This window comes from Salinicoccus sediminis, from assembly GCF_000986795.1.
GTDB classification, from domain to species: Bacteria; Bacillota; Bacilli; order Staphylococcales; family Salinicoccaceae; genus Salinicoccus; species Salinicoccus sediminis.
Window position 1 is genome coordinate 171258 of sequence record NZ_LAYZ01000002.1, and the last position, 57671, is coordinate 228928.

The window sequence follows — 57671 nt, forward strand, 5'->3', positions numbered from 1 at the left end:
CCGTACTTTACGACTTTAAATATGATGGAAATCATTATTGCCGTCATTGTTTTCATGATCATGGTTGGTGTTCTATGTCTAATCAGCTATCGATTGGCTTCCTTGAATTTTGTTTCAGATAAAATCGAAAAATATGAACGTTGGATCGTTCCAATCGTCTTTATAGGATTAGGAATTTATATCCTATTTGAAAATGGCACATTCAACGCTCTGTTCTCATTCCTATTTTAATAGAAAATTTTATAAGCCGATATCTCTCTTTTAATGTGAGATATCGGCTTAATTTTAGTGCAAAATATCACTTAAATAAGTGCAAAATAAAGTCAAAAGTCACACCAACCATATTTTATCTACTCTCAATATTCCAATTAACGGTCGTTTTTTAAACTTAATTTTACATGTAGTTTTTGTCATATTAAATACTCAATTTATGCACGAATTCTCGAAAATTATAATCTAGTCTAATACATAAAGGAATGACAAGTTCTTTATTAAAAGTAGAAAGAAGGGATTGTAAAGTATGAGAAAAAAGAACCTATTGATAAGCTTGTTTTCTCTGATGATGGTCATTGTTTTATCAGCTTGTACAAGCAATGACGGAGAAGCATCTGTAGAAGATACTAGCAATGAAAAGAATTTAAATGAAGAGATGAACATGAATGAGGACAATGAAAGTTCTATGGAAGAAAATATGAATGGCTCCTCCAGTTCAGGAGAAATGAATAATGGTTCCATGGGTATGGGTAATGACCATATGGATCATGATGATGTGGTAAGTCTAATTGATTCGACAGGAGAGAACGAACTGAGTATCCCACCTGTACTCAAAAGCGACAGCAACAAAGGAACTGAGTATACAATACGCGCGCAAAAAGGAGAAACAGAAATATTTGATGGCGTTCAAACAAAAACATATGGCTATAATGACTCGTTTCTAGGTCCCATGCTTCAATTTGAAAAAGGAGATACTGTGAAAATAAACTTAATCAATGAACTCAATGAAAATACCACTTTTCACTGGCATGGATTGGAAGTGCCAGGGAATGACGATGGTGGTCCACACAATGTATTGGAGCCAGGCGAAGAGAGTACTATTGAATTTGAAGTGACACAGGAAGCTGCCACATTGTGGTTCCATCCCCACCCGGAAGGAAAAACCTCTGAACAAGTGTACAACGGACTTGCTGGGTTAATTTATATCGAGGACCAAAATTCAAAAAATCTCGAATTACCAAGTGAATATGGAGAAAATGACATCCCTCTCGTTTTCCAGGACAAAGTATTTAATGATGAAAAACAACTGAATTACAAAGCCGTAGCAAATGAAGATGGCACAGTCGGGGATACATCATTAATTAACGGCACATTGAATCCAAAATTAACTGTAGATAAAGAAAAAGTAAGGCTTCGACTTTTAAATGGATCAAATGCAAGAAATTACACCTTTAAACTAAATACAGGGGATTCTTTTGTACAAGTCGCAACGGACGGCGGGTTTTTAAATGAACCGGTCTCAATGGAAGAAATCACACTCACGCCTTCAGAGCGGGCCGAAATAATCATTGATTTTTCTAAAGTCGATGGTAATGAAAATATAGCGTTAATGAATGAAGATGGTGCCACGCTCTTACCTTTTGAAATCACAGATCAAACAGGTAAGAACATGGATATACCTGATGAAATGAATGACTTTTCAGTTACGGAAGAAGAAAAGAACCTGCCAGTGACAAAAGAAATTGAACTTTTCGGCATGATGGATCAGGTAACGATAAACGGAAAAAAATTTGATCCTGAAAGAATTGATTTTACGCAGGAACAAGGTGTTACAGAAGTATGGGAAATCTATAATAAACCTGACATGATGGGCGGCATGATTCATCCGTTCCACATCCATGGTGCTCAGTTTAAGATCCTTTCCAGGAATGGAGAAGCACCACCTGAGAACGAAAGAGGCTGGAAAGATAGTTTTTCCGTTGCCCCGGATGAGACTGTAAAAATTGCCATTCAGTTTAAAAATAAAGGCATATATATGTTCCACTGTCACATACTTGAACATGAGGACAATGGGATGATGGGACAGGTTAAAGTAGAGTAAGCTCCAAAGCTTCAATCTAATAACAAAAAAGGAACTATTTCTTGATTTTTTCTAGACGAATTACAATATTGAGTAAGTTGGAGAAGGACAATCATCATTAAAATTATGTGCAGTTTCTATGGAGTTTTACCATATCGGTTTATATGCGAAATGGATGGGAATTCAATTAATGTAAGTGCATTCAATTCTATAGGAGGGATTTATAATGGCTCATGAACAACATCAACAACTGATTCAGACGTTACATGAATGTATGGAAGCCTGTAACCACTGTTACGATGCCTGTCTGAGGGAAGAAGACGTAAAAATGATGGCGGAGTGTATCCGATTGGATCGTGAATGTGCAGATATCTGTGCATTTTTAGAACAGGCTCTGACAAGAAATTCACCATTTTCTTCTGATCTGGCGGCAGTATGTGCCAAGGTCTGCGAAGCATGCGGCAACGAGTGTCAAAAACATGACCACGATCACTGCCAGAAATGTGCAGATGCGTGCTTCAAATGTGCAGAGGCTTGTAAAGAAATCGCCTAAGCACAACACTTAGAAAGAAGTGGTATGTCGGAACTTATTCTGGACATACCACTTCTTTTATTTCCGGTTAAGATTGTACCCAGCATTTTAACGAAAATATACATTAAGGTGTATTTGCATTATTAATTAAGAGCGCCCTTGATTTTGACAATACTTATAAGAGACGCCTTAGTTTAGACAAGGTTATAAAAAACAGTTGAGTTCGCTTAGAACCATCGTTGCAAGGAGGAGTAAACCGAATTCCCTTCAAAACAGTCATTAATGTATCTGTTAATTCATATAATAAAAAGAGCTTATCCATGCAGATTATCCATTTGAGATAGATAATCCAGTAAAGATAAGCTTTTTAATATCATCTGTTTTTATTCAACAGGTGACAATTCACTTTCTGTCACCCATTTATGATTTTCTACTTTTTCTCCAGTTGTTGTTGTGAAGTCAAGCATATATACAGTAGTGTCTTCAGCAGATTCTATCACAGCGGTTGCACCATCCATGCCTTTCATGTGATCCGCATCCAAGGTCACTTCAGTGCCGGGCTCCAGTGGTGCTTCTCCTGGACCTTCCAATTCTTCATGGATGACCCATTTATGATTCTCCACTGGGTCTCCACCAGTTGTAGGGTAATAAGTGACACTATAAGCAACAGTATCAAATGCGCCTGCAATTGTTGCTTCAGCGCCATACATACCTGGCATATGATCGGCTTTGATAATGGCTTGGCTACCCACTTCATAAGTTGGATCTTCTGCTTCCTGCAGACCGTCAGGGACTACACCAGTGCTGGACATCTGTTCAGCAAAAATGGATTGAATCGTTTCTTTCACTTCTAAAATACTGGTGCGTATATCATTAATTTCTGCTTCAGTCTCTTCAATGGATGCATCCTGGTTTTCCATTTTTTTGGTCACAGCATCCAAATGGTTGTCAGCGGCGTTTAAGCGATTCAGCAGAGATTCCAGCTTGTCCAGATACTCTTTATAGAGCTGTACTTCATCAACTGTTATAGGAGGGCCTTCGATAGATCCTTCGATTGCCTCCAGCTCAGATTGGATAGCGTCCGTTTTCTTCTCAACCTTATCCAGTCTCTTTTCAACCTTTGCTTCCCCCTGTGCTTGTCCATTGGCTTGGGGAGCTGCGTTGATGGAATCTGCCGAAACTTGTCCTGCTGAGAAACTGATTCCAGTAACGGTTGCGAGTGTGACGACTATTTTTGTAAATCTGTTATTCATTTTACATTCCTCCCTGGTATTTTTTCTAAGAGATATTTACCTTAAATGATACAAGCAATCCAATGCCTTCTAATCATTTTAAATTTCTATTGATTCACCTTCCTGAAAAAGCATCACCCCCTTTTGTAACTGTGATACTCTTCCCTTTTAGAAGAACACGCATGGCTCGAGATTAAAAATGCTTTAATGCGCATGCCCTTCTTCCCCATCATTACGGTGTTTAAGAAATACATACTCCCCTATGAAGATGATGATAATGAAAATGATGGAGACGACAACAATCAGCCAGTCATTCATCAGTTTGACCCACATAAAAGCTGCCAGTACAATTCCATCAAGTATGAATGCGGTCATGACAATGACTGGATTTGCATCCACCTTATCCCTCAGATGTTTAAATACACCCCAATGCACAATCATATCCATCACAAGATACAATATGGCCCCGACTGAGGCGATACGACTGAGGTCGAAAATGACGGCCAGTACCATCGCAAGTACAATTGTGTATACCAGCGTATGCTTTTGAATCCGTCCTGGCATGCCAAAGTGCTTATGTGGAATCAGCTTCATATCTGTCAGCATGGCAAGCATGCGTGACACCGCAAAGACACTGGCAATAATACCGGATACTGTTGCGATGATCGCAATGCCGACGGTAAACCATACAGCGTAGTTTCCAAATGCTGGCCTTGCGGCTTCTGCAAGCGAGTAGTCTCTGGCTGCAATGATTTCGTTTAACGGCAGATTGCTGGATACCGCCCATGCAACCAGCAGATACACAAAAAGACTGATGGAAATGGATGCGACAATCGCCCGGCCGATATTCTTATGGGGTTTAACGATTTCAGAGCCACTGTTAGTGATCGTCGTAAACCCTTTGAACGATAGGATGGTGAGTGCCACAGCTGCAATCATGCTGGTAATAGTTGCGTCTTCCGTACTTCCACTGCCCTCTGCGGGTGTAATGGAAAAACCGGCGACCCATAACCCGCCCATCGCAAAGACGACAAGTCCAATTATTTTAAGCAGGGACACAATCGAAGTAAACGTCTGAATGAAACTGTTGCCAGAAATATTAACCAGGAATGCAAAGAGCAAAAGACCAACAGCGAGCACAGGCACCAGGTAGCTGGTTGCATCCATATTGAAAATCTGTAATGTATAGGTGCCGAAAGTACGGGCCACCAGACTCTGGTTGATGACCATGGATACGGCCATCAGCATCGCTGCAGAAGCAGTGACGGTACCCTGACCATACGCTTTTGCCAAAAACATCCCGATGCCCCCTGCAGAGGGGTATTCATTGCTCATCTTGACGTAGGAATAGGCACTGAATCCAGTTACGATACCCCCGACGACAAACATGATCGGGAACCACATGCCGGCAAGCGCGGCAACCTGACCCAGCAATGCAAATATTCCGGCACTGATCATCACGCCTGTCCCAAGACCGATCGCACCCGTCAGAGATAAGCTGTCTTTTTTATATTCGTTCATTAGCATCACCTCAGAAATAATGGCCTCTAAGTATATGCCCATGATTTATGCAGTTAGTGTGCAGTTTTTAAAATATTACAAACTAATTTAGTAATGCACCCAAAAACCATACTTTTAAGCAATCGATAATATACAAACCTCACTTTTTAATCCACTTGTAACCCACGCCCCATACTGTGTGAAAATAATCATCGATGGGAAACCCCACTTCCCTGATTTTTTCCCGCATGTTTCTAACATGCGAATCCACAGTCCGGCCTTCAGTTTCCGAATGCATTCCCCACACCAGATCGATCAGTTGATCCCTGGAATATACCCGCCCCGGGTTCTGTATGAGCAATCCAATCAATGAGAATTCCTTGGGGGTCAACTTGATATACTGATTCTTATAGGACAGTTCGAATCGATCCTTGTCCCATAGCAGTCCATCCACCTCAACATGGTTGCCAGGTTTCGCTCTCCTTAATAATGCATCCATCCGTGCAATGAGTTCTTTTTCATTGAAGGGTTTTGTTATATAGTCATCCGCCCCCAATCTGAGGCCTTTGACGATATCCGTCTTCTGCTCCCGTGCAGTCACCATGATGATGGGCACATCCGAATGCTGACGGATTTCTCTGCATACGTCCCACCCATCCATGTCAGGCATCATGATATCGAGCAGTACAATATCGAATCTTTCTTCTTCGATGTATTGGAGCCCTTCTTTCGGCCCCAGCGCTTTTCTGCAGTCGTATTGGTAGGGTTCCAGATACAACGCCAGCAATTCCAGCATCCTCTCTTCATCATCAATCAACAATGCCTTTTTCATACGCATCCTCCTTCGGCAAAGATATGTTGAAAACCGTTCCTTCACCTAGTTCACTTTCGACTTCCATCCTGCCGTTGTGGAGTTCCACAATCTCTTTGGCGATTGTCAGCCCAAGACCGGATCCTCCCTTGGAACGGGACCTGGATTTTTCTGCACGATAGAGCCGCTCAAATATATACGGCATATCTTCTTCGGCAATGCCATCCCCCGTATCCGAAATAACCGTTAAGACCTCATGTTTAGTTTGAACCACTTCCAATCTGACATGATTTCCGCGCCGAGTGTATTTTATGGCGTTATCGAGTATGTTCAACAGCACCTGTTGGATTCTTTCCGGGTCAATGGAAATGACCACATTACTTGGACAGGAATATGAAAATTCTATCTCTCTTTCTTCAATTGCTGGATAAATCCGTTCCACGATCTTTTGAATTAGCGCATCAAATTCCACTTTTTCTTTTTTTATGGCAAATTCATTCTGGTCTATTTTGGCCAGTTCAAACAATGTTTTTATCAGTCCGGCCAGATGTTCTGTCTCCTCCTGGATGATCTTTGTATATCTGGCTCGATCTTCCTCGGATGTGGTCTCCCGATTGATGATATCTGTATATCCTTTCAAATAGGTCAGTGGTGTACGGAGTTCATGGGAGACATTCGACAGGAATTCATTTCTTTCATTTTTCAAACGCTTCAAATCGTTTGATAAGCGTGTGATAGCAGTTGCCAACTCTCCGAGTTCGTCTTTTCGACTGGTGGATAGTTCCACTTCATGGTTGCCTCTGCTCAACGCTTCTGTGGCCTTCTTCATTCTGACCAATGGCTGTGTAATGACTTTTGAAAGCACAATCACCGTGATGATGGTTAAAATGACAGTGACCAATCCGATGAATAAAAATTGCCGAGTGAGACTGCTGATGATTTCTTTGATATGGTTGCTGTCGACAAACATGAATACATGCCCACTATGTGTACCCTCCATGATAATCGGGCTGTCTGTCGCCACATATTTTTCATCCGCCCAATCCGACTCCAGTATGACGCCTTCATCTGGCACTTGGTCGTTATCTGTATGCTCGATTACCGCTGCCATTTTCGGCTCCATTGGGTTGGAGCTGGTAACCACTTCTCCATTCCGGTCTGTAATGACGACAATAAAATCAGATTCGGATTCCATGATGGCGACATGATTCAAGGTTGATGAGGTGTAATTTTCTTCCAGCACATCCCGATGGGTATTTCCACGGGCCAACAAGTCTCCCATCACTTCGTCGACACGATCATTGACCAGGTTTGTATATAATATGGAGAATAATATGATTTCAACAGTAATAACTACTACAAAAAATAACAACCCAATCTTCAAAGATAATTGATTTAGCATCACAGCCCCCTCTCTTCGACAATAATACTTCGAGTGCCTAACAACAGAGTGAAAAGATGACCTCAAAACTTACGCTTACCTGGTTTGACCCTCATTTAGAACTTTCTTCCATGCAATTGACCCGGCGTCAGAGACATATACATCGCCGTTTACGGTATAGATGGCCAGTTCTTTTTCATTCTGTCGGTTTCGAGCAATATATGCAATTCCATCATTCTTCAATTCCGGTGTATCAATGATGGCTTCTTCGTCATTTTTAACATTTCTTCTGTGAAGTTCAACATTTTCGTTATTTATCGCATAATATAAATCGTCCCCATAAAAATATACGGTCATTCCTGCCTCCCTTGGATCTGTTAATGCTTTAAACTGATTTCCACCATCCTCTGACAGATAGATGCCGGTAGAAGTCGCTGCTGCAACAAAGTTGGAATCTGACGGATGGATTGCCAATGATAATACGCCCCCTTGAAGGCCCTCCGCATCTGCTTGTTCCCAACTTTCTCCATCATCAGTACTTTTATAAAAACCTCGGCCCAGCGCTGAATTTGGTTCAGGATTCAACAGAAAAATATCATGGCTGTCGTATCCTACCGCCATGGCATGGTAATCCGTTTCTCCCTCGAATTGGATATGTTCAAGTGTCCTGCCACCATCAAAACTACGTTGAATACCAAAAGGGTTGGGAATATCGGAATCTCCACCTGGATGCCCGGAAGTATAGAATCCTTCATCTACAGCATTGAATCCCATATAATCATTGTAGTTCCTGGTGGTTTCATGCCATCCCCCGTCACGGAATATTTTCAAACCGCCATGGGTCGCCAGATATAATCCATCATCCCCACCAGCATACCCCATTCCGTGCACATGTTCTATTTTGCCGTTAAAGGCTTCTTCGAATTCACCTGTTCCGTCGCTACTGCATCCCGCTAGAAATATCGCTGATACTATCATTGCATTAATCATTAACTTTCTTGATACCATAGTCGTTTCCTCCTGCCTCTATTCACTAATTAACTTGGAAGCCCTCAACCATTTTATTATTTAAATATCGATTTTTAGTGCAGATTCTAATAAGGATATGACATGTTGTATCTAAGTTATGAAACTCTACATTGAAAACCTAAGCATATATTTATAAACATTACTCTCTAATATTTGCTAATTACATCCACTTTTCATTGAATCTGCACTTAAACTGCACATTCTAAGGGTATGGTTTTAGTATCTCAAAAAATTGGAGGCTAGGTAGATGAGACAATTTCAAAGAATTTCTTTATCAGGTGCAATGATTTTCGCATTAGCGTTGGGGCTTAGTCCAGGAGCAGCAAATGCAGGTAGTACAGATACTGCCGCCCATGAAGATGGAAGTTATTACTACTACGAAGTCGATGCGCATGGAAACAAGACGCAGTACATTGATGGTTTGACTGAAAAAGAATTGGAAGATGAATTGGGTTACCCTTATAACGGAGCTCGTAGCCACTACTACTATGAAGTCAATGAAGATGGGGACAAGACGAAATACATCAATGGTCTGACAAAGGAAGAGCTGAAAGAAAGACTGCACCATTATAATATGCAGTCCGAATCCCATTCTGAGGACCACATGAATATGCAGTCCGAGCCACATTCCGGTGGACATATGAACCATTCCGCTGGGGAAATGTCGAGTTCTGGTGAAGTGCCTGAAGATTTGAAAGAAGCAGAAAATCCTACATACGAAGTAGGGAGCCAAGCAATTATTGAAGCCGATCACATGCAAGGCATGGAGGGCGCTGAAGCAACCATCTCCGGAGCCTTTGATACAACGGTTTATTCCGTATCGTATACACCAACAAATGGTGGAGAACCAGTAGAAGATCATAAATGGGTCATCCACGAAGAATTGGAAAATCCGGGTGAAGCCCCATTAGAACCAGGGGATGAGGTAGTAATGAATGCCACGCATATGGAAGGTATGGAAGGTGCCACTGCTACGATTGATTCAGCTGAACAGACAACAGTTTACATGGTAGACTTTGTCACAACAGATACTGGAGAAGAAGTACAAAATCATAAATGGGTAATTGAAAGCGAATTGGCGCCTGTTGAATAACTCTAAATATTTTCAACGATGAATAAAGAGTCTATCCAAAACGGATAGACTCTTTACTATTGGCCATATGTTATTAATCCAATATACCAAAATGTTAAAAACAAGTGAGAAAATTTATAAAATTAAGAAGGAAGTCGAAATTGCAATCGCCTTCCTTCCATAATATATTGCATAATTTTCACTTCTTATAAAAAATATTATCTCTATAATACTTCAAATAAGTTTACTTTAATCCATTTCGAATCGATGTAGCAATTGCGCATTGATTGCTACGATGATGGTGCTTAAGCTCATCAGTATTGCACCGACAGCCGGGCTGAGTACAATTCCCCAAGGAGCCAGAACGCCTGCAGCCAATGGGATGGCAAAAATGTTGTAGCCGGTTGCCCATATCAAGTTCTGAACCAGTTTATTAAAGGTCCGTTTGGAAAGGCTGAATATGGCCAGTATATCTTTCGGATTGCTGTCCACAAGAACGATATCTGCACTATCCATAGCGATATCTGTCCCTGCCCCTACCGCAATTCCAACATCTGCTTTCGTCAAGGCCGGCGCATCATTAATACCGTCCCCTGTCATTGCAACAACTAAACCACGCTTTTGAATCTCTGTCACTTTCTCTGCTTTCTGATCCGGCAAAACTTCTGCATATACTTCATCAATACCAATTTGTTCTGCAACGTAGTTCGCCACCTTCCGGTTGTCTCCAGTGAGCATGATGGCCTTAATATTTCGCTTGTGCAATTGTTCAACCGTCTGTTTGGAGCTTTCTTTGATTTTATCTGCCAATGCGATGGCGCCTGCCAGCTCTTCATCAATGATTAGGAACACAACCGTCTTTCCCTGTTCGGACCATTTGTTGAATTTCCGATCATCAAAGGTGATATCTTGTTTACTGATATATCCAGGACTCACAACTTTGATATTCTTCTTATCGATTGTCCCTTCAATTCCCACACCAGTAATGGAATTGAAATGAGTCATTTCATGCAGTTTCAGTTTTCTTTCCATTGCTTCATTGAGTATTCCCGTAGCAATGGGGTGCTCAGAGTCATTCTCCACTGTCGCTGCATAGCTTAGTATCTTATTTTCATCCATATCACTGAAAGTTTGCACGTCTGTTACTCCAAATTTACCTTCAGTCAACGTACCAGTCTTATCGAAAATTACTGCGTCAATATTACGTGCCCGTTCGAACTGAGGACGTTTGCGGATCAACAGACCATGCTTTGCAGATAAAGCAGTAGAAACAGAGATGACCAGGGGCGCTGCGAGACCTAAAGCATGCGGGCAGGTGATAACCATGACGGTCACTGTTCTTTGTATGGCCGTATCTACAGTGGCTCCGATACTTATCCAAACAATAAAGGTGATAATACCAGCAGCCAAAGCGATATAAAACAGCCATTTGGCCGCCTGATTCGTGATGTCCTGCGTTTTGGATTTTGTCTTCTGGGATTCTTTGACCATTTCGATGACCTGGTTCAAGTAGGACTCATCCATCAGTTTTTCTACTTCTATTGTAAGTGAGCCTTCCCTATTGATCGATCCACCGATGACCTCGTCATTAACAGATTTGGTTACGGGAACGGACTCACCTGTCAGCATGGATTCATCGATTTGGGATTTTCCTTTAACGATCTTTCCATCCAATGGCATCTTTTCTCCCGGTTTGACCAAGAGCAGATCCCCTGCTTTGATAGCATCAACCTGCACTTCTTCCGTCTCACCATTCTCAGCAATACGATTTGCTGTGTTCGGCATCAAGGATGCAAGTGACTCCAGAGCTTTGGATGCATTATTGATCGATCGCATTTCAATCCAGTGGCCTAGAAGCATGATCAGTACCAGGGTTGCCAGTTCCCAGAAAAGCTGCTCCCCATTAAATCCAAATACAACAGCCAGACTGTAGAAGAATGCGATGGAGATGGCCATGGCAATCAGTGTCATCATCCCGGGTTCTCTGTTTTTCAGTTCATCAAAAGCACCCTTGAGGAAAGGCCAACCGCCATAGAAATAAACGAATATGGACAGGGCAGCTAGAATATAGATATCCCCTGTAAAGCTCCAGTCGACGCCCATGAAATCCTGAATCATTGGAGACAGGAGAAGGATCGGAATGGTGAATATTAAAACAACAAAAAACTTATTCCGGAATTCCGTCACCATATGTCCGTGATGGTCATGTGCACCGTGCCCATGATTATCGTGCTCATGTTCATCATGAGACTCATCGTGATTTTTATGATCATGATGGTCGTGATGGGTATGCTCTTCCTGACTATGATGATTGTGATTTTCCTCCTGGTCAGAATGTGGCTCTTTTTTGCGATGATTCATTCTATCACTCCCTAACTTTTATCTCGCTTTCATTATACCCTGTGGGGGTATAATGAAGCAAGTAGACGATTCCAAATATTGAATTTTATACGAGGATATATTCAACATAGCATACGACTCATCGAGTAATTCATATTGAATTTAAATATAAAAAATCTCTGAACACCTTGAAGATGTTCAGAGATTCAGACCGGGAATAACTACTTCAATTGCAAGTCGGTCAAACAAGTACTATCCCCTTCGAAAGTGGAAAAAGCGTACTCAGCATGTTTGTTTTGATAACTAATTTCTATGGTATATTGTTTATCTCTGGGTAACCAGAAATCCATAAAACCATTTTCAAGTGTTGTTACTGTTTCATCAAAATGGACCTTACCTTGTTCATCTGTAATCTTTACATCCATCTCTTCATTTACCAGCTCACCCTGGCACCCAGTCAGACTATGGAATTCACATGGATGCGTATATGTAAGATAAGGTGCTACCGATATAAAAAACTCATCTTCGGGAAGATTATAGATATCTTCCTCTCCACCATCTTGAACAATAAGGTCCTTATCATTTATTGATGCCGATTCTACGATATTACTGGCACTCAGCTGTGATACGAATTCTTTAACATTTGTTTCATTCGAGGCTGAATCATTGCCACACCCGGCTAGAATAATCGTTAAACCCAGTAAAGCTGGCATTAAATATTTTTTCATTTGACTACCTCCCACCGTTTAATTATATCAAGCTTATTCAAGTACATTTTTCAAGATTATAGCAACTATATGAATTATGGATAAAGATGCAACAAGAACAATAGATATTTTACTTCTTATCTTCTTTGAGTGATTTAGACCAAATTAAAACTTATCTATTGAAAATATAATCTCCATTAAGACGAATTTTTCACTTTCATATTTGCAACTAGAATCCTTGAAAATCGCCAAAGAATGGCTGAAGCCAAATAATGATTTGAGTCAATCCATCAAAGTAAAGAAGGACACCCATCAATATCATAACGACGCCACCGACCTTCATAATTACGTTTGAGTATTTCAACATCCAACGGGTACGTGAGACAAAAAAACTCAAAATGAAGAATGGGACTGCAAATCCAAGACAGTAAACAATCATTAAAATTAAAGCATTATTTGGTGCCGTTGCACTCATTGCAAAAATAGCGCCAATAATTGGACCATTACACGGTGTCCATCCGGCACCGAATGCCGTACCTATAAAAATTGAACCTAAAAATCCAGAGGGCCTGTTTTTAAAATGTATTTTTCTGTTTTTCATCAGAAAATTAAAGTTTAAGACACCTGTAATAATCAGCCCGAATATAATGATTAAAATAGAACCGAGCTGTCTAATCAAATTCGCGTGCTCAATCAGTAGCCCACCTAAAAAAACCGTACCGAAACCTAGTGCGATATACACTAAGCTGAAGCCAATGAGGAAAAAAGTGTATGTAATATCGCTCTTACATTAAATTTTTGATTTTCCACTTCATTATAGCTCATACCTGTTATATATGAGACAAAAGCAGGAAAGACCGGAAGCACACAGGGTGAGACAAAACTTAAGACCCCGGCTCCGAATGCAAGGAGAAATGTTACCTCACTGCCCATGCAAACACCTCCATTTATAATCCATCTTAACAGATAAGATAAGGATAGTTTCACACTGTTAGCTAATGTTTAGGAACTTTCTATGACATTTGAATCAACTACCCAAGATCTCGTGTTCTCGATGTCTTTCTAACTCGTTCTTCACTTAAAAAAGGTATTATTATAATTCAGAGTGTTGAAGTAACTTTATATAATCACATTTGTATTTTTACCGTAGACCATAAATAGACATTTTAGAAGTGTGGATTCTATTGGTTTGCGAGTGTATGGTTAGGGTGTATTTTAATTACATTCAGAGAAGATGGTTAATATGAAAGTAGGATATGTGCGTGTGTCATCGTTAGATTAGAATTTGAATGGACAGATTGAAGTGTTAAAAAGCATCCCGTGAGAATCACGGGATGCTTTGTTATAACACCAAATTAACTTGATATAATATCTACAGTTAATTCATCATAATCAATTTCATAAACATCAAACATCATCTTTAAAAGTCGCATTTTACTGCTGTTGCCATAGTTGATATTCATATATATACCTGGGAGTATTTGTGCTCTTCCTTTACCGGGTTGTTCGTAGAATTGGAGGTCTAAACCTGACTCATTTGCTTTTACAAATTCCAATAGTGGGTTAACATCTTTTGCAGCTAACATCTTTACTATTTCAATCATGAATGCTCTCCATGTATTTATTGGTACATATCTATCGTCCATGAAGGTATACCCTTTGATTTTTACATTATTGAAGGTCTGAGTCCCATCGAAAATGACGAGTTCTTGATTGTCGTTAACGGGTTCATAAGTTGTGGCTGGGTAATTCCAAATATCCAGGGCTCTTTGGATTATTGTGTTTCTTCTTTCCAGGATTTCAGCTTTTCCCCAGTTTTCTTTTTCTGCAGGGAGACGATTCAAAAATGCAAAATGGCTTTCTTTAAAGCCTTTTGGAATGGACTGTTTCTCTTTGAAAGGCCGATTACTGTACTGTGAGTTATACGCTGTGATGGTCAGGTTACCTATCGAGTTTAGATATGAGTCATGGACTTCCTGATAGTTTGTACCTAGTTCATTGATCCATTCCTTGTTTAAAGTTTGTGGCATAATATGCTCAATGCTGTAAATCTGTTCCTGTATCCCATCGTATATGTTTAGATTTTCCATATGGTCATAGTTTTCAAGCCTTTCAAATACATACGTTCTGATTTTGGGGCTGATGTTATACATATTCCTGGATTTAAGACTTTCTTCAACTTCCTGATTGGACGGAAATCTGCCGGTGCTGGATTTGGACAGCAGGATATACGCTACGATTTCGGATTCGGATACAGTGCCTTCTGTTTTTGCCATATGTTTTTTCAAATCTTTATACAATGTCGCGAATATTTTGTTCAATGCGTTTGAAGGAATTGCAGTAATCAGGCGTCTGGCTATATAGGATTCAATAATATTAAAGATTGCTGTGACCTGTGATGCTTCAATTTTATTATCTGAGTAGTCTTTGAGGATTCCCAGTACAAACGGGAATGCGACTGTGACATTAACGAAATTCAGCCGTTTCAAAAACTCGTTTATGTCTTTGTTGTCAGTGTTGAATTTCAATATATGTTCATAAGCTATCGAATACTCTGCCAGTTCTTTAAAGAAGTCTTTTTTAATATTTGAGCTTGAGTCGGCTCCAGTTTCGATTTTTGAATAATACTCAACAAAAGCCTCATACACTTTGGCGATAACGGGTGTACGGCCTTCTTTTAATGTAAGAAAATCCTTGAAGAAATCAGATATTTTCAAATGTGTTCTTTCTTCTATCGGCTGCCAGTAATTAACGAACAATTCATTCTGAGAATCTTGAGGTTCATTCATAAGAAGATAGTTTCTAATTTTATCTGCATTGGTCAGGTCAACGCCGGTTGAATTCAGACTTTCGAAAATAAGTTGTGGATCGTCGTTAGGTGAATTTAAGTTCACTACCATCACTTGAAGCTTGTTGATAGATTCAAACAGCTCATCAAGACTGATGTTGATGTTTTCGAGCCTTTCATAAAAATAATTATAGTTCATAGTGATATTTGAGGCTTGAATGTGCACTCTCGGATCGTCATATAATTTTTTATAGGCTTCAAAATCACGAGGATTTGATTTTAGTTTCTGCTTATCAATGTCACTGCTGAAACTATTAATCAGAAAACCATCATTTAGGTTATTTGGGTTTATAATTCTTTGCTCTATTTTGTTGGCTAACATATAGTTTTTCATCGCCAGAAGCAGCAGGGATATTGTGGTGATGCGTTGCTGACCATCAATGATTATGATGTCTTGAGAGTAGTCGCCTGGTTTTACAACAATAGTGCCAAAAAAATGCGTTTGTTTCCCTTCGTTATGTAGGCTGATTAAATCCTCTATAAGTTTTATACAGTTCTCTTTTTGCCAATCATAGTTTCTTTGGTATACAGGGATAACTAATTTAGTTGCTCCTCGCAAATATTCGCTTATATGTCTGACATTGCCTTCCATCAAAACACGTCCTTTAAATGATAATCATTACTATTACTGTAACTTAAATAGTTACGTAATGAAAAAATAGGCTATTTAGTAACAAATATATTTTGTTATTTTAAGAGTATTATAATATATGATAAGCTAGCGTTGAAATATGCAACACAAAGAGGTAATCAGATGAGAAGAAAAGTAATGTTTATCGCTCCATATCAAGGATTGGCTAACATCGTCAATAATATGGAACTTCCAAATGAATTAGATGTCGAAGTCAAAGTTGGTAATTTGGATGAAGGTGCCAAAATAGCAGCTGAGGCTGAAAAAGGTGGATTTGATTTCATTATCAGTCGCGGCGGAACTGCGACTAAAATTGAAAATACGGTATCTATTCCTGTTATTCATATTGATATAACAGGCTATGACATCCTTCGGATATTCACGATGATTACCGGTATCGATACAAAGGTTGCGTTAGTCGGTTTCCCCAACATTTCAGAAGGAGCGGCAACAATCTGCAGTATTCTGGAATACGATGTGACTTTGGTAACTATTGAATCTCAGGAGGAAGTAGAAGAAACATTACATGATTTAAAGACAGAAGGATATTCCATGGTCATTGGTGACGTAGTGACGGTCACTCATGCTCAAAAAGTAGGCATGCGAGGAATTCTACTAACATCAGGAAAAGAAGCTGTCCTGGATTCATTTGAAATGGGAATCCGTATGTCTAACTTGCTTAAAAGCAATAGAGCCAAATATTTGACCACCCAGAAATTATTTGAATCTTTCCCTTTACCGACAGTAGTCTTGAACGGGGATGAAGAAATTATTTTTCAAAATAATGCATACACAAACGAGCTGGTGCAAACTGGTATAACAGCGGAGCGGGAATTCTATGATTTTCTCAAAAATATAAATGAAAACCAGGAAAATATTTTTTATGATAAGAATAATTCTTTGAGTCTCATCGCAAAAGGGTTTCCTTTGGAATCGTCGGAAAAAATTCAAGGAATCATCATAGAGGTTGTAAAGAATCAGTTTAATGTGGAGACTATTAAAAGGGAAGAGGTCATAGAAAATCCACATTTAATTGGAAATAGTGAATGTGTGCGTAAGCTAAAAGAAATAATCACTAGATACAGTGAAAGTGAAGGCGTTATTTCTTTAATCGGTGAGAATGGAACAGGAAAAAATACAGTTGCCAAGGCCATCCATTACAGGAAATTCGGAGCTGGCATCCCTTTTTATGTAGTAGATGGACAAGATTTAACGGACGGTATATCAGATGAAGTACGATCACATGTAAGCAGAGTCGCACGGGGGAGCATCATGATAAATAATGTAGTAAGCCTTTCTACAGAAAAGCAAAAGGAAATTCTCAGGCTGATCAACCACGGCGTTCAAGTATTTCTGACTTATAATTTAAGTAAGGTCACAAATGGTGAGGGAAATCCTGTCGTAGGAAATATTGGTGGAATGGTCAGTGCGAGAAGCATACATTTACCCCCTCTGAGAGAGCGTCCGGAAGATATAAAATATTTCATGAACTATTATCTGAGTGAATTGAATGCTAAAAAAGGATTGGAAATACTGGGTGTGAAAGAAGACGCCTTAGCCTATTTAGAAGATTTTTTCTGGAGTGGGAATATCACTCAATTGAAACAGGTTATCGATGAAATTAGTTCTTCAATACAGGGGCATTACATTGAACTGAAAGATGTTGAGATTTTAAATATTTATTCATCGCTCAAGGATAATGATGAAATAAACTTGAAAATAGGTAATCTGAGAGACATTGAAAAGCAAGTTATACAAAAAGTCATGGAAAGAGAAAAAGGAAATCAATCAAAGACCGCTAAGATACTTGGGATAAATCGGAGTACTCTTTGGCGAAAATTAAATGATTGAAAAAGCAACACAAGTGAAAAACTTGTGTTGCTTTTTTGTTTTTTTCTTATTATTTTAAATACAAACATGTTGCAAATAACAACTTATTAGAATATAATATATTTTGTAAACGCTTTATATTAATTATATGTTGCAAAATAATACAATTGGAGGCGTGGAGATGAGAATAAAAGCAGGATTAGAAAGAATTCCTGGAGGAATGATGGTTGTACCATTAATCTTGGCTGCACTTATAAATACTTTCTTTCCGGAATTGCTGAGAATAGGTAACTTCACCGAAGCATTATTTGTTGATGGAGCAAACGCACTTATTGCATTGTTCCTATTATGTACTGGCGCTCAAATCAATTTTAGAAATGTCGGTGTCAGTCTAGGTAAAGGTGCTACGTTGTTGTTTGTTAAATGGTTGGTCGGCGGAACTGTTGGTTTACTGGCATTCATGTTAGCGGATTCAAATGGATTATTTATGGGACTTGCACCTGTTGCGATTATTGCAGCTATGACGAACAGTAATGGCGGTTTATATGTCGCTCTCGTTGGTCAATATGGTGATAAAACAGATAGAGCAGCATATTCTTTGCTTGCATTGAATGATGGTCCATTCCTAACGATGGTTGCTCTTTCCATCTTTGGGATAATGGGATTCGTTGATGGATTATTTTCACCAATTTCATTCATTGCTGTTCTTCTGCCTATCGTGGTAGGGATGATCTTAGGAAACCTGGATGATGAAATGCGTGACTTCTTAAATAGTGGAAGTGCGATGCTGATACCTTTCTTTGCATTTGCATTAGGTATGGGAATTGACTTTGGTGCAATTATCGAAGGCGGTCTGGGTGGAATAATACTTGGATTATTGACGGTTTTTGTTACTGGTTCAGCCGGTTATTTTGTGTTCAAAGCTATGAAATGGAACCCAGTGGTAGGCGCATCTGAAGGATCTACTGCAGGTAATGCAGTGGCGACTCCTGCTGCAATTGCAGCAGCAAGCTCAGCCTTCGCCACACATGTGGAGATTGCAACTGTTCAAGTTGCTGCTTCAACGGTAACTACTGCGCTATTACTGCCTGTCTTTATAGGATTCTTGGTCAAAAGATTGGAGAAAAAGGGAGTTAAAATCCCTGACGATTATATGACAGGAGAAGAAAAACGTCATACAGCATAAAATAAGTAGCTATAAAGAGGGATTCAATTGAGGAAAATCGGAATCATATCGGATGATCTGACTGGTGCTAATGACAGTGGTGTCCAGTTGACTGAAAAAGGACTAACGACCTCTGTATTTTTTGATTTGCCTACAGGGGAAGTGGAGTTAGATGAAGCCATTGTTATAAATACAGATTCAAGGTCTCTTTCTGTTGAAGAAGCAGTAAATAAGAGCAACTTGGCTGCGAACTTTCTCAAACACAATGATTACCAGTATATTTATAAAAAGATGGATTCAACCATCAGAGGGCATATTGCAAGAGAGATAGAAGCTATATATAAAGAGATACAACCGGAATATGTATTTGTAGCACCTGCTTTTCCTGCTTTGGAAAGGACTACTGTAGACGGCTCGCATTATTTAAAAGAAGAAAAAATAGAGAATACTGAAATAAGTAATGACCCTGTCCATCCTGTGACAAAGTCACACATACCAACAATATTCTCAGATACAATTGATGTAGAAATGGCTACATTGACACTTGATGATCTAAGAAATGGATTTGAAAAATTCAATGATAAAATAACTAAATGTAAAGAAGCAGGTATTTCATATTTAGTATGTGATGCTGTTGAGGAATCTGATTTAGAGCTGGCGGCAAAATATATGGTGGAACTCTCAAACAATATATTATGGGCGGGTTCAGCAGGTTTAGCAGAGGTATTACCGGAAGTATTAGGAATTTCCAATTTAGATTCTCAACGAAGGAATATACAAGCCAATCAAGTCCTCACTATTTGCGGGAGCCTTTCCAGTGTAACTCAAAAGCAAATCAAATATGCAATTGCTCAGGAGAACATAGAGAGTGTCGAAGTTGATACTGTGCAAATATTTGATGGAAATTGGAGTGAATACAGTAAACGTATTGTTCAAATGGGTAGAAGGATATTAAGCGATTACTCAGATTTAGTGATATATCTGCCTTCAAATGAGGACGTCAGAAAAGAAGCGAAGCGGAAAGGTTTAGAGCAAGGATTTAAAGAAAATCAAATAAGCAATATCATTTCCGAAGAAGTGTCTTCGCTTGCATACCAGATTATCAAAGAAAATCAAAACGTTAACGGGCTTGTTTTGACCGGTGGCGATACGGCAAAAGATACTGCAGTTAAACTGGGTGGAATAGGAATACAATTGATAAAACAGATTGAAACAGGTATTCCACTGGGGACATTGATCGGACCATCTGAAGAGTACTTCGTTGTTACTAAAGCGGGGGCCTTTGGACGTACAGGATCAATATACAATGCAATGATGGAACTTAAAGGAGTTTTGAGAGATGAATAAACCAATTATAGGAATTACTATGGGGGATGCATCTGGAGTTGGTCCGGAAATTATAGTTAAAAGTTTGGCTCATACCGATATACTGGAGAGATGTCATCCAATCGTCATAGGGGATCTTAAGATGTTGGAGAGAGCAGCTGGATTGTTACAAGCTGATTTTAAAACCGTTAAAATCGATAGTGATTTCAATTTCAATAAGCTTGAAGATAACAAAGTTTATTGCTATGATCTCGATTTAATCCCCGAGGATCTAGCGTTTGGAGAAGTTTCTGCTACAGCAGGTGATGGGGCATTCCAGTATTTAAAGACTGCAATTGAGCTTGCTAATTCTGAAAAAATCGATGCCATTTGTACAGCACCTTTAAATAAAGAAGCTTTGCATAAAGGCGGGCATAATTATCCGGGCCACACAGAAATTTTGGCTGAGTTAACAGATACTGAAGACTTTTCAATGATGCTGTCTTCTCCAAAACTGAAAGTAATCCATGTAACAACTCACATGGGACTTATTGATGCAATCAACAGCATTGAACCTGAAAGGGTGCTAAAAGTTATAAATTTGGCTAACGATACTTTGAAAAAAGCGGGAATACAGAATCCTAAAATTGGTGTATGTGGTATAAATCCCCATGCTGGTGAAAACGGTCTTTTCGGATATGGAGAAGAAGAGGAAAAGGTTATTCCTGCAGTAGATAAGGCTTTGGGAGCGGGTGTTGATGTAGAGGGTCCATTACCGGCTGATACATTATTCTTCCGTGCTCAAAGAGGCGATTTCGATATTGTTGTGGCAATGTATCACGACCAAGGTCATGGTCCAATCAAAGTGTTAGGCTTAGAAGCAGGTGTTAACATTACAGTTGGGTTGCCGATAATCAGAACGAGTGTGGATCATGGCACTGCATTTGACATCGCCGGGAAAGGTATTGTGGACGAAAGAAGCATGCTTGAAGCACTGAATCAGGCTATAGAACTGGCTCCTAAAAAATGAATTTCATTTTCAAAGAAAATATAAATAATTAAAAAATCAGACTGCCATCCATTAACTACTGGGTGGCAGTCTGATTTCTTATTTTTACACCTTATCTCTGATTGACGTCACATATCTGACATTTGCGGTGATGAGCACTGCTGCGATGACAATCATGCCGAATATCTGGTTGTCTCCTGTGGATATGGAATACATCATCAGGATTATGAGGCCGAGGAATAATGCGCCGTTGATCGTATTGAATGTTTTGTACAGCCCTTCGAGCATGACGTGACGTTCACCTTCGTCAGAGGCATGCAGCAGTTTGTCTGCGAAGTCCGAATCGCTGGATGATGGCAGGTCGCGTTCCGGGTACATTACGTGCAACAGTGTCGGCAGGAGGAATAAAAACAGCAGTGCGGCGATCATCGTGATCCCTGAAGCGGTAAATATCCATGCATCTGTCTGCTGGATGATGGCAACGCCGGTCACCAGGAGGCTGAGAACCAGCCCGGTCTGTATGCAGAGGGAATTGTCGGCATATTTCCTGTACATATACTGTTCGGATTCATCTTCATCCATATCACCACCCCGCTTTGATGCGTGGCTTTTCAACTGGAAGAACCCCGATATGCCGAGCGCTGTAAAGATTGCGGCGGCAGCGAGGCCGGTGATGCTCAGTTCGGTAGTGAAGGTTCCGATCCCGCTCAATGCCTCAAAATTCAATATGAACATCCCGACTATCAGTCCGCCCAGAAAATACGGGACGAATGACAGGAATGATTTCTTTTTCTTGTCCATCTAGATCTCCTCCTCATCAAATAAGAAAATGCTTTCTATCGTTTCGTCGAAAATTTTCGCCATGCGTTTTGCGATCAGGAGGGAAGGGATGTATTCCTCCCGTTCAATCAGGCTTACGGTCTGTCTGGAGATTTTGGCGAGTCTGGCAAGTTCGGTCTGGTTAAGGCCGTCCCTTGCACGCAGTTCCCTTATCCTTGTTTTCATATCATCACCTCTGCATCTTCAGCGTAACGTAAACTTGTCATAATGACAAGTTTATTGGTCAAAATGTTTTTATTAATTGTCAAATATACAAATCTAAAAGTATGTGCCAATAATTTCAGAATATTATGATATAATGCAGTGGATTGTATATGCATGCTGAGGAGGAAAATGAATGAAACTGTTGACCTTTTATAAAGATGGAAAACCGAGACCGGCTGTATCAACCGATAAGGGTGTGCTTGATATTTCCGGTTCGTATCCAACTATGATTGAAGCGATTGAAAGAAATGAAGGATTGAGTGAATTTCTTGATTTTGCGCTTGAGGAAAATTCGGATTACTTTCTGGATACGGGCAGTCTGAAATACGGCCCGGCGATCAACTGCATGGAGAAGATCATATGCGTGGGACTGAACTATCAGAAGCATGCCGATGAGTCGAATATGCCGGCGCTGGAATATCCGATATTGTTCAGCAAGTATAAAAACGCCCTTTCGGGTCATGGGGAAAAGGTGGCAATACCCCGGGAAGCGACACAGGTGGACTACGAAGCGGAGCTTGCCATCGTCATCGGCAAAGAGGCAAAAGGCGTTTCGGAAGAAGATGCGCTCGACCATGTTTTCGGCTATGCCTGCTCTAATGATCTGTCTGAGCGGACATTCCAGATGCGGAGTGGTCAGTGGCTGCTCGGCAAATCACTGGATGGGTTCTGCCCGCTCGGTCCATACATCGTGACGAAAGATGAAATCGAAGATCCGGACAGGCTGGGTATACGCTGCAGCGTGAATGGGGTGAGGCGGCAGGAGTCCAACACGGGGGATATGATATTCAACTGCCGGCAGATTATCAGTTACGCATCCAGATACATGACGCTCAAGCCGGGTGATGTCATTTTGACAGGAACGCCTGAAGGGGTGGCAATGGGATATGAAGCAGATAAGCCGTGGCTTGAAGCGGGTGATGAAGTGACGGTGGAGATAGAAGGGCTGGGGCGTCTCTCGACGAAGATGACAATGGAATAATTGAAAAGGAAGCCAACCGGACATGCTGCAGCATGTCCGGTTTTCTTTTATATAATAAGGAAACGTTTTCATTTATTAATAATTCAGAAAATATAGAATATTGGATTAAAAAGTGATATTGTATCGATAAATGTCATGGAACATGGTTTTATGAGCAAGTCTTAAAAAGAGGAGTGTGGTTGTATGCAACGTGAGAAGCGGGAGCCGGTCAGGAATTATAAGATCTGGATCGTTTTCGGCATAATATTCATATTATTGAATCCCTGGTATTTTCCAGCAGGCGGCGACCCGGTGCTTATTTATGGTGTGCCGTTGTGGGCACTTGTGATTATGGGAGTCACGGTGCTGCTGTCCCTCCATATTACTTATGTCATCAAGTATCACTGGGATGAATCGGATGAAGTTCCAGACAGGGAGGAGGATAAGTGATGGAATTGGCTTTTTCAGGAATGTCAGGCATCCTGATCATGCTTTTTTACGGCATAACGATGCTGGCGATTGGTGTCACTACGTTTTTGCGGAATAAGAAAATACATGGCAGCCTGGACGAGTATTATCTGGGCGGCAGAAGCCTCGGTACTCTGGTACTGTTTTTTACATTCTTTGCGACGCAATACAGTGGTAATACGGTCATCGGATATTCAGCAGAGGCATATCGTGTCGGTTACGCGAATCTGGTCACAGTCCCTTTCTTCATCATGATTGTCCTCGTGTATCTGCTCTATGCCCCGAGATTGTATAAGATAAGCAGAAAGCATAATATTGTGACGCCGGTGGACTGGCTGCAACTGCGTTTCAAGTCGAAGGCTGTGTCCATATTGGGTGCCGTCATCATGCTGTACGCCCTGGGGAATTTCCTTCTGGAGCAGCTGATCGCAATTGGACAGGGGGTGGCCGGCCTGACAGACGGCACCGTCCCCTACCAGGTTGGTGTGATCTTCTTCATTACCATCATGATCATATACGGCTGGCTCGGAGGCATGCGTTCGGTGGCCTATACGGATACGATGCAGGGGATTGCCCTTTTGGTCGGCGTGTTCATGCTGCTGATCGGTACGATCCTCTACTTTGGCGGGCTGCCGGAAGCGGGGGATTACATCAGGACATATTCTCCTGAGAACCTCGGTGTGCCGGAAGGTGTCGGGCTGGTCACGTGGAGCAATTTCCTGCTCCTTGTCGGTTTTGGTGCAGCTGTTTACCCGAACGCCATACAGAGGATCTTCTCTGCGAAGAATGAGCGGGCGCTGAAGAAATCACTGACGCAGATGGCATGGATGCCATTCCTTACAGCCGGTGTGGTATTCATCATAGGGATACTGGCCTATACTGCCTTTCCTGACTTGTCTGTTGCGGAATCCGAACAGGTCGTCGGCATGATGGCGAGTGTTATAGCCAACGAGAACATCATATTCTATGTCGCTATGGTACTGCTCTTCGGGGGGATTATCGCGGCAATCGTCTCGACAGCCGATTCAGTGCTGCTTACTTTCTCGTCTATCATTTCCAAGGACCTCTACGGCAGATACATCAATCCCGGTGCCTCCGACAGCCGCAAGATCATGGTCGGTAAAATTCTCGGGGTCGCAGCGGTTGCATTCCTGCTTGTCATTGCGTGGAATCCGCCGGCAACATTATACCAGGTATTCGTTCTTAAACTGGAAATACTGGTCCAGGTTGCACCGGCCATAATCCTGGGCATATACTGGCAGCGGAGTCATGCGAAATCCGTCTTTGCCGGAATGCTTGCCGGCACCCTGCTGGCCGCCTTCTTCACCTTTACCGGCATGAAGCCGCTCGGCATCTTCAGCGGCATATGGGGACTGATGCTGAATCTCGCAATATACACCGGGGGAAGCCTGGTGTTCGGAGATGCGGCAGGAGAGAATGTGGAAGCGGATACTGTGGAAGTATCACCCATTCAGTCACTGCAGGACCATTAGGAGTGAGGAAGAACGGAGGAGGCTGGACATAAGTCCTGAAGATATATATAAATAATCGGTTATACTTTATAAGCCGGACGTTAGACTTCCAGGGGAATAGCATCTGCGTGAGACTACAGGCTCACGCGATGCCCCAGAAAAGCTGACGTTCGGCTTATTTATGACGGGAATCGTTTTGTCCCAGCCCCTCTTTCTTTATGAAGCAATCATTTTGAAAGCCTTTACATTTTCTGTTGACATGCTTTTAGTGCAGTATTATATTAATAAGTAAGTTCATATACAAGAATTAAGTTCATATATGTGAACAGGAGGCGATTGGATGTCCGTGAAGTCAGCGGAAAGAGTTTTGGAAATAATTGATTATTTGACGGCAACGGAGAAGGGGGCGACGCTGATGGAATTATCCGGTGAACTGGGAATACCGAAAAGCAGCATGTCCCAGCTTCTGGGGACGATGACGCGCAAAGATTACCTGGCCCGTACGGAAGGGAATGTGTACAAGCTTGGGCACAAGCTGATCACTGCAGGCAACAGGGCGCGTACGGGCAATGATATATACAGCGCGTCAATTTCTATATTGAGCGAAACGGTGCAAAAGACGGGGGAGACGGTCTTTCTTGCGATCCGCTCCATGGATGAAATCATCTACCTTGCGAAGGTGGACAGTGATGAGTCGGCGCGGACGACGGCACAGCCTGGCATGCGCAAGCCGCTCCACTGCACGGGCCTCGGCAAGGCATTCCTGGCATTTGAGATGGAGGATGTGAGACGGGAACTGATGGATACCATTACTCTCACTTCCTATACATCCCATACCATCACTGACCGGGAGGAGCTTGCTGGGTTGACTGCTGAATACAGGGAACAGGGCTTTTCGATAGACGATGAGGAGAATGATATCGGGGTTTACTGTGTTGCGGCACCGGTCTTCGGCGATCAGGGCAGGATGGTGGCTGCCATCAGCTGTGCGGGTTCGAAGCCGAGGATGCTTGATAAAAAGCAGGCTGTGATTGAAGAGATTACCCGGGCGGCCGGAAGGATTTCCGAAACCCAGGGGTATGCGGGAGGTGTCATATGATGGAAGTGATCGGAATCGGTGAATCGATGGTGGCTCTGGTCAATGAGCCGAAAGGATATATCCGTCATGCGGACAGCTTCAAACCTTATGTTGCCGGGGCGGAAATGAATACGCTGATCGGACTCAGCCGGCTCGGGCATGGGACGTCCTGGATATCGGCCCTCGGTGAGGATGAATTGGGGGAACTGATCCTCCACAAAGTGCGTGCGGAAAATGTGGATACATCGCATGTAATTCATAAGGATAAGCGCACCGGGGTGTTCTTCAAGCAGATATTGCCGGACGGCAGTGTGGATGTTACGTACTACCGGGAGGATTCGGCAGCGAGCAATATGGATATCCGGGACATTGATATGGATGTTATAAGGCGTGCGAAAGTCCTTTATCTGACGGGGATTACACTGTCCCTGAGCAGCTCTGCGAAAGAGATGCTCTTTGAAGCGGTACGATTGGCCGGGGATGATGTAACAGTCGTCTTCGATCCCAACATACGGCTCAAGATGTGGTCCGAAAAGGAAGCGCGGGAAACAATCCTCGAATTCCTGCCCCATGTCGACTGCCTGATTGCCGGCAGGGATGAGGTGGATATTCTGCTTGGTAAGATGCGGCCGGAGGAGGCGCTCAAGTCCTTCCGGAAACTCGGCTGCAGCAAGGTGGTCCTGAAACTCGGCAAAGACGGTGCGGTGTATGACTTCGACGGTGTCAGGGGCTCGGTGGAAAATCCGAAGCAGTTCGAAGAGATCGATCCGGTCGGCGCCGGGGACGCATTTGCAGCGGGCATTGTATCCGGGCTGCTGAATGATGAAAGAGCGGACGAACTGGTCGGGAAGGCCTGCTTCCTTGGCGGATATATCACACAGTTTGTCGGAGACTACCAGGGTTTTCCGTCCGGGGATAGACTGAGCGCGGCCATGGAGAATTTTGATGATGAAAAAGTCAGCAGATAGGAGAGATGATGATGACTGTTCTGGAACGTATTAAGGATCACAGGATGATCGGCATTCTGCGGGGATACGATACTGAGGATGCACTGAAGATTGCCGGTGCATTGGTGGACAGCGGCTTCAATGTGATCGAAGTCGCCTTGAATTCTCCGCATGCGAAAGCGACTGTGAAGGCGATCAAAGAAGAGTTCGGCGACGGTATCGTGCTGGGCGCGGGGACTGTATTGAACACGGAGGATGCGGGAGACTGCATCGACGCGGGGGCAGAATTCCTGCTGTCACCGGTATACAGTAAAGAGGTCCTGGAATTCTCAGGGGACAGGGGTGTTCTGTACATCCCGGGCTGCTACACACCGACGGAAATCTATAACGCCCACGCAGCCGGGGCGGGGATGATCAAAGTGTTCCCGGCCGGCGGGCTCGGTGCCGGCTACATCAAGGATGTACTGGCGCCTATGAACGAGCTTGTACTGCTGCCGACCGGCGGTGTGACGCCCGGCAACATCAATGAGTTTCTTGATGCAGGGGCCGCTGCGCTCGGCATCAGTTCGGCACTTGTGCCGAAAGGGAAAGTTGACGGATCGCTGCTCGAAGATGTGCGCACGCGAGCAATCAAATTCAGGGAGGCATTGGAATGAAGATCAGAAGCTATGAACTGTTCACCGTACCGCCGAGATGGTTGTTTCTGAAAGTGGAGACGGACGAAGGACTTGTCGGCTGGGGCGAACCTGTCATCGAAGGCAAGGCGGCCACCGTCAAGGCGGCGGTCATCGAAATGATGGAGACGCTCATCGGCAGGGATCCCCTTGAGATTGAAGGCATCTGGAACGAGCTGTACAGATCTGGATTCTACCGCGGCGGGCCGATACTCATGAGTGCCATCTCCGGCATCGACCAGGCCCTGTGGGACATCAAGGGCAAGTATTACGGTGCCCCTGTCCACGAACTGCTCGGCGGCAGGGCGCGGGATAGGATCAAAATCTATTCATGGGTCGGCGGCGACCGCCCGGCGGATGTCGGTGAAGCATCGCTTGAGCTTAAGAACCAGGGCATCACGGCTGTAAAGATGAACGCGACCGAAGAACTGCAGTACATCGACAGCTACGGCAAAGTCGATATGGTGCTTGAACGCGTCGATTCGATCCGCCGGAGCTGCGGCAGGGACTTCGGCATCGGCATCGACTTCCATGGCCGGGTGCACAAGCCCATGGCGAAAGTGCTGGCGAAAGAACTCGAGCAGTTCCGTCCGATGTTCATAGAAGAGCCGGTGCTGCCTGAGAACAATGAGAACCTGCGGGATATCGCGATGCACACCGCGATCCCGATCGCCACCGGCGAGCGCATGTTCTCGAAATGGCAGTTCAAGACACTGCTCCGTGACGGCTACGCGGACATCATCCAGCCGGATCTGTCGCATGCCGGCGGCATCACGGAATGCAAGAAGATCATGTCGATGGCGGAAGCCTTCGATGTCGCTGCTGCACCGCACTGTCCGCTCGGACCGATTGCTCTGGCATCATGCCTGCAGGTGGATGCGACTTGCCATAACGCCATCATCCAGGAACAGAGCCTCGGCATCCATTACAACAAAGGGAATGACATATTGGATTACATCAAGGATCCGTCAGTCTTCGAGTATACGGATGGTCATGTGAAGATTCCGGATGGGCCGGGCCTCGGCATAGAAATCAACGAAGACTATGTGCGCGAACGCAGCCATATTGGCCATAACTGGAAGAACCCGGTATGGAGGCATGCAGACGGCAGTATCGCAGAATGGTAATAATGAAAGGGGTATAACAAATGTCTCATGAAACATGGCTGATCATAGCCACCATCATCGGAATTGCATTGCTGCTTTTCCTGATCATGAAAATCAAGCTGCACGCATTCGTTTCATTGCTGATTGCATCACTCTTCATCGGTGTTGCGAGCGGCATGAGTCCACTCGACATCATCGACGTCATTGAAACGGGGATGGGCGGGACGCTGGGTTTCATCGCTGTCGTCGTCGGACTCGGCGCCATGTTCGGTGAAGTCCTGAAAGTGTCGGGCGGTGCCGAACGGCTCGCACTGACGCTCATCGACAAGTTCGGCGAGAAGCGCTCACAGTGGGCGCTCGGCTTTACGGGATTCCTCGTGTCGATTCCGGTCTTCCTGGACGTCGCACTGGTCATATTGATTCCGATCATCTACTCATTGGCACGAAAAACGAAGAAATCATTGCTGTACTATGGTATTCCGCTGCTTGCCGGTCTTGCCGTAGCGCACAGTTTCGTACCGCCGACGCCAGGTCCGATGACGGTCGCCGCAATGCTCAGCGTCGATCTTGGCTGGGTCATCCTGTTCGGCATACTGGCCGGAATTCCGGCAATGATCTTTGCAGGGCCGGTGTTCGGTAAATATATCGGCGATAAAATACATCTTGAAGTCCCGGATTATCAGAAACTCGATGAAGAGGTTTCATCCGTGAGGGAGAAGAAGGATCTGCCGAGCTTCACTCTGGTGTTCACCCTGATCCTGATCCCACTCGTCCTCATTCTCGTCAACACAGTGACAGGTGCGATTGTCGGCGAGGACTCTGGTAACCTGTTCGCCGAAACGATCCAGTTCGTCGGCCATCCATTCGTGGCACTGATCATTACGGTCGTCCTTACATTCATCACGCTTGGCACAAGGCGCGGCTACACCAGGGATGAAGTGCAGGAAGTCGCGACGAAGGCGCTTGAACCCGCGGGCATCATCATCCTGATTACCGGTGCCGGTGGTGTGTTCAAGGAAGTTCTGATTCAGAGCGGTGTCGGTGATGTCATGGGCAACTTGGTTGTCGGTGCCGGGCTGCCGCTTGTCGTTGCAGCATTCGTCATCACGACATTCGTGCGCGTCGCCCAGGGTTCCGCGACTGTTGCGATGGTGACCGGTGCCGGGCTCATGGCGCCGATCATCGATATCAGTCCGGTCACCCAGCCGGAACTCGGCCTGATCGCCATTTCAATTGCGAGCGGCGCGACAGTGCTGTCCCACGTCAACGACTCCGGATTCTGGCTGGTCAACCGTTTCTTCGGCATGACCACCGGGGAGACGCTGAAGTCCTGGACGGTCATGGAAACCATCATCGGACTGACGGGCTTTGTCGTCGTATTCATACTTAGCCTTGTCATCTGACAAAAAACGAAATTTCCCCGCCTTCCGGCGGGGTTTTTGTATACAGCGCCAAAAACACATATAATGAAACTAATATTGACGGCGAAAGGCAGTTGTTCTATGAAAAGACATATGATCGGTCTCGATATCGGCACCACGGCCGTCAAGGCTGTGCTGTTCGATATGGACGGCACCTTTATAGATAAAGAGACAGGGGATTATCCGCTCCATACACCTGATGCAAAAACCGCGGAACAGGATCCGGATGAGATACTCGAACGGACCTTCCGGGCACTCCGACTGCTGGTATCCCGCAACGGATGCGGCCACAGCATCGAATTCATTTCGTTCTCATCCGCCATGCACAGCATGATCCTGCTGGACAGGAAAGGTGAACGGCTCACCGAGTGCATCACATGGGCGGACAGCCGTGCGGGTGATTATGCGGACCGCCTGAATGAAGCGGACGGCCTTGAAATCTACCGCCGGACGGGGACGCCGATACACCCGATGAACCCGCTCGTCAAACTGCTCCATTTTAAAAATGAAGAACCGGAGCTTTATGCGCAGATTGGAAGAATCATGGGTATAAAGGAATATGTATTCGCGGAAATCTCCGGCGAATATGCGGTAGACCGCTCAATCGCGAGCAGCATGGGGCTGATGAATCTTGAAACATCGGAGTGGGACACTGAATTGCTTTCCATGCTGGAGCTGTCGGCAGACCAGCTGCCTGAGCTTGTGGATACGACGGAAATTTTCAGCATGGATGAAGATGCAGCCGGTGATATTGGCATTTCCCAGGACACGAAACTCATCATCGGGGCGAGTGACGGGGTGCTTGCAAACCTCGGTGTCAATGCGATACATGAGGGGGATGTGGCCATTACGGTCGGCACGAGCGGCGCAATCCGGACAGTAATCGACAGACCGCGTACAGATGTGAAGATGCGCACCTTCTGCTATCATCTGACGCCTGGTGCTTTCGTCATCGGCGGGCCGGTGAACAACGGCGGCGTGATTTTAAGATGGATTCGGGATGAGCTGTGCCAGCAGGAAATCAGTGAGGCCAACACATGCAGGCGTGATCCGTATGAAATCATGACCGAGGCGGCGGAGAGTGTGCCTGCAGGGAGTGACGGTCTGATATTCCACCCGTACCTTGCCGGCGAACGTGCCCCTCTGTGGGATGCGAAAGCGGTGGGATCGTTCTACGGACTGACACTTTCCCACGAACGGAAGCACATGATCCGCGCGGCGATGGAGGGGGTAGTGTACAACCTGTACAGCGTCTACCTTGCGCTCCGGGAGCAGATGACGGAAGTGCGCTCCATAAAGGCGAGCGGCGGATTCGCCCGCAGCGCTCTGTGGAAGCAGCTGATGGCAGATGTTTTCGGCGAAGCGCTGCATGTGCCGGAATCATATGAATCAAGTGCATTCGGCGCGTGCATACTGGGATTATATGCGCTGGGCGAAATAGACAGCCTTGTTGCCGCGTCTCGTTTCATCGGTGAAGATGAGGCCTATCACCCCGATGAGGAGACCTATATGAAATACCAGGATGTCATGAGCGTCTATATAGAGATCGGCAGGTCACTCGGCGCGTTTTACGGCCGCATGCAGGAACTCAGGAAATGATTACGGAAAGGGAGGTGGGAAAATGGATCTGAAAAGCTTTTTCGATCATTTTCTCGAGGAAAATGAACTGGTGCGGGCGGGGTTGATGAGCGATGAATCATTCGATTCAATCGGCGCACTGGCGGAATTCAAGACGGAAAGCATCGCCGATCAGGACATCCTGTCCGAAGTGGCGGGTCATATATCGATGAGGGAGGCGGCGCTTGTGCGCGACCTTGTTGACATTGAGCCTGCGGAAAAGCTCCATCACATCGATTATGATGTATCGAAATACGGTGCGCTGATCGACTACCAGTACATACTGGAGGAGGGAGATGGCGCCGGCGTCATCCATCATGACATCGTCATGGCAATCGATGCGGCGCTGAAAGACACCGGTGTGCTGCCGGCAGTGGATATGTTCATCCACCGTGATGAGGATTTCAATCCACGGGATATTTCACGCCTTGAAGAGATCTACAGGGGGCCGATATACTGGCTCTACAACAATCTGACATGGCGGGAGCTGAAAGCGATGCTCAGACGGCTCGGCAGTGAGACTGAAGGCAACCAGAAGGATGACTATCTTCGCCATATCACCTCCCTCCTCACATCCCCTGAGTTCCTTGCGGAAATACTGCTCCATATCGGTGATGAGGAATTCAGAATCATCCGGGACAACGTGGAAAAGGACTATAATGTATATGAAGCGAAATCCAGGTGGGAGGAAGCGAGAAACCTGGGGCTGATCGTCAAAGTGCATGCACATTACTTTGTGATGCACCAGAAGGTCCTGGATACGCTGAAAACCGTGAATTTCGACGCCGTGAACAGAGAGCGGAGACCGCAGGGGGCAAACAAACCGGCGCGGGGCGATTTCAATGCCTACGCCCTCATGTTTGAGGTCATGGAGACACATGAACCCGTATGGCGGGAAGTACAGGTGCCGGCGGGGATCAATTTCTACGAACTCCATCTGATCATACGGGAAATCATGGGCTGGAGGAGCAGCAGCCCGTCAAGGTTCACAGCCGATGGCTTCACCATATATGAATCCCTGCTGCTGATGAATGAAGCGCAGGCGGACAGCGGGGAGCCCGGCGGACTTGTGGCGAGTTTCACCCAGGCTGACGCACTGCTTGAGCGGGTCGGGGAAGTTTATTATCAGTATGAATCGGTGGATGGGTATGTCGTGAAAGTCAGCATAGCGGACAGGATCAATATCGACTACCGGGTGCCGGCCATCCGTGACTACGGCGGCCCGGTGCCGATAGAGAATGTGGGCGGCCCGAAAGGACTCGAGCGAACGCTTGAGATCCTCGGCGACAGGCAGCATCCGGATTACGCCCGGACGTTCGAGAAGGTGCGCATGATGAACTACCGGGAACGCTATCCGATGACGGCGATCAACAACAGGCTCGCGAAGCAGTTTGCCAAAGCCCATCCGGTGACTGAATTCAATATCTGATATTTGGAGGATAAAATGGATCTAAGACGATTTTACCATGTGGTTCTGAAGGACGACGCACTTGCAGATATGTCCGTTTCATACATCAACGATGACTATTTCATGTCGAAGATCGCAGAGAAGATGAAGCCCGGCGAACGCAGGCTGATCAAAAAGCTGATGAAGGTCCGCCCGCTGTCAGGTTTCTACGAGATTACAATCAACCCGGGTGAATATTTTCACCTGATCAAGAACCGTATCATACTGCCGGGCGGTGAGGACAGCGGTTTTATCCACTTGGAAGTGGTCCGGAGGCTCTCGCGCCTCATTGACATCCATGAAGCGGAGAAAAGGTATGAGGAGAAGGAGCAATCTTCAGAGCCTGCATACAATGCCCTGAAGCTCAGGATTACGCTGGAAGGTGCGCATACACCGGTGTGGCGGGAGGTCATGGTGCCTCGGGATTTCAATTTCTATGAACTGCATCTCGTCATCCAGAAGGCGATGGGATGGCAGGGCAGCCATCTGTCATCGTTCTTCGGTAAAGGTGAAAGAATTTTCGTATATGCACTTGAAATGGCGGATGGGTTCCGGATGGCGGATGGCCCGGAACACCTGCTGGCAAGTGAAACGGAAATCGCCCCGTTCCTCACCCGGGCAGGTGCCATCACCTATGTCTATGATTACGGGGATGACTGGATGCATGAAGTCGAGGTGCTCGAGAAAGTGACGCTGGACGCTCCCGGCATTCCTGAAGTCCTGCGCCATAAAGGGCCGGGGCCGGTAGAGGACTCTGGCGGCGTTGACGGATTCAGGGAAGTGCACGATACGATCAAAGACAAGGCGCATCCTGAACACGAAGAGTGGCTGCTCTGGGCGAAATCTCAGAATTATAAGGAGAGATATCCCAAAAAGTCAATCAACCGTACCCTGGAGAAGATATTCCGGGGCAAAGAACCGGTAACGGAGTCGAACGACCCGACCGTGGATATGTAAAAACAATGACGGCAGAACCCGAAATGGATTCTGCCGTCATTTTCATATCTCATCATCCGCCGATGCTTCGGAACGGAGTTCGTTATAGTACTGGACACTGGTCATGGCGCCTTCGTCCACCATGTTCGCATCCTGTTCCTCATCCGGTTTGCCGAGGTGGAGTGTGTAAGGATCCTTCGTCCAGCTGCCTGCCGCACTCACTGCCTTGTCAATTCCACTTTTCACTTTCTCACGGTTATCTTCCTTAGATAAATACGCAACACCCGCCACGACACACGCTGCACCTATCAATTTTGTGACTTTTCCCATAATGTATCCTTCCTTTCAGGTAAAGAAAATATCGGCGTTTGAGGTTTTTATTCATCTCAATTATCTCACAACGGCATTTGGAATGAAACAAAGATGATTTGTCGGCCGGCGGACTGCAGCTGCATACGGGACGTGTTAAAATAGACGGTAGAATAAAGAATATTTCGTATTATGGAGGGATGGCAGTGGAGAAACCTTGCATTGATAGATTATTCACCGGCGGAGTGAAGCAGCTTGGCGACCCGCAGGCTGAAGACAAGCTGGAGCGGCCGTGGGAGAGCGGTATCTTCAAGATGGAGACGGATTCATCGGTCTTTTTGTCGGAAACCGGCTTTGCCGGTGATGAGGTGGCCGACAAGAAGAACCACGGCGGGCCTGAGAAGGCGGTGTTCGCATATGCGGCGAAGCATTATGCGCACTGGCGGCATGAGCTCGGGATTGGTATTGCGCCCGGCGGCAACGGTGAGAACCTGTCTGTTACAAATATGGATGAATCATCCGTGTGCATCGGTGATACCTACCAGATGGGGGAGGCGCGCGTCCAGGTCTCCCAGCCGAGGCGTCCGTGCTGGAAGCCGGCCAGGCGCCACAGAATACTGGACCTTGCGCTCCGTATACAGAAGACGGGCCGGACGGGCTGGTATTTCCGGGTGCTTGAAGAGGGCAGGGTCAAAGCCGGTGATACGCTTGAACTCGTCAGCCGCCCCTATCCGGAATGGACAATCCGGGCGGCGAATGAAGTGATGTATGAGCAGAAGGGGAACATTGGTCTGGCGGAGAGTCTGGCATCATGTGAACTGCTCGCTGATAATTGGAAAAATACGTTAAATAAACGTCTCATGGGCAAAGAAGGGGGTATAGATAAGAGAGTCTATGGGCCGAACAGATGAGAGGACAATCCACGGGGGAGGAAAAACATATGAAACTGTTGGCGGTCACAGCGTGTCCGGTGGGCATCGCCCATACTTATATGGCAGCGGAGAATATTCAAAAGGCGGCGGATGAACTGGGCATCGATATGAAAGTTGAGACTCAGGGGTCGATCGGTGCCGAAAACGAATTGACGGCGGCCGATATCGAATCGGCGGACGGCATCATCATCGCAAGTGACAAGGATGTATCAAAAGAACGGTTTGCAGGCAAAAGACTTCTTGCGGTCGGTGTACAGGAAGGCATCAGGAGGCCGGAAGAACTGATCAGGCGGTTTGAAAACGACGAGGTCCCCGTGTATAAGGCCGGGATGAAGACGGCGGATGAAGTGAAGGATGAGAAGAAACGGAAGGAGAACCCAATCTACCGGCACCTGATGAATGGTGTCTCCTACATGATTCCATTCATCGTGGTCGGCGGGCTTCTGATCGCGATTGCTTTGACACTGGGTGGTGAACAGACGGAGGGCGGCATCGTCATCCCGGATGGTTCATTCTGGAAGCAGGTTGAAGCGATCGGGGGTGCCTCCTTTGCATTCATGGTGCCGATACTGGCAGGGTATATCGCCTACAGTATCGCCGACCGGCCGGGCCTTGCACCCGGCATAGTCGGCGGCTATATCGCAGCCAACGGCAGCTTTTACGGAACGGAAGCGAACGCAGGGTTCATCGGCGGGATCATCGCCGGTTTCCTGGCAGGGTATATCGTCCTGGCACTCAAGAAGATCAAGGTGCCGAAGGCGATGGAACCCGTGATGCCAATCATATTCCTGCCGATCATCGGCACGATCATCGTCGGGCTCCTTTTCATCTATGTGATCGGTGCGCCGGTATCCGCGCTATTCGACGGGCTCACGACATGGCTTGAAGGCATGCAGGGGGCAAGTTCCATACTGCTCGCGATCATACTCGGTGGCATGATTGCGGTCGATATGGGCGGCCCGTTCAATAAGGTCGCTTTCCTTTTCGGCGTCGGCATGATTGCTGAAGGCAACTATGCGATTATGGGTGCAATTGCGGTCGCAATCTGTATCCCGCCGATCGGCATGGGGCTTGCGACATTCATCAATAGGAAGAAATACAACCCGGCGGAGATTGAAGCGGGCAAGGCATCGTTTACGATGGGTCTGTTTGGCATTACGGAAGGTGCGATTCCTTTCGCTGCCCAGGATCCGCTCCGCGTCATCCCGAGCATCGTCACCGGCTCAATGACGGGCGCGGTCATCGCAATGCTCAGCGGCGTCGGTGATCACGTCGCCCACGGCGGCCCGATCGTCGCAGTACTCGGTGCAGTGGATAATGTGCTGATGTTCTTCGTCGCGGCGGCAGTCGGCGTCGTCGTTACGGCATTCATGGTAAATGCACTCAAGAAGACGGTGAGTGTTGAGGCCGCGGGTGTCGGTGAAGTGGCGATGGATGAAGAAGAGGAAGCGCCCGCATCAGAACCCGCGCCCTCACCGGAGGAGAAGGAAGAAACTGCGGAAAAACCCGAAGTGGAAAAGCTTACCGATATCATGGACAAAGATCTGATCGAGGTGAATCTCGAAGGAGCTGCCCGTGATGCGGTCATTGATGAACTGATCGGGAAACTGGATGACAAGGGTGTCCTTTCATCGAAAGAATCATACAAGGAAGCGATTCTCGCAAGAGAGGCGGAAGGTACGACGAGTATGGGGATGAACATCGCCATACCGCACGGTAAGTCGGACGCAGTGAAGCATCCGGCAGTGGTCTACGGCAGGAGTACAGAAGGTGTCGACTGGAACAGCATGGACGGTACGGCCGCCAGACTCATCTTCATGATTGCCGTGCCGACCGAAGCGGCCGGAGACGCCCACTTGAAAATACTGCAGATGCTGTCACGCAAGCTGATGGATAACGATTTCAGGAATGAGTTGCTGGAAGCAGATTCGAAAGAAGGGGTATATGAACTGCTGGAACAAGTAAAATAAGGATGATTGTCATGAGAAAAACACTGATTTATCTTCAGCATAACCTGACCGACATTCAGGTCTACAAACTGCCGGAAGGGTATGCATTTGTCCGTTACGAAAGAGGATTGGAAGAGGATTGGGCGCACATTCTATTGGAATCAGGGGAATTTGACAGTCATAGGGATGCGTTGAAAAGATTTCACAGGGAATTTGATAAAGTATCCGACCTTGGCAAGTATATGATCTTTATCGAAAACGAAAACTCGGAACTGGTCGGCACCGTCACCGCATGGCACGGCACGGTGAAGGACAGGCTGCGCGGGCGGCTGCACTGGTTCAACGTCATACCGGAGTCCCAGGGAAATGGGCTCGGCATGCCCCTTCTCTCAAAAGGTATGAACATGCTTCAGGACAACTACCAGGACGCCTATCTGAAAGTGGATGTGAATAATGCGGTGATGATCCGGCTGTTCATCAGTATGGGCTGGAAACCGCTCATCGTCCACTCGTGGGAGGTAAGGGTCTGGGTCCAGTCAGGTTATCACAGTTAATGGAGGGTAATATGTTACAGGAACCAATATTTTTGAAGCCGGTACTGCAGGAAAGAATATGGGGCGGAACGAAGCTCCGTGAAGAATATGGTTATGAAATCCCGTCGGAGACGACGGGGGAAGCGTGGGTGATATCCGCCCATCCGAACGGATCGTCCACAGTGGCGGGAGGCGAGTTTGCAGGGAAGTCACTTGCACAGCTGTGGGAAGATCATGGTGAACTGTTCAATAAGAAGACCAGTGGCGAGTATCCGCTCCTCGTCAAAATACTGGATGCAGCTGATGACCTGTCAGTGCAGGTCCATCCGGATGACCGGTATGCGCAGGAAGTGGAAGGCGAGCCCTACGGCAAGACAGAATGCTGGTACGTACTTGGAGCACAGGAGGGTGCGAACCTGATACTCGGACACAATGCGCAAGACAAGAGCGAATTTGAAAAAATGGTGGACGATGGCGAGTGGGAGCAGCTGTTCCGCTATGTCAAAGTCCAAAAAGGCGACTTCGTCTATGTTCCGAGCGGTACGATTCACGCCATCGGGCGCGGCATCACGATCCTTGAAGTGCAGCAGAGTTCTGACATCACTTACCGTGTATATGACTACGACAGGCGGGATAAAGACGGCAACACCCGTGAACTGCATCTGGACCGGGCGAAAGCCGTGACCAACATCCCCCATGAAGACGTGAAACTGGACTTCGGGACCATCGAGAAGGATGACATGACCATCCAGCAGCTGGTCAAAGAGGAGTATTTCACAGTGGAAAAATGGGAAATTGACGGTGAAGCGGAACATTCCATCAGCGCAGACTTCCTGCAGGCAGACGTTACAGAGGGTCATGGCAGCATCGAAGTGGCAGGCCAGGAGTATAAGCTGGCCAAAGGCGTTCATTTCATCCTGCCGAACGGGGTGAAAGACATTAAATTCGGGGGAGATATGGAACTCATCGTCTCCCATCCATAAATGAATCCAGGGACTCCTCCTTTTTGGGGGAGACGATGCCTGGATTTTTTTATTTTGAAGGTTGTTTGTGGTTTAACGGACATTAGGATCGTAAACGAATGACCGTTAGAACGTTAACAGTCATTGGAATGATAAACGAGTGACCGTTAGGACGTTAACAGTCATTGGAATCGCAAACGAATGACCGTTAGCCCTCGGACTCGGCTCTACATCATCCCGGCGAACCAGACTCCAAGCCCGGTGCCGATATAGTTACCGATGATATAGCCGAGTGTACCAATGATCAGAATCGGGCCGACGAGTTTTGTCCAGCCGCGCGAGATTGCCATGGCTGCGGCGGTTGTCGGACCGCCGATGTTGGCGTTGCTCGACAGGATGATCTCTTCGAGACTGAATTTGAAGAGTTTCCCGAAAGAGAAGGAAACAATCATGTTGATGAAGACGATGATCGCCGCAAACAGCAGGATCAGCGGTGCATTCTGAATGATCAGTGGTATGGACGCCGGGACGCCGATGACCACGAAGAAAATGTATATCAGAAATGTGCCTATTTCCTGCGCGCCGTTTATGCTGCTGAAATATTTGGGGATAAAGGACACGAGCAGCAGGGTGATCGTCGTGAGCATCAGGTAGTCATCGCCGATGATGCCCCGCAAAACTGTGAGGAAGATGTTTGCATCATCAGGTATGACGTTGGTGAAAAATTCTGCGAGCTTGAATGATACTGCCACGATGACGAATGAACTGCCCACGGCGAGGGCGATATCGCTGAGTGAAATCTCCTTGCGCTTCCAGTATGAAGCGGCCTGGTTACCGTTATCGGCACCGTTCTTTTCGATTTCATCGATGTACGGTGTCCTGTAGTTCTTCTTGAAAAATCCGACTGCCGGAATGGCGATGAGTACAAGGAAGTACAGTGCCATCAGCAGGTTATCCGCCACTACGGTCGATGACACGGTTTCCCCGCCAACATCGAAACGGGTTGCCATTGCGGCGAAGTTAACTCCGCCGCCTGTGTATGAGCCGGTAAGCATGGCGCCGATCTGATCGACTGCGGGAATGTATTCTTTCAGAAGAAAGAATGCAATGATTGCCCCTGCGACTGTTCCGATCGAGCTGATCAGGAAGATCATGAGCAGCCGTCCACTCTCCTTCCATATCCTTATGATGTTGGACTGGAAGAGAAGCAGTGGTATGGCAAGAGGCACAACATATGCCCATACAATGTCATAGGTTGGTGATTCAATAGGTATCACACCAAAGTTTGCAAGAAGCATCGCGCCGACAAGCGCGATGATGGCACCGGATAGTTTCGATGCCCATTCGAATTTCTGTTCGAGATATATGGAGATTGCCGCCCATCCTACGAGAAATCCCCACAAAAGCCAGCTTTCATCCGGTGAAATCAAAGAATCCATTATGTATTTCCCCCTTTATGAATCCGATTATAATCGAAAAAGAGGGAGATATCTAATTTTTCAGGCAATAAAATACAGTAAAAAAATAAGACCGCAGAATCGGAAATCCTGCGGTCTTATATAAAACGATGGAGCCAAGGGGGCTCGAACCCCTGACCTTTGCGCTGCCAGCGCAACGCTCTCCCAGCTGAGCTATGGCCCCTATGTATTGAACACATACCCTATTGTAGGACATATCCGGAATTTATTCAATACATTATTCACTTAATAATCTTTTTGATGAAGTCATGTGGGTCGTCTGCATTGATGAGATTTTTGACTCTATCCGAATCTTCGATGATTTCACCCAGATTGTCATAGACGGACTGCAGATCTTCGTGACTTCCTTCTTTGACCATAAGCATGCAGATGAGCTGCACTTTATGTTCCCCCCATGTTACCGGTTTGTCCAGTGTCATGAATGACATGAAAGTTTCCGCAGACTGTGGAACAATTGGATGGGGGATGGCGATCAGATTGCCAAATGATGTCGGCAGAACTGCCTCCCGTTCCATGACGGAAGACAGGAAAGAATCGTCGGTCAGACCCCTGTCCCTGAACCTGTCATCGAAATTGGATAGGACAGCCTCTTTGGAATCCAGCTGCTGTCTGATGAATATGAGGTCTTCCCTGATATAGTCGCTGAATGCATTGGATTCGTGACGGACGATGAATGTCTCGATTTTCTTCAGGTCACTATCATTCATGATCGCATTCACTTCGATGACCGGCACCGGAACTTCGGCTTCGATGGGGATGGAGCTGATGATGAAGTCGAGCCCGGAGAGCGGATACTCTCCAAGCTTGTAGTATTGCAGCGTATCCTCAACCTCAAGTGACTGGCCGAAATGGTTCCTGAGCTTATAGTAGATGAGCTGGGATGTGCCGGCGCCCGATGCACACACGACAATGCATTTTTTCGGTGCGGCTTTCAGTTTGCTGCGTTCGATTGCACCGCCGATATGCAGGGCGATATAGCCGATTTCATTTTCATCCATCACTGTTTTCGTCTCGGCCTCGATAATCTTGCCCGCGAAAACGGCAATCTCGAATGCCAATGGATAATGCTTGCGGATGTCTCCGAGCATCGGATTTCTGACATTCATGTTAAAGCGGTGGCGGTTGATGGCAGGTTTCAGATGAAGCAGCAGGGAAGGCCTGAGCTCCTTATCTTTCCGGATCTGCATGGTGTACTGCCTGTCCACCGCCCTGAGCGTCCGGTCTATGATGCGCTGCAGTTCCCTGTCATAGCCCTTTTCGATGTCGCTGCCTGTCTGGCTGATGACTTTGGTTCCTGACAGATGGAGCGAGATATAGATGGTCTCATAAGCCGGAAAAGCCACGCGGAATAAAGATTCGCACCTGTCGACGATTCTTTTCGCAATTTTTTGTTCCCGGTGGTTCATGAGCGTATTCAATGCCGTATTCTGTTCATCCACCGAGTGCCCGCCGCGTATCCTGTGCAGTGCAATCGCGATGTGGATGACGAGGTTGTTGATGGCTATGTCCGTAATGACGAGGTTGTTCTCATCAAGTGCTTCTGTCACCACTTCGTGTATCATGCGGGTTTCTCCGCTGTCGAAATAGGCTGATGCCGGTTCGGATTTGTAGACCCGGTGGTCGAACACATATTGACTCAGGCAGAATCTCATGTCCATTTCAGTGCCGGATGCATACATGCCGTAGTTTGGCCTGGATTCGATTGCAAGATTGTACTGTGCAAATATATTTTTGACAGCTTTCAGATCATTCTGCAGCGTCGACCGGCTGATGAAAAGTTCATCTGCGAGGTCATCGGATTTTACATATCTGCCGGCCAGGAGCAGTTCGCATATGATGAAAGCTACGCGGTCTTCGTGAGAGGATGGTCTTCCGTAAGCATGGCCCGTCGATGATTTCAGAAATGATTTGAAGGCATGGTCGTCATCTATGGCAAGGAGATAGCCTTTGCCCATGAGAGAGTGGATTTCTGCGCCCTCGCCATTGATTTCTGAATTGATGAGTTTGATATCCTCCCTGATGGTCCGGGCCGTCACATCATTCAGCCCGGCGAGATGGGCGCCGGACACCGGGAAGTCATATTTCATCAGTTCCTGTACAATCGCCTGCTGCCTTGGTTCCAACATTTTTGATCACCTTTTCCTCATCCCTTTGTAAAGAAAAGCCCGGAGGAGATCCGGGCTTCAGACAATTCTATTCATCGAAGCCGTGAGCCTCGGATACTGCCTTGATCCAGCGGCCGGATTTTTTGATCGTACGCTTCTGCGTTTCGATATCAACGGAAATGAATCCGTATCTGTTCTTATAGGCATTCGACCAGGACCAGTTGTCCATTGTTGTCCACATATGGTATCCCCGCACGTTCGCACCTTCCTGATGAGCCCTGTGAACCCACTTCAGATGCTCTTTGACGAAGTCAATCCTGTAGTCATCCTGGATTTCACCGTTTTCGATGAACCGTTCCTCGTTCTGTACGCCCATGCCGTTTTCTGAAATGAAGGATTCGATATTGCCGTAGTTCTCCTTCAGGTTGATCAGTATGTCATAGATTCCTTTTTCGTAGATTTCCCATCCGCGGTATTCGTTCATCTTCCTGCCCGGCATTACATATGCATCGAAGTACCATTCTGGCAGGAATGGACCGTCCGGGTTTGGAACGTGCTCTTTCGCCTTCACCCGTCTTGGCTGGTAGTAGTTCACCCCGAGTATGTCAACGGTATTTTCTCTGAGCAGGGTTTCGTCATCCGGCTCAGCAGTGGGCGCAAGGCCATGCAGTTTCACGATTTCCTTCAGTTTTTCCGGGTAGCTGCCCAACACGGAAGGATCGAGGAAGCTTCTGTTGAAGAAGAGGTCGGCCGCTTCCGACGCCTTCAGGTCCGCAGGGTTCCGGCTTCTCGGATAGGAAGGTGTGAGGTTGAGTATGATGCCGATTTTCCCGTCTGTCCCATCCATTTCGTGGAATGCCTTCACGGCTTTCGCACTGGCGACTGCCGTATTGTATGCAACTTGAACCGCCGCTTTGGCATCCACTTTGTTAGGGTAGTGGAAGTCATAGAGATAGCCGCCCTCCACCGGCACGATAGGCTCGTTGAATGTAAACCACTTGGAAACCTTGTCACCGAACAGTTTGAAAGCGGTCTTTGCATATGCTTCATATGCATCCACCGTCTCCCGCGCTTCCCATCCGCCTTTTTCCTGAAGCGCCATCGGCATATCGAAATGGTAGAGATTGACGAATGGTTCGATGCCATGATTGAGAAGTTCATCAATCAGATCGTCATAGAAGTCAACCGCTTTCTGATTTACCTCGCCGGTGCCTCCCGGGATGAGTCGCGACCATGAGAATGAAATCCTGAATGTATTGTGTCCGATATCTCTGATCAGTCTGACATCCTCTTTATACTTATTCAGGAAATCGGAAGTCACCCCAGGGCCGATATTCTGGTAGAAACGGTTGGGTTCTGTCCCATACCAGTGATCCCAGATGGATCTCCCTTTACCATCGTCCTCGCCGGTGCCTTCTATCTGAGTGGCGGAAGTGGCACTCCCCCACCAGAAATCCTGTGGAAACTGATATTTTACTGCCATTATATTACCCCCTGCTTCCATTTTTGTACAGTTCTATAAACTCGATTGCCATATCTCTCACAGTCATTGCATTCATCAGGTGATCCTGGGAGTGTACCAGGATCACATTGACCGAGGCCCCTTCGCCCCTGGCTTCCAGCTGGAGCAGTTCGGTCTGATGGTTATGTGCCTTTCCGAGCTCTGTGTTTGCATCTTCAATCAGTTGATCCGCTTTCTCAAAATCACCCTCTTTGGCATGCTGTATCGCTTCCATGGCATTCGATCTGCCGTTGCCGCCGTATAGAATGATCTGGAACGCTATTTCATTGATTTTTTCCATATCCATATTTTTCACCTCTCGAGCGTCAGAAAGACTGTCTTCGCTTAGTTTTCTTCATTTTCGGCAGATTTTTCACTTTCGTAATACTGTTTATCCATCACTTTGAGGAACGGCCACCAGATGACCATCACAATTGCCAGGTTGACGGCCTGCAGTGCAGCACCCTGCCATGCGTTGCCGGTTGCCAGGAATCCGCTCAGAAGCGGCGGTGTCGTCCACGGCACGATGATGCCTGCAGGTTTTGGCACAATTCCGAGTGACATCGAATAATATGTGACGATCGTTACGACAACCGGTGCCACGAGCCATGGCACCAGAATCAATGGGTTCATGACAATCGGCAGGCCGAAGATGATCGGTTCGTTCACATTGAATATGCCGGCCGGCGCCCCGAGTTTGCCCAGTTCCTTGAGCTGTCTGCTTTTTCCGATGGCGAATATGAGGATGATGACCGCAAGAGTCATTCCTGTACCGCCCATACCGACCAGGAACGTGTCGATGAACTGCTTTGTAATGACGTTCGGCAGTTCCTGTCCATTCTGGAATGCCTGCAGGTTCTGGTCATTCAAAGCATACCAGATCGGGTCGAACACGGAGTTGACGATGATCTGTCCATGCAGTCCGAAAAACCAGAACAGCTGGATGAACAGCACTGCAACAATCGTCGCCGGCAGTCCGCTGCCGAGCACCGTCAGCGGTTCCTGGATGATTGAATAGATGAAAGTCTGTGCCGTTTCAAAGTTGGTGATGCTGAACAGGAACCGGATCAGCAGGAATACCGAGAGCGTCAGTGTAATAGGTATCAATGCACTGAATGATTTGGACACCGCACCGGGAACACCGGAAGGCATCTTGATCGCCCAGCCTCTGTTTACGAAGAAACGGTACAGTTCAGCGGACACGAAAGCAGTGATGATACCAAGGAACATCCCTTCGGCCCCAAGCACCGATGTCGGAATGACACCGGTGGTATCTTCAAGCGTCTGTGGTGTAAGGATCAGGAAAGCCGCGAGTGCGACAACACCGCCGTATATCGATTCAAGACCGTAGGATTCGGTCAATTTATATCCGATGCCGATAATGACGAACAATCCCATTATGCTGAGAGTTGCAGCTGAAGCCGGCCCCAGCGCGTTCTGGTAGGCGGCGAACGCCTCTTCGCCAATCAGCATATCCAGAAACGGAAAGTTCGCAATGACGACGAATATCGAACCGAAGATGATCAGCGGAAGAGCGACCATGAAACCGTCGCGCAGCGCCGTCAGATATCTGTTATTGTTCAGCTTGTCTGCAATAGGCAGCAGTACCCCTTCAAGAAAACTCATGAATCTATTCATAATTTCCACCCCGTATTATTTACTTTTCGGCAAGTTCAAGTGCACGTTTCAAAACAGCCTCTCCGTCCACACGGCCATATGCAACAGAATCGATCACTTCGACCGGGACATCGTATTCACCAGCTGCCTTGGAGAATTTCTTCTGCATGAAGCGCATCTGCGGTCCGATGAGCAGAACATCTGCCGTCGGCAGGTCGGCAATCGCCTTGTCCTGTCCGACCGCCCAGATCTTTACATCCGCACCGAGCGAATCTGCAGCACTTTCCATTTTTGAAACCAAAAGACTTGTTGACATACCTGATGAACAGGCGAGTAAAATATTCTTCATGTTAAAATCCTCCTGAAATTTTGATTGTTATATAACTGTCTTACACTTTAAATTAAAAGCGCTTACATTTGAATCGGGATAATTTCCTCCATGTGGCGGAAACGTTTGAAATCCTGATTGGGATATTTATTCAGTACTTAAATAAAACAGTCTGGCGCTGCCTGCAGCCCCGGAGCACATGTTGTGTGATGCCGTTCGCCGAACTGGAATTTTCAATCGATGGGAAAAAAGGATTAAAATACTTGAATTTTATACCCTATGGGGGTATAATGGAAATACAATATAAAACGTAACCAGAGAAGGTGAGGGATGGACATGTCAGAACATTTACAGGAATTTGCCACGGAGCCGAGGACCAATGAAGAGAAGGACAGAATGCTGAATCGCTTGAAACGGATCGAGGGCCAGGTCCGGGGTATACAGAAGATGGTCGATGAAGACCGCTATTGTGTCGATATACTTGTGCAGATCAGCGCGATTCAATCTGCTTTGAAAAACGTTGGCTACAACGTGACCGAAAGGCACATGAAGCACTGTGTCACAGATGCGGTTGAAAAAGGTGAAGGTGCCGAATCAATCGAGGAGCTGATGGCCGTCTTAAAACAGTTTTCAAAATAGGAAATGGCAGATGACAGGGAGGGAAACAATTGTCCAATGATAAAAATGTAACTTTGAATATCACCGGCATGACGTGTGCGTCATGTTCGAATCGTATTGAAAAAGTGTTGAATAAAATGGATGATGTGGATGCCAAAGTCAATCTGGCGACAGAAAAAGCATCAGTGGCGTACGATCCTGAAAAAATTCAGCTCGATGACATTACGGATAAAATATCGAACCTCGGATATGGAGTGGAAATGGATGAAGTGGAATTTGACATTACCGGCATGACGTGTGCAGCATGTTCCACCCGAATCGAGAAGGTACTGAACAAAACAGAAGGTGTATCCAACGCCTCCGTCAACCTGACGACGGAAAATGCAATCATCAAATATAATTCAAATGTTGTATCCGAGAAAGCTCTGATCGACAGGATAAACAATCTGGGATATGGTGCCGGGCAAAAGCAGGGCACTGAGGAAAAGGGATCCAAAAAGGAGCGGGAACTCACAAGGATGAAGTGGAAGGTCATCATCTCCGCACTGTTATCCCTGCCACTCCTTGTCACGATGCTTGATCACCTTTTCGGCATCAATCTGCCGGCGATTTTCATGAATCCATGGTTCCAGCTGGCTTTCGCAACACCTGTACAATTCATTTTGGGCTGGCAGTTCTATGTCGGTGCATATAAGAACCTGAAAAATTTCACTGCGAACATGGATGTGCTCGTTGCGATGGGGACAAGCGCCGCTTTCATATTCAGTTTATATGAAACGTATAAATGGATGGCCGGCGCCACCATGCATCCCCATCTTTACTTTGAAACCAGTGCAATCATCATCACGCTCATCCTGTTCGGCAAGTATTTGGAAACACGGGCAAAAACAAAAACAACGGGTGCCATCAAAGAACTGCTGAACCTGCAGGCAAAAGAAGCACGCGTGATCCGGGATGGCGTGGAACAGATGATTCCGGCAGAAGATGTAATTGAAGGAGATCGACTCATCGTCAAACCGGGTGAAAAATTCCCTGTGGACGCAATGGTTGTCAAAGGGCGTACTTCCGTGGACGAATCCATGATTACCGGCGAATCGATACCGGTCGAAAAGGCGGCGGATGATAATGTCATTGGTGCGACGACCAACCAGAACGGTACAGTTGAAATCCTGGCAACCAAAGTAGGAAAAGAAACGGCTCTCCAATCCATCATCAAAGTAGTGGAAGAGGCACAGGGCAAGAAGGCCCCGATCCAGAGAATGGCGGATCTGATTTCCGGTTACTTCGTACCGATTGTCATCGGTATAGCGGTTGTCACCTTCCTGGTGTGGTACTTCCTGGTCAGCCCCGGAAATATGGAAGCTGCACTGGTCGCATCCATCTCAGTACTTGTGATCGCCTGCCCATGCGCCCTTGGACTGGCTACACCGACCTCAATCATGGTGGGGACCGGTAAAGGTGCGGAGAACGGGATTTTATTCAAGGGCGGGGAACACCTGGAAAAAACACATTCCCTCAATGCAATCATCATGGATAAGACGGGTACGATCACCAAGGGCAGGCCGGAAGTCACTGATTTCACAGGTGACGACGACACACTCCGACTGCTCGCTTCTGCAGAGAAAGGGTCAGAACACCCACTTGCCGAAGCAATTGTAAGCTATGCAACGGAACACGATATAGAACTCGCCGATGTGGACGACTTCAATGCGATCCCCGGGCGCGGCATCGAAGCTGTGATTGACGGCAGGCGTATTCTTGTCGGCACGCGTAAACTGATGGCAGAGAACAACATGGACACTGGAGACCTGGAAGACAGCATGAGCCAATTCGAGCATGATGGCAAAACTGCCATGATCATCTCCGTGGATGGGCGGGTGAAAGGTATTGTAGCCGTGCAGGACACCGTGAAGGAAACTGCAAAGGAAGCGATCAAATCCCTCCATGACCAGGGCCTTGAAATCATCATGCTGACAGGGGACAATGGCAGTACCGCTTCGGCAATTGCCAGACAGGTCAATATAGATACAGTCATTGCTGAAGTGCTCCCTGAAGAAAAAGCAGCCCAGGTCAGGAAAGTGCAGGATGAAGGGAAAGTGGTTGCGATGGTCGGCGACGGCGTCAATGATGCACCGGCACTCGCTACAGCAGACATCGGCATCGCCATCGGCACTGGGACCGAAGTTGCCATCGAAGCGGCAGATATCACGATTCTCGGGGGAGAGTTGACGCTGATTCCAAAAGCGATCAACCTAAGCCACAGGACAATCCGGAATATCAAGCAGAATCTGTTCTGGGCATTCGCCTACAATACAGCAGGCATCCCGATTGCTGCACTCGGTTTCCTGGCACCATGGGTGGCCGGTGCTGCAATGGCATTCAGTTCGGTCAGCGTAGTAACCAATTCGCTCCGTCTCAAACGTGTTAAGGTATAATATGCTACAAATTTTCATTAGGAGGAATCATAGTTATGGCTAATAAGACAATCAAAGTAGAAGGTATGACATGCGGACATTGCAAGAGCTCTGTGGAAGGTGCGCTGAATAAGCTGGAAGGTGTCAATGGCGCAGAAGTGAGCCTGGAGGATAATCAGGTAAGCGTTGACTATCAGAAAGATAAAGTTGATGATGCTGCGATGGTCGACGCCATCGAAGGACAGGGTTACGACGTCGTAAAGTAAGTTGAGACATAGAGCGGAGGCCTCCGGCCAGTCTGGTGCGGCCGGTGTGAACTCCAGGTGCCCTTCAATTGAACACTGAAATATTAGAACAGCCAACGAGCTTAAGACCGTTGGCTGTTCTTGTTTTTGTATAAGGGAGTGACAGCTTTAAAAGTGCTTACTTCAGCTTTCTGACCTTTCCCTGGATGGCGGAGGCTTTACCATTGTGCATCCTGCCTTCGTGCCTGAGTACGACCTCTTTTTCAAGGTGGATCACTTCCACATCGAAGCGCTCCAGATGCCCTCTGATCTCATCAAGGTCATAAAGCATGTTCATGTCCGGCGGGCCGCCTGTTTTATATTCCAGCTGTTCCTTGGAATACAGTTCGAATACGATCAGGCCCCCGGGTTTCACACATTCCACCAAATTCGTGAACATCTGCAATTTGCCTTCCGCCGGAACGTGACCGAAAATATTGACGCCGATGTCATAAGTCTTACGGGGCACTGCGTCTTTTATCGTTATATCCCGCAGGTTGGTATCGACTGTCATGTCTTCTGAAGCAGCCAGCCGTTCCATTTTCTCAATCCCCTCTTTTGAAAAATCATAAGTGGTGACCTGATTGCCGAGTCTGGCGAGATAGACGGCATTGCGTCCTTCACCTTCGGCGAGCAGAGCGATCCTTTTGCCCTGTTCTGAACCCAGGACGGTCCTGACCCATTCGTTTGGCTCAACACCGTATATATATTCATCCGTTCTGAATTTTTCATCCCAATGATTCATCATAATCCCCCATTCGCTTTTACATCTCTGTCACCATTGTAGCGGACATTTTCCAAAGTATCACCCAATATACCATGCGGGGTATTTGACCGGGGCAGGTTCCATCTATTATAATGTTGTTATCAATATTACAGAGAAGAGGGTTAGGATGACTGTTGAAGAGAAGTATGTCTATGATAAGGCGGTAGTCAACCGCATAAACCGTCTGCAGGGGCAGATCAACGGTGCGTTGAAGATGATTGAGGAGGGCAGGCACTGCAAAGATGTGGTCACTCAGTTGAGTGCGGCCAAAAATGCATTGAACCGTACCATGAACGTGATCGTGAGTGAAAACCTGGTGGAATGTGTGAAAGAAGCGATGGATGACCCGGATCAGGATACGGATGCACTGGTCAAGGAAGCGGTCGAACTGTTGAACAAGAGCAGATGATAAATCATCTGTTTTTATTCCTCCTGTTGAATACCCATAAGGGTATTTAACAGGAGGCGGAGTGTTCGCTATTATACCCTTACGGGTATTTAAAACAAGGAGGTTCTATACAATGAACAAAACTGGAACGGATTATCATATCAATGATGCAGATGGGATAATTGAAAAAAATCAGTACCTGCTTGATGTCAGGGAAGATTTTGAATACGATATGGGTCATATTGAAGGTGCCCGGAACATCTCGGTGAATGAATTGGAAAACAGGCTGGATGAACTGCCAAAGGACCGGCGGATCCATGCATATTGCCAAAAGGGAAAACGCGGTGCCAAAGCCGTGGACATTCTGAAGCAGAATGGATACGATGCAGTGAACCTGGACGAAGGCTTTTCTGCATATACCGGGACGTATGACAGTTCAAAAACTGTTACAGGCGCACCGGATGCATCCGGCGATAGAAACATTGATCCGGAAAGGGTGAGGATTGAAGCGAGTGGTCTTCAGTGCCCGGGGCCTCTGCTCAGGGTGAGCGAAACGATGGGACAGCTTGAAACCGGACAGCAGATGGAAATCACGGTGACGGATCCCGGTTTTTGCACGGATGTCGAAGCCTGGGCGAAAAAGACGGGAAACACGGTGCTAAAAAACGAAAAGGATGGTGACAGGGTTGTTGCTGTACTCGAGAAGAATGATCAGCAGCCAGCCCCATCCGGGGAAGGCCATCAGATGGTGGAAACGAAAAACGGTGCAACGATGGTCGTCTTCAGCGGTGATCTCGACAAGGCGCTTGCTTCGTTCATCATTGCCACTGGCGCCAAAAGCATGGGTAAGGATGTAACGATGTTCTTCACATTCTGGGGACTCAATGTCATCAAGGACCCACAAGCACCGAAGAAGGACAAAAAGGGATTGGACAAAGCATTCAGCATGATGATGCCCAAATCTGCCGCCAAACTGCCAATTTCGAAAATGAATATGTTCGGGCTCGGATCGAAGATGATCCAGTATGTCATGAAGAGGAAGAAAGTCGACGCATTGACGGAAATGATCGACAAGGCCGATTCCCTCGGTGTCAAAATGGTGGCCTGCACGATGAGTATGGATATCATGGCGGTTGAAGCAGATGAACTGCTCCCGAATGTCAATTTCGGAGGGGTCGGCACTTATCTCGGTGATGCAGAAAACGGCAACCTGAATCTTTTCATATAATAAGCGGTATATTGAATACCAAGGAGTGTATATAATGTTCTTCAAACAATTTTTTGACAAGAAACTTGCGCAGACATCCTACATGGTGGCATGCCAGCAAACAAAAGAGGCGATCATCATCGATCCGAAACGCGTCGTTGATGAATATGGGGAAGTGGCCGCTCAGGAAGGTTTCAACATCACACAGGTAACTGAAACGCATATCCACGCGGATTTTGCTTCTGGTCTGCGCGATGCCGCTGGGCGCTTCAATGCGACGGTATATGTATCCGATGAAGGCGGTGAGAGTTGGAAATATGAAAACATGCCTGAGGACACCGTTTATCTGAAAGACGGCGACATCATCAATGTCGGCAATGTTGAATTGAAAGTCCTCCATACACCGGGTCACACACCGGAAAGCATTTCATTTGTGCTGACAGACAGAGGCGGCGGCAGCGATGAACCGATGGGCATATTCACAGGGGATTTCCTGTTTGTCGGTGACATTGGACGGCCGGATCTTCTTGAAGAGGCGGCACAGATGGAAGGTACGACTGAGGAAGGCGCGGCAGCGATGTTCGATTCATTGAAAACAGTGGACAAGTATCCGGAATTCATGCAAGTCTGGCCGGGTCATGGGGCGGGCAGTGCCTGCGGCAAGTCACTCGGTGCAGTGCCGCTCTCCACGCTGGGCTATGAACTGAGGAACAACTGGGTGTTCGACTATGATGACAGGGAAGCTTTCATAAAAGAGCTGACAAGTAACCAGCCGGAGCCGCCAAGCTATTTTGCCCAGATGAAGAAAGTCAACAAGGAAGGACTGCCCGGATTCAAGGTGAAGGATGTTGAAGTGGGCACCCCGGATGAACTGCCGGGACAGCTGTTCGATCTCAGAAGCCGGGAGGAATTCAGGAAAGGGTTCAAAAAAGGTGCGATAAACATTCCGTACAATGACAAATTCCTTCAGTTTGCCGGATGGTATATCGATTATGATCAGCCGATGACTGTTATCGGCAACCCTGAAGACAGCCGGGTGCTGCAGGAGGACCTCGCTTCCATCGGATATGACAATCTTCAGCTGATCGTCCCTGCACGGGAGGCAGAACAGTATTACGACGATGCATATGAAAATGTATCTGCGGCTGAGTTCATCAGCAATTTCAAGGATAGGAATATTCTCGATGTCCGTTCTGCTTCCGAATATAACAATGGCAGTCTTGAAAATGCGCACCATCTGCACTTCGGCCAGCTTGACGAGAAAGAGGTGCCGTTCGATGCGGACGATACAATCTATGTGCATTGTCAGTCCGGTGTCCGTTCAGCCATAGCCATGAGCGCACTCAAGGCCCGGGGATACGATAATGTCGTAAATATCAAAGATGGCTACGCAGGTCTCATCCGAGCGATGCAGTGATGGATATTGTAACGATCATCGTCATATTTCTGATCGGTTTCGTCGGATCTTTCATCTCGGGGATGGTGGGCATAGGGGGATCGATCATCAAGTACCCGATGCTTCTGTATATACCCGCATTGCTTGGTGTCACTGCGTTTACATCACATGAAGTATCTGGAATCAGTGCGGTACAAGTGTTTTTTGCAACGATAGGTGGCGTCTGGGCATATAGGAACAGCGGTTATCTGAACATGCGGCTGATCGCATACATGGGAAGCGCGATACTTGCAGGCAGTCTCCTCGGGGGATACGGCTCGACATTCCTTACAGAGACCCAGATTGATGTCGTATATGCCGTGCTTGCGGCAATCGCTGCCATCATGATGTTCATCCCCAAAAAGGAAATCCCTTTTTCACGGGGCGATGTCCTTCATTTCAACAGGACGCTTGCGGCATCACTTGCATTCTTGACCGGCAGTGCCGCCGGCATTGTCGGTGCTGCCGGTGCCTTCATACTGGTTCCGATCATGCTGGTGATCCTTAAAATACCGACGCGCGTGACGATTGCGACCAGCCTGGCTGTCACACTGATTTCCTCCATCGGTACGACCGTCGGCAAAGTGGCGGCTGATCAGGTGCTCTACGGACCTGCCGCCATCATGATCATAGCAAGTCTCATTGCGGCACCACTCGGGGCAAAAGCTGGACAGAGGATGAATACCGGGGTCCTCCAGTGGATTCTGGCACTGCTGATACTGGCGACAGCTGTTAAAATCTGGGTGGAAATCCTGTTGTAATGTGAAGTGTTCCAGATCGGGAGAAGGTATTTTCTGCCGGCAGTCCGTTGGATGTTTACGGAACCGATTTTCGGATACAGTTTTATAATGATAATGGCAGAAAGGGTGTTACAGTGGAATTTCACGAAGTTCTGGTAGTTGGCGGCGGTACTGCAGGAATAACGGTAGCTTCACGTCTGAAACGCATATCCGAGTATATCGACCTGGCCATCATTGACCCGGCTGACAATCATTATTATCAACCGCTATGGACACTTGTAGGGGGCGGCGTCGTTGATAAGGAAGCGTCCCGGCGCTCTGAGGCTTCATTGATCCCGAAAGGGGTCAAATGGTACAAGGAATCGGCGGAATCATTCAAACCGGAGGAAAATCGGGTGACCACTTCGGAAGGCACTGAAATAATGTATAAATACCTGATCGTATGTCCCGGTTTACAGCTGGACTGGGATGAAATAGAAGGACTGGCTGGAAATGTGGGGAAATATGGCATATGCAGCAACTACTCGTATGAACATGTGGATTACACATGGGAAACAATACGATCTTTCCAGGGTGGCCGTGCGATATTCACTCATCCCGATTCGGCGATTAAATGTGGGGGTGCACCACAAAAGATCATGTATCTTGCAGATGAGGCATTCCGGAATCAGGGAGTCCGCAACCGGACGGAAATCAATTTCAAATCAGCAAACGGCTCTGTGTTTTCAGTTAAGAAATATGCTGATGCGCTTGATGAGGTCATCAGCAGAAAGGGAATCAGGGCCGATTACAAGAAAGACCTGATCAAAGTCGACGGTCCCAACAAACAGGCGGTTTTCCGGGACCTGGACAGCGGGGAGGAAGAGACGCTGGATTATGATATGATTCATGCAGTCCCTTATATGAGTGCCCCTGATTTCATCAAAAGAAGTCCTCTGGCCAATTCTGATGGATGGGTGGACGTAGACCCCCATACCCTTCAGCATAATGGATACGGAAATATTTTCAGCCTCGGGGATGTTTCCAGTGCGCCGACCTCGAAAACGGGTGCAGCGATACGCAAACAGGCACCGGTAGTGGCATCACATATCAAATCAATGCTGAAAGGCGGTGTCCGATCTTCCCGCAGGTATGACGGGTATACTTCATGTCCTCTCGTCACGGGCTATAATTCCCTTATAATGGCAGAATTCAAGTATGATAATGTGCCCTCGGAAACTTTTCCTGTCAATCAGGCGAAAGAAAGGAAAAGTATGTACATGGTGAAAAAGTATGGACTGCCTGCCATGTACTGGCGGGGAATGATGAAGGGGCTTATGTAGGCATGCCCGACGGCAAGTCCTGAAAATTTTGGATATACGGGTCTATACAGTGTCTGGCTTCATTTGAAAATCACTCCCTCCTGTGCGGACGGTCATCGACCGCCCCGCAGGAGGGAGTTTTAAATTTCCATGTAAATGGATACTGGCGTCATAACTCCTGAACCGTCATCGTCGCTGTTCATAAATTTATTGATACCTTCCAGGCATATGTTAAAATTACATAAAAGCGCTTACAAAATTGCGGAAAGGGGAACTGCCATGCAGCAGTTATATAAGATTTTGTAATTTTTAAAATATATGGACAACGGTTTGTGCATGCTGTAGACTGGTCTTGTTAATCATATTATATGAATCCAATTTGAAATGAGGGATATCATGTCAGAGAAAAGAACCCTATTCCAGAAGATCCTGGATGTCATCGAGCGGGTGGGGAATAAACTTCCGGATCCGTTTGCGCTTTTTATCGGACTGGCTGTGCTGATGATTTTCGTGTCCTACATATTCAGTCTGTTTGATGCATCAGTCAACCACCCGGGGACGGGAGAAGAACTGCCGATCAGGAACCTGTTATCGGGTGAGGGGCTGCAGTTCATCATCACTTCGATGCTTGAGAACTTCACAGGCTTTGCGCCGCTTGGCCTTGTGCTGGCGATGATGCTGGGTATCGGCCTGGCGGAAAAGGTCGGACTGCTCGATTATGCCATCCGCAAGACGATTTTGAAATCACCGCCGTTTCTCGTGACTTATACGGTCGTGTTCGTGGGTATTCTGGGTAACCTGGCATCGGATGCCGCAGTTGTCCTTATTCCGCCGCTCGGCGCACTTGTCTTCTACAAACTCGGGCGCCATCCGCTCGCGGGTCTCGCCGCCGGTTTCGCCGGAGCGGGCGCCGGATTCACGGCGAACCTGTTCGTTGCCGGAACGGATGCACTCCTTGCAGGGATTTCGACGGAAGCCGCTGCGATTATAAATGAGAAAGTGACTGTGACCGCCGTCGACAACTGGTACTTCAACATCATATCCACATTCATGCTGACCATCATCGGCGGTCTCGTGACGACGAAGATCGTCGAGCCGAGGCTCGGCAAATACGAAGGAGATGCGGTTGAAGATGAAAACACGGAAGAGCTGCCGAACGCAAAGAAAGGTTTCTTTGCTGCAGCCATCGCCGGGGCTTTATACTGGGCGATCATCGTCGCAGTCATTTTGATGCCGAACAGTCCGCTGACGAATGAGGACGGCGGTATTTCGCCATCTCCGTTCCTTGACGGCATCGTGCCGATCATCCTGATTTTCTTCGTCATCATCGGCATGGCATTCGGTATTACGGTCGGCAGGATCAAGACCAGTAAAGATGTCACCCATTACATGACAGAGGCGATCAAGGACATGGCCGGCTATATCGTGCTCGTGTTCGCCATTGCCCAGTTTATCGCCTATTTCACGTGGTCCAATCTCGGCACATGGCTTGCGGTGAACGGGGCAGAATTCCTCGAGAGCATCGAATTCACCGGTGTCGGCCTCATCGTCGGCTATGTGATATTCACGGGTCTGCTGAACTTCCTGATCACGTCCGGTTCGGCAAAATGGGCAATTGAGGCACCGATCTTCGTGCCGCTGTTCATGCAGCTCGGCTATCATCCTGCCTTCACACAGGTCGCGTACCGTATCGCTGACTCATCGATCAACATCATCACGCCGTTGTTCCCGTATATGGTCATCATACTCGCGTTCATGCAGCGTTATGACAAGAAAGCAAGCATCGGCAGCTACATGGCCCTCATGATTCCGTACTCTCTGACATTCCTTGCAGCGTGGATTATCCTGCTGTTGATCTTCTTCTTCACCGGGTTGCCGCTCGGACCGGGTGTCAGCGTGTATCTTGAGCAATAAAGAATTGAGATGGAGGCGCATGAATCATGAATGAACTTGAAAACAGATTGATTGAATGGAGAAGGGATTTCCACAAGCATCCGGAACTCGGGTTCCTGGAAATGCGTACATCGACGATAGTGGCAAATGAGCTGGAGACGCTCGGATTCGATCTTGAAATCGGCAGGGAAGTCATGTCCCCGGGGCATTGCATGGGCAAACCGGATGATGATGTGACAAAAGCGCATGAGAAATGGGCCAGGGAGAACGGTGC

Annotated in this window: 51 protein-coding genes, 1 tRNA gene and 1 pseudogene (2 of these 53 cut by a window edge); 33 read left to right on the top strand and 20 right to left on the bottom strand. The window is 46.7% G+C overall.

Going from position 1 to position 57671, the window contains the following annotated elements:
* From WN59_RS04640 to WN59_RS04650, 3 genes are all read left to right on the top strand, one after another.
* Nucleotides 1–231 carry the 3' portion of a CadD family cadmium resistance transporter gene (locus tag WN59_RS04640; RefSeq protein ID WP_046513390.1) on the top strand. 390 nt of this gene lie to the left of the window's left edge, so 231 of the gene's 621 nt are visible here — the last part of the coding sequence; its start codon lies beyond the left edge, outside the window; its stop codon occupies nt 229–231.
* 289 nt (nt 232–520) lie between these two features.
* Nucleotides 521–2095, top strand: coding sequence for a multicopper oxidase family protein (locus WN59_RS04645; protein ID WP_052747272.1), 1575 nt, complete (start codon nt 521–523; stop codon nt 2093–2095).
* Between the two features lie 205 nt (nt 2096–2300).
* The gene (locus WN59_RS04650) at nt 2301–2627 is read left to right on the top strand and encodes a four-helix bundle copper-binding protein (RefSeq protein ID WP_020006663.1); all 327 of its coding nucleotides are present in this window, start codon (nt 2301–2303) and stop codon (nt 2625–2627) included.
* A 362-nt stretch (nt 2628–2989) separates the two neighbouring features.
* On the opposite strand, the gene WN59_RS13945 is transcribed toward WN59_RS04650, so the two are convergent.
* The 5 genes from WN59_RS13945 to WN59_RS04675 form a co-directional block, all read right to left on the bottom strand.
* Complete coding sequence (locus tag WN59_RS13945) at nt 2990–3526, bottom strand: YdhK family protein (protein WP_046514319.1); 537 nt, start codon at nt 3524–3526, stop codon at nt 2990–2992.
* Between the two features lie 516 nt (nt 3527–4042).
* Nucleotides 4043–5359, bottom strand: coding sequence for an APC family permease (locus tag WN59_RS04660; RefSeq protein ID WP_046513395.1), 1317 nt, complete (start codon nt 5357–5359; stop codon nt 4043–4045).
* 139 nt (nt 5360–5498) lie between these two features.
* On the bottom strand, nt 5499–6170 hold the full coding sequence (locus tag WN59_RS04665) for a response regulator transcription factor (protein WP_046513399.1): 672 nt from the start codon (nt 6168–6170) through the stop codon (nt 5499–5501).
* Nucleotides 6148–7551, bottom strand: coding sequence for a sensor histidine kinase (locus WN59_RS04670; protein WP_046513403.1), 1404 nt, complete (start codon nt 7549–7551; stop codon nt 6148–6150). Before WN59_RS04670 ends, WN59_RS04665 begins: the two co-directional genes overlap by 23 nt.
* Before the next feature lie 75 nt (nt 7552–7626).
* Nucleotides 7627–8538, bottom strand: a complete 912-nt coding sequence (locus WN59_RS04675; RefSeq protein ID WP_046513407.1) for a F510_1955 family glycosylhydrolase — start codon at nt 8536–8538, stop codon at nt 7627–7629.
* Nucleotides 8539–9118: 580 nt separating this feature from the next.
* Between WN59_RS04675 and WN59_RS04680 the strand changes: the two genes are divergently transcribed.
* Entirely contained in the window at nt 9119–9652 is a 534-nt protein-coding gene (locus WN59_RS04680) for a YdhK family protein (protein ID WP_408005395.1), read from the top strand.
* A gap of 228 nt (nt 9653–9880) precedes the next feature.
* Here WN59_RS04680 and WN59_RS04685 read toward each other — a convergent pair whose 3' ends face one another.
* From WN59_RS04685 to WN59_RS04700, 4 genes and pseudogenes are all read right to left on the bottom strand, one after another.
* On the bottom strand, nt 9881–11992 hold the full coding sequence (locus tag WN59_RS04685; protein WP_020006655.1) for a copper-translocating P-type ATPase: 2112 nt from the start codon (nt 11990–11992) through the stop codon (nt 9881–9883).
* A 200-nt stretch (nt 11993–12192) separates the two neighbouring features.
* Nucleotides 12193–12699: a CueP family metal-binding protein gene (locus WN59_RS04690; RefSeq protein ID WP_046513411.1), complete on the bottom strand. Its 507-nt coding sequence runs from the start codon at nt 12697–12699 to the stop codon at nt 12193–12195.
* Nucleotides 12700–12907: 208 nt separating this feature from the next.
* Nucleotides 12908–13611 (bottom strand): annotated as a pseudogene (locus WN59_RS04695) (cytochrome c biogenesis protein CcdA).
* A 422-nt stretch (nt 13612–14033) separates the two neighbouring features.
* Complete coding sequence (locus WN59_RS04700) at nt 14034–16118, bottom strand: DUF262 domain-containing protein (protein ID WP_046513414.1); 2085 nt, start codon at nt 16116–16118, stop codon at nt 14034–14036.
* Nucleotides 16119–16280: 162 nt separating this feature from the next.
* Between WN59_RS04700 and WN59_RS04705 the strand changes: the two genes are divergently transcribed.
* The 4 genes from WN59_RS04705 to pdxA all read left to right on the top strand — a co-directional run bounded on the left by WN59_RS04705 (nt 16281) and on the right by pdxA (nt 21487).
* Nucleotides 16281–18008: a sigma-54-dependent Fis family transcriptional regulator gene (locus WN59_RS04705; RefSeq protein ID WP_046513418.1), complete on the top strand. Its 1728-nt coding sequence runs from the start codon at nt 16281–16283 to the stop codon at nt 18006–18008.
* A 160-nt stretch (nt 18009–18168) separates the two neighbouring features.
* A complete protein-coding gene (locus WN59_RS04710; RefSeq protein WP_046513421.1) occupies nt 18169–19173 on the top strand; it encodes a 2-keto-3-deoxygluconate permease in 1005 nt (334 codons plus the stop codon).
* A gap of 27 nt (nt 19174–19200) precedes the next feature.
* Complete coding sequence (locus WN59_RS04715; RefSeq protein WP_046513425.1) at nt 19201–20499, top strand: four-carbon acid sugar kinase family protein; 1299 nt, start codon at nt 19201–19203, stop codon at nt 20497–20499.
* Nucleotides 20492–21487, top strand: coding sequence for a 4-hydroxythreonine-4-phosphate dehydrogenase PdxA (gene pdxA / locus WN59_RS04720; protein ID WP_046513428.1), 996 nt, complete (start codon nt 20492–20494; stop codon nt 21485–21487). The genes WN59_RS04715 and pdxA overlap by 8 nt, the downstream gene beginning before the upstream one ends.
* Before the next feature lie 84 nt (nt 21488–21571).
* On the opposite strand, the gene WN59_RS04725 is transcribed toward pdxA, so the two are convergent.
* Nucleotides 21572–22267: a DUF3169 family protein gene (locus WN59_RS04725; RefSeq protein WP_046513432.1), complete on the bottom strand. Its 696-nt coding sequence runs from the start codon at nt 22265–22267 to the stop codon at nt 21572–21574.
* Nucleotides 22268–22471 (bottom strand): helix-turn-helix transcriptional regulator, encoded by a 204-nt coding sequence (locus tag WN59_RS04730; protein ID WP_046513435.1) that lies wholly within the window; start codon nt 22469–22471, stop codon nt 22268–22270.
* Between the two features lie 172 nt (nt 22472–22643).
* Here WN59_RS04730 and WN59_RS04735 point away from each other — a divergent pair, with 172 nt between their 5' ends.
* The 11 genes from WN59_RS04735 to WN59_RS04785 all read left to right on the top strand — a co-directional run bounded on the left by WN59_RS04735 (nt 22644) and on the right by WN59_RS04785 (nt 34658).
* The gene (locus tag WN59_RS04735; protein WP_046513438.1) at nt 22644–23492 is read left to right on the top strand and encodes a fumarylacetoacetate hydrolase family protein; all 849 of its coding nucleotides are present in this window, start codon (nt 22644–22646) and stop codon (nt 23490–23492) included.
* A 183-nt stretch (nt 23493–23675) separates the two neighbouring features.
* Nucleotides 23676–23921 (top strand): hypothetical protein, encoded by a 246-nt coding sequence (locus tag WN59_RS04740; protein WP_046513441.1) that lies wholly within the window; start codon nt 23676–23678, stop codon nt 23919–23921.
* A complete protein-coding gene (locus tag WN59_RS04745; RefSeq protein WP_052747274.1) occupies nt 23921–25432 on the top strand; it encodes a sodium:solute symporter family protein in 1512 nt (503 codons plus the stop codon). The genes WN59_RS04740 and WN59_RS04745 overlap by 1 nt, the downstream gene beginning before the upstream one ends.
* Before the next feature lie 319 nt (nt 25433–25751).
* The gene (locus WN59_RS04750) at nt 25752–26510 is read left to right on the top strand and encodes an IclR family transcriptional regulator (protein WP_046513447.1); all 759 of its coding nucleotides are present in this window, start codon (nt 25752–25754) and stop codon (nt 26508–26510) included.
* Nucleotides 26507–27457, top strand: a complete 951-nt coding sequence (locus WN59_RS04755; RefSeq protein WP_231577117.1) for a sugar kinase — start codon at nt 26507–26509, stop codon at nt 27455–27457. Before WN59_RS04750 ends, WN59_RS04755 begins: the two co-directional genes overlap by 4 nt.
* Nucleotides 27458–27468: 11 nt before the next feature.
* Entirely contained in the window at nt 27469–28092 is a 624-nt protein-coding gene (locus WN59_RS04760) for a bifunctional 4-hydroxy-2-oxoglutarate aldolase/2-dehydro-3-deoxy-phosphogluconate aldolase (RefSeq protein WP_046513450.1), read from the top strand.
* Entirely contained in the window at nt 28089–29237 is a 1149-nt protein-coding gene (dgoD, locus tag WN59_RS04765) for a galactonate dehydratase (RefSeq protein ID WP_046513454.1), read from the top strand. Before WN59_RS04760 ends, dgoD begins: the two co-directional genes overlap by 4 nt.
* A 20-nt stretch (nt 29238–29257) precedes the next feature.
* Entirely contained in the window at nt 29258–30619 is a 1362-nt protein-coding gene (locus tag WN59_RS04770; protein ID WP_017549876.1) for a GntT/GntP/DsdX family permease, read from the top strand.
* Nucleotides 30620–30718: 99 nt separating this feature from the next.
* Entirely contained in the window at nt 30719–32236 is a 1518-nt protein-coding gene (gntK, locus tag WN59_RS04775; RefSeq protein WP_046513459.1) for a gluconokinase, read from the top strand.
* A 22-nt stretch (nt 32237–32258) separates the two neighbouring features.
* Nucleotides 32259–33683: an IS1096 element passenger TnpR family protein gene (locus WN59_RS04780; protein ID WP_046513462.1), complete on the top strand. Its 1425-nt coding sequence runs from the start codon at nt 32259–32261 to the stop codon at nt 33681–33683.
* Nucleotides 33684–33698: 15 nt separating this feature from the next.
* Nucleotides 33699–34658, top strand: a complete 960-nt coding sequence (locus tag WN59_RS04785) for a plasmid pRiA4b ORF-3 family protein (protein WP_046513465.1) — start codon at nt 33699–33701, stop codon at nt 34656–34658.
* A gap of 42 nt (nt 34659–34700) precedes the next feature.
* On the opposite strand, the gene WN59_RS04790 is transcribed toward WN59_RS04785, so the two are convergent.
* The gene (locus WN59_RS04790) at nt 34701–34967 is read right to left on the bottom strand and encodes a hypothetical protein (protein WP_046513468.1); all 267 of its coding nucleotides are present in this window, start codon (nt 34965–34967) and stop codon (nt 34701–34703) included.
* Between the two features lie 179 nt (nt 34968–35146).
* On the opposite strand from WN59_RS04790, the gene WN59_RS04795 reads away from it, so the two are divergent.
* From WN59_RS04795 to manA, 4 genes are read left to right on the top strand one after another with little or no spacing between them, the layout of a single operon-like run.
* A complete protein-coding gene (locus WN59_RS04795; RefSeq protein WP_046513471.1) occupies nt 35147–35857 on the top strand; it encodes an MOSC domain-containing protein in 711 nt (236 codons plus the stop codon).
* 29 nt (nt 35858–35886) lie between these two features.
* The gene (locus WN59_RS04800; protein ID WP_046513476.1) at nt 35887–37848 is read left to right on the top strand and encodes a PTS fructose transporter subunit IIABC; all 1962 of its coding nucleotides are present in this window, start codon (nt 35887–35889) and stop codon (nt 37846–37848) included.
* 11 nt (nt 37849–37859) lie between these two features.
* Nucleotides 37860–38381, top strand: a complete 522-nt coding sequence (locus WN59_RS04805) for a GNAT family N-acetyltransferase (protein WP_046514327.1) — start codon at nt 37860–37862, stop codon at nt 38379–38381.
* Between the two features lie 11 nt (nt 38382–38392).
* Nucleotides 38393–39343, top strand: a complete 951-nt coding sequence (gene manA / locus WN59_RS04810; RefSeq protein ID WP_046513479.1) for a mannose-6-phosphate isomerase, class I — start codon at nt 38393–38395, stop codon at nt 39341–39343.
* Nucleotides 39344–39549: 206 nt separating this feature from the next.
* Here manA and WN59_RS04815 read toward each other — a convergent pair whose 3' ends face one another.
* From WN59_RS04815 to WN59_RS04845, 7 genes are all read right to left on the bottom strand, one after another.
* On the bottom strand, nt 39550–40761 hold the full coding sequence (locus WN59_RS04815; RefSeq protein WP_046513484.1) for a DUF819 family protein: 1212 nt from the start codon (nt 40759–40761) through the stop codon (nt 39550–39552).
* Nucleotides 40762–40890: 129 nt separating this feature from the next.
* Nucleotides 40891–40963: transfer RNA gene (locus WN59_RS04820), tRNA-Ala, on the bottom strand.
* Nucleotides 40964–41021: 58 nt separating this feature from the next.
* Nucleotides 41022–42926, bottom strand: coding sequence for a BglG family transcription antiterminator (locus tag WN59_RS04825; protein ID WP_046513488.1), 1905 nt, complete (start codon nt 42924–42926; stop codon nt 41022–41024).
* A gap of 67 nt (nt 42927–42993) precedes the next feature.
* Nucleotides 42994–44388 carry a glycoside hydrolase family 1 protein gene (locus tag WN59_RS04830; RefSeq protein ID WP_046513490.1) on the bottom strand — a complete coding sequence of 465 codons (1395 nt, stop codon included), beginning with the start codon at nt 44386–44388 and terminating at the stop codon, nt 42994–42996.
* A 4-nt stretch (nt 44389–44392) separates the two neighbouring features.
* Complete coding sequence (locus WN59_RS04835) at nt 44393–44707, bottom strand: PTS lactose/cellobiose transporter subunit IIA (protein ID WP_046514329.1); 315 nt, start codon at nt 44705–44707, stop codon at nt 44393–44395.
* A 44-nt stretch (nt 44708–44751) separates the two neighbouring features.
* Entirely contained in the window at nt 44752–46044 is a 1293-nt protein-coding gene (celB, locus tag WN59_RS04840) for a PTS cellobiose transporter subunit IIC (RefSeq protein ID WP_046513495.1), read from the bottom strand.
* Between the two features lie 19 nt (nt 46045–46063).
* Entirely contained in the window at nt 46064–46372 is a 309-nt protein-coding gene (locus WN59_RS04845; protein ID WP_046513498.1) for a PTS sugar transporter subunit IIB, read from the bottom strand.
* A gap of 315 nt (nt 46373–46687) precedes the next feature.
* On the opposite strand from WN59_RS04845, the gene WN59_RS04850 reads away from it, so the two are divergent.
* From WN59_RS04850 to copZ, 3 genes are read left to right on the top strand one after another with little or no spacing between them, the layout of a single operon-like run.
* Entirely contained in the window at nt 46688–46990 is a 303-nt protein-coding gene (locus WN59_RS04850) for a metal-sensing transcriptional repressor (RefSeq protein ID WP_046514330.1), read from the top strand.
* A 29-nt stretch (nt 46991–47019) separates the two neighbouring features.
* Nucleotides 47020–49404 (top strand): heavy metal translocating P-type ATPase, encoded by a 2385-nt coding sequence (locus WN59_RS04855; RefSeq protein WP_046513501.1) that lies wholly within the window; start codon nt 47020–47022, stop codon nt 49402–49404.
* Between the two features lie 35 nt (nt 49405–49439).
* Entirely contained in the window at nt 49440–49649 is a 210-nt protein-coding gene (copZ, locus tag WN59_RS04860; RefSeq protein ID WP_046513505.1) for a copper chaperone CopZ, read from the top strand.
* A gap of 157 nt (nt 49650–49806) precedes the next feature.
* Here the strand turns inward: copZ and WN59_RS04865 are convergent, their stop codons facing one another.
* A complete protein-coding gene (locus tag WN59_RS04865) occupies nt 49807–50412 on the bottom strand; it encodes a class I SAM-dependent methyltransferase (RefSeq protein WP_046513510.1) in 606 nt (201 codons plus the stop codon).
* 148 nt (nt 50413–50560) lie between these two features.
* Here WN59_RS04865 and WN59_RS04870 point away from each other — a divergent pair, with 148 nt between their 5' ends.
* The 7 genes from WN59_RS04870 to WN59_RS04900 all read left to right on the top strand — a co-directional run.
* On the top strand, nt 50561–50842 hold the full coding sequence (locus WN59_RS04870; protein WP_017549856.1) for a metal-sensitive transcriptional regulator: 282 nt from the start codon (nt 50561–50563) through the stop codon (nt 50840–50842).
* A gap of 112 nt (nt 50843–50954) precedes the next feature.
* Entirely contained in the window at nt 50955–52049 is a 1095-nt protein-coding gene (locus tag WN59_RS04875) for a DsrE/DsrF/DrsH-like family protein (RefSeq protein WP_046513515.1), read from the top strand.
* A 34-nt stretch (nt 52050–52083) separates the two neighbouring features.
* Complete coding sequence (locus tag WN59_RS04880) at nt 52084–53445, top strand: MBL fold metallo-hydrolase (protein ID WP_046513518.1); 1362 nt, start codon at nt 52084–52086, stop codon at nt 53443–53445.
* Nucleotides 53445–54224 (top strand): sulfite exporter TauE/SafE family protein, encoded by a 780-nt coding sequence (locus tag WN59_RS04885; RefSeq protein WP_017549853.1) that lies wholly within the window; start codon nt 53445–53447, stop codon nt 54222–54224. The genes WN59_RS04880 and WN59_RS04885 overlap by 1 nt, the downstream gene beginning before the upstream one ends.
* A gap of 113 nt (nt 54225–54337) precedes the next feature.
* Nucleotides 54338–55525, top strand: coding sequence for an NAD(P)/FAD-dependent oxidoreductase (locus WN59_RS04890; RefSeq protein ID WP_046513522.1), 1188 nt, complete (start codon nt 54338–54340; stop codon nt 55523–55525).
* A 375-nt stretch (nt 55526–55900) separates the two neighbouring features.
* Nucleotides 55901–57418, top strand: a complete 1518-nt coding sequence (locus WN59_RS04895; protein ID WP_046513526.1) for an AbgT family transporter — start codon at nt 55901–55903, stop codon at nt 57416–57418.
* 26 nt (nt 57419–57444) lie between these two features.
* On the top strand, nt 57445–57671 hold the beginning of the coding sequence (locus WN59_RS04900) for an amidohydrolase (RefSeq protein WP_046513529.1). 1045 nt of this gene lie beyond the right edge of the window; the window shows 227 of its 1272 coding nt (coding positions 1–227); it begins with the start codon at nt 57445–57447; its stop codon lies beyond the right edge, outside the window.

Excerpts from the sequence above, each read along its gene's own strand:
- WN59_RS04645 (WP_052747272.1), top strand. The coding sequence starts at position 521 with ATGAGAAAAAAGAACCTATTGATAAGCTTGTTTTCTCTGATGATGGTC.
- WN59_RS04650 (WP_020006663.1), top strand. The coding sequence starts at position 2,301 with ATGGCTCATGAACAACATCAACAACTGATTCAGACGTTACATGAATGT.
- WN59_RS13945 (WP_046514319.1), bottom strand. The coding sequence starts at position 3,526 with ATGGAAAACCAGGATGCATCCATTGAAGAGACTGAAGCAGAAATTAAT.
- WN59_RS04660 (WP_046513395.1), bottom strand. The coding sequence starts at position 5,359 with ATGAACGAATATAAAAAAGACAGCTTATCTCTGACGGGTGCGATCGGT.
- WN59_RS04665 (WP_046513399.1), bottom strand. The coding sequence starts at position 6,170 with ATGAAAAAGGCATTGTTGATTGATGATGAAGAGAGGATGCTGGAATTG.
- WN59_RS04670 (WP_046513403.1), bottom strand. The coding sequence starts at position 7,551 with ATGCTAAATCAATTATCTTTGAAGATTGGGTTGTTATTTTTTGTAGTA.
- WN59_RS04675 (WP_046513407.1), bottom strand. The coding sequence starts at position 8,538 with ATGGTATCAAGAAAGTTAATGATTAATGCAATGATAGTATCAGCGATA.
- WN59_RS04685 (WP_020006655.1), bottom strand. The coding sequence starts at position 11,992 with ATGAATCATCGCAAAAAAGAGCCACATTCTGACCAGGAGGAAAATCAC.
- WN59_RS04690 (WP_046513411.1), bottom strand. The coding sequence starts at position 12,699 with ATGAAAAAATATTTAATGCCAGCTTTACTGGGTTTAACGATTATTCTA.
- WN59_RS04700 (WP_046513414.1), bottom strand. The coding sequence starts at position 16,118 with ATGGAAGGCAATGTCAGACATATAAGCGAATATTTGCGAGGAGCAACT.
- WN59_RS04705 (WP_046513418.1), top strand. The coding sequence starts at position 16,281 with ATGAGAAGAAAAGTAATGTTTATCGCTCCATATCAAGGATTGGCTAAC.
- WN59_RS04710 (WP_046513421.1), top strand. The coding sequence starts at position 18,169 with ATGAGAATAAAAGCAGGATTAGAAAGAATTCCTGGAGGAATGATGGTT.
- pdxA (WP_046513428.1), top strand. The coding sequence starts at position 20,492 with ATGAATAAACCAATTATAGGAATTACTATGGGGGATGCATCTGGAGTT.
- WN59_RS04725 (WP_046513432.1), bottom strand. The coding sequence starts at position 22,267 with ATGGACAAGAAAAAGAAATCATTCCTGTCATTCGTCCCGTATTTTCTG.
- WN59_RS04730 (WP_046513435.1), bottom strand. The coding sequence starts at position 22,471 with ATGAAAACAAGGATAAGGGAACTGCGTGCAAGGGACGGCCTTAACCAG.
- WN59_RS04735 (WP_046513438.1), top strand. The coding sequence starts at position 22,644 with ATGAAACTGTTGACCTTTTATAAAGATGGAAAACCGAGACCGGCTGTA.
- WN59_RS04740 (WP_046513441.1), top strand. The coding sequence starts at position 23,676 with ATGCAACGTGAGAAGCGGGAGCCGGTCAGGAATTATAAGATCTGGATC.
- WN59_RS04745 (WP_052747274.1), top strand. The coding sequence starts at position 23,921 with ATGGAATTGGCTTTTTCAGGAATGTCAGGCATCCTGATCATGCTTTTT.
- WN59_RS04750 (WP_046513447.1), top strand. The coding sequence starts at position 25,752 with ATGTCCGTGAAGTCAGCGGAAAGAGTTTTGGAAATAATTGATTATTTG.
- WN59_RS04755 (WP_231577117.1), top strand. The coding sequence starts at position 26,507 with ATGATGGAAGTGATCGGAATCGGTGAATCGATGGTGGCTCTGGTCAAT.
- WN59_RS04760 (WP_046513450.1), top strand. The coding sequence starts at position 27,469 with ATGACTGTTCTGGAACGTATTAAGGATCACAGGATGATCGGCATTCTG.
- dgoD (WP_046513454.1), top strand. The coding sequence starts at position 28,089 with ATGAAGATCAGAAGCTATGAACTGTTCACCGTACCGCCGAGATGGTTG.
- WN59_RS04770 (WP_017549876.1), top strand. The coding sequence starts at position 29,258 with ATGTCTCATGAAACATGGCTGATCATAGCCACCATCATCGGAATTGCA.
- gntK (WP_046513459.1), top strand. The coding sequence starts at position 30,719 with ATGAAAAGACATATGATCGGTCTCGATATCGGCACCACGGCCGTCAAG.
- WN59_RS04780 (WP_046513462.1), top strand. The coding sequence starts at position 32,259 with ATGGATCTGAAAAGCTTTTTCGATCATTTTCTCGAGGAAAATGAACTG.
- WN59_RS04785 (WP_046513465.1), top strand. The coding sequence starts at position 33,699 with ATGGATCTAAGACGATTTTACCATGTGGTTCTGAAGGACGACGCACTT.
- WN59_RS04790 (WP_046513468.1), bottom strand. The coding sequence starts at position 34,967 with ATGGGAAAAGTCACAAAATTGATAGGTGCAGCGTGTGTCGTGGCGGGT.
- WN59_RS04795 (WP_046513471.1), top strand. The coding sequence starts at position 35,147 with ATGGCAGTGGAGAAACCTTGCATTGATAGATTATTCACCGGCGGAGTG.
- WN59_RS04800 (WP_046513476.1), top strand. The coding sequence starts at position 35,887 with ATGAAACTGTTGGCGGTCACAGCGTGTCCGGTGGGCATCGCCCATACT.
- WN59_RS04805 (WP_046514327.1), top strand. The coding sequence starts at position 37,860 with ATGAGAAAAACACTGATTTATCTTCAGCATAACCTGACCGACATTCAG.
- manA (WP_046513479.1), top strand. The coding sequence starts at position 38,393 with ATGTTACAGGAACCAATATTTTTGAAGCCGGTACTGCAGGAAAGAATA.
- WN59_RS04815 (WP_046513484.1), bottom strand. The coding sequence starts at position 40,761 with ATGGATTCTTTGATTTCACCGGATGAAAGCTGGCTTTTGTGGGGATTT.
- WN59_RS04825 (WP_046513488.1), bottom strand. The coding sequence starts at position 42,926 with ATGTTGGAACCAAGGCAGCAGGCGATTGTACAGGAACTGATGAAATAT.
- WN59_RS04830 (WP_046513490.1), bottom strand. The coding sequence starts at position 44,388 with ATGGCAGTAAAATATCAGTTTCCACAGGATTTCTGGTGGGGGAGTGCC.
- WN59_RS04835 (WP_046514329.1), bottom strand. The coding sequence starts at position 44,707 with ATGGAAAAAATCAATGAAATAGCGTTCCAGATCATTCTATACGGCGGC.
- celB (WP_046513495.1), bottom strand. The coding sequence starts at position 46,044 with ATGAATAGATTCATGAGTTTTCTTGAAGGGGTACTGCTGCCTATTGCA.
- WN59_RS04845 (WP_046513498.1), bottom strand. The coding sequence starts at position 46,372 with ATGAAGAATATTTTACTCGCCTGTTCATCAGGTATGTCAACAAGTCTT.
- WN59_RS04850 (WP_046514330.1), top strand. The coding sequence starts at position 46,688 with ATGTCAGAACATTTACAGGAATTTGCCACGGAGCCGAGGACCAATGAA.
- copZ (WP_046513505.1), top strand. The coding sequence starts at position 49,440 with ATGGCTAATAAGACAATCAAAGTAGAAGGTATGACATGCGGACATTGC.
- WN59_RS04865 (WP_046513510.1), bottom strand. The coding sequence starts at position 50,412 with ATGAATCATTGGGATGAAAAATTCAGAACGGATGAATATATATACGGT.
- WN59_RS04870 (WP_017549856.1), top strand. The coding sequence starts at position 50,561 with ATGACTGTTGAAGAGAAGTATGTCTATGATAAGGCGGTAGTCAACCGC.
- WN59_RS04875 (WP_046513515.1), top strand. The coding sequence starts at position 50,955 with ATGAACAAAACTGGAACGGATTATCATATCAATGATGCAGATGGGATA.
- WN59_RS04880 (WP_046513518.1), top strand. The coding sequence starts at position 52,084 with ATGTTCTTCAAACAATTTTTTGACAAGAAACTTGCGCAGACATCCTAC.
- WN59_RS04885 (WP_017549853.1), top strand. The coding sequence starts at position 53,445 with ATGGATATTGTAACGATCATCGTCATATTTCTGATCGGTTTCGTCGGA.
- WN59_RS04895 (WP_046513526.1), top strand. The coding sequence starts at position 55,901 with ATGTCAGAGAAAAGAACCCTATTCCAGAAGATCCTGGATGTCATCGAG.